At 72.5% G+C, this 55,766-nt stretch carries 52 protein-coding genes, 2 pseudogenes and 2 riboswitches (2 of these 56 running past the window's edge); of the genes and pseudogenes, 21 read left to right on the top strand and 33 right to left on the bottom strand.

Translation table 11 applies throughout. The features are described from left to right. On the top strand, nt 1–296 hold the final stretch of the coding sequence (locus C229_RS0105140; protein WP_018654009.1) for a lysylphosphatidylglycerol synthase transmembrane domain-containing protein. 712 nt of this gene lie to the left of the window's left edge; 296 of the gene's 1,008 nt are visible here — the last part of the coding sequence; its start codon lies off the left edge, out of view; the stop codon is at nt 294–296. A gap of 227 nt (nt 297–523) precedes the next feature. Then, a complete protein-coding gene (locus C229_RS32615; protein ID WP_169513808.1) occupies nt 524–1,957 on the top strand; it encodes a serine/threonine-protein kinase in 1,434 nt (477 codons plus the stop codon). Between the two features lie 4 nt (nt 1,958–1,961). Here the strand turns inward: C229_RS32615 and rho are convergent. The 3 genes and pseudogenes from rho to C229_RS35705 all read right to left on the bottom strand — a co-directional run. Further along, a pseudogene (gene rho, locus C229_RS0105130) lies at nt 1,962–3,059 on the bottom strand (transcription termination factor Rho); the annotation flags it as partial. A gap of 436 nt (nt 3,060–3,495) precedes the next feature. Further along, nucleotides 3,496–4,347 (bottom strand): hypothetical protein, encoded by an 852-nt coding sequence (locus tag C229_RS29470; RefSeq protein WP_155884603.1) that lies wholly within the window; start codon nt 4,345–4,347, stop codon nt 3,496–3,498. After that, complete coding sequence (locus tag C229_RS35705) at nt 4,344–6,341, bottom strand: PEP/pyruvate-binding domain-containing protein (RefSeq protein WP_018654007.1); 1,998 nt, start codon at nt 6,339–6,341, stop codon at nt 4,344–4,346. The genes C229_RS29470 and C229_RS35705 overlap by 4 nt, the downstream gene beginning before the upstream one ends. A gap of 194 nt (nt 6,342–6,535) precedes the next feature. On the opposite strand from C229_RS35705, the gene C229_RS0105115 reads away from it, so the two are divergent. After that, nucleotides 6,536–7,300 (top strand): enoyl-CoA hydratase/isomerase family protein, encoded by a 765-nt coding sequence (locus C229_RS0105115; protein WP_018654006.1) that lies wholly within the window; start codon nt 6,536–6,538, stop codon nt 7,298–7,300. Nucleotides 7,301–7,304: 4 nt separating this feature from the next. On the opposite strand, the gene C229_RS0105110 is transcribed toward C229_RS0105115, so the two are convergent. The 8 genes from C229_RS0105110 to C229_RS32610 all read right to left on the bottom strand — a co-directional run bounded on the left by C229_RS0105110 (nt 7,305) and on the right by C229_RS32610 (nt 14,276). Then, entirely contained in the window at nt 7,305–8,111 is an 807-nt protein-coding gene (locus C229_RS0105110) for a hypothetical protein (protein ID WP_018654005.1), read from the bottom strand. A 121-nt stretch (nt 8,112–8,232) separates the two neighbouring features. After that, nucleotides 8,233–8,877, bottom strand: a complete 645-nt coding sequence (locus C229_RS0105105; protein ID WP_018654004.1) for a LuxR C-terminal-related transcriptional regulator — start codon at nt 8,875–8,877, stop codon at nt 8,233–8,235. Between the two features lie 10 nt (nt 8,878–8,887). Further along, a complete protein-coding gene (locus C229_RS0105100) occupies nt 8,888–10,159 on the bottom strand; it encodes a sensor histidine kinase (protein WP_018654003.1) in 1,272 nt (423 codons plus the stop codon). A gap of 76 nt (nt 10,160–10,235) precedes the next feature. Further along, complete coding sequence (locus tag C229_RS0105095) at nt 10,236–11,078, bottom strand: polysaccharide deacetylase family protein (RefSeq protein ID WP_026313453.1); 843 nt, start codon at nt 11,076–11,078, stop codon at nt 10,236–10,238. An 88-nt stretch (nt 11,079–11,166) separates the two neighbouring features. Further along, nucleotides 11,167–12,330 carry an alkaline phosphatase PhoX gene (locus C229_RS0105090; protein ID WP_018654001.1) on the bottom strand — a complete coding sequence of 388 codons (1,164 nt, stop codon included), beginning with the start codon at nt 12,328–12,330 and terminating at the stop codon, nt 11,167–11,169. A gap of 157 nt (nt 12,331–12,487) precedes the next feature. Further along, complete coding sequence (locus C229_RS0105085) at nt 12,488–13,006, bottom strand: copper resistance CopC family protein (RefSeq protein WP_018654000.1); 519 nt, start codon at nt 13,004–13,006, stop codon at nt 12,488–12,490. Beyond that, the gene (locus C229_RS0105080; RefSeq protein ID WP_018653999.1) at nt 13,003–13,677 is read right to left on the bottom strand and encodes a YcnI family copper-binding membrane protein; all 675 of its coding nucleotides are present in this window, start codon (nt 13,675–13,677) and stop codon (nt 13,003–13,005) included. Before C229_RS0105080 ends, C229_RS0105085 begins: the two co-directional genes overlap by 4 nt. Nucleotides 13,678–13,718: 41 nt before the next feature. Beyond that, a complete protein-coding gene (locus C229_RS32610) occupies nt 13,719–14,276 on the bottom strand; it encodes a hypothetical protein (RefSeq protein WP_018653998.1) in 558 nt (185 codons plus the stop codon). Between the two features lie 94 nt (nt 14,277–14,370). Beyond that, a riboswitch (cobalamin riboswitch) is annotated at nt 14,371–14,581 on the top strand. 84 nt (nt 14,582–14,665) lie between these two features. Between C229_RS32610 and C229_RS0105070 the strand changes: the two genes are divergently transcribed. Both C229_RS0105070 and C229_RS0105065 read left to right on the top strand, forming a co-directional pair. Beyond that, nucleotides 14,666–16,969 (top strand): ribonucleoside-diphosphate reductase subunit alpha, encoded by a 2,304-nt coding sequence (locus C229_RS0105070; protein WP_018653997.1) that lies wholly within the window; start codon nt 14,666–14,668, stop codon nt 16,967–16,969. Nucleotides 16,970–16,998: 29 nt separating this feature from the next. Then, entirely contained in the window at nt 16,999–17,994 is a 996-nt protein-coding gene (locus tag C229_RS0105065) for a ribonucleotide-diphosphate reductase subunit beta (RefSeq protein WP_018653996.1), read from the top strand. A gap of 61 nt (nt 17,995–18,055) precedes the next feature. Here the strand turns inward: C229_RS0105065 and C229_RS0105060 are convergent, their stop codons facing one another. The 4 genes from C229_RS0105060 to C229_RS0105045 form a co-directional block, all read right to left on the bottom strand. Then, a complete protein-coding gene (locus C229_RS0105060) occupies nt 18,056–21,469 on the bottom strand; it encodes a DEAD/DEAH box helicase family protein (protein WP_026313452.1) in 3,414 nt (1,137 codons plus the stop codon). A 45-nt stretch (nt 21,470–21,514) separates the two neighbouring features. Continuing rightward, nucleotides 21,515–22,681, bottom strand: a complete 1,167-nt coding sequence (locus C229_RS33400) for a restriction endonuclease subunit S (RefSeq protein ID WP_081639728.1) — start codon at nt 22,679–22,681, stop codon at nt 21,515–21,517. After that, nucleotides 22,678–24,198, bottom strand: coding sequence for a type I restriction-modification system subunit M (locus C229_RS0105050; RefSeq protein ID WP_018653993.1), 1,521 nt, complete (start codon nt 24,196–24,198; stop codon nt 22,678–22,680). The genes C229_RS33400 and C229_RS0105050 overlap by 4 nt, the downstream gene beginning before the upstream one ends. Before the next feature lie 392 nt (nt 24,199–24,590). Further along, a complete protein-coding gene (locus tag C229_RS0105045; protein WP_018653992.1) occupies nt 24,591–25,421 on the bottom strand; it encodes a patatin-like phospholipase family protein in 831 nt (276 codons plus the stop codon). A gap of 152 nt (nt 25,422–25,573) precedes the next feature. Here C229_RS0105045 and C229_RS0105040 point away from each other — a divergent pair, with 152 nt between their 5' ends. Beyond that, nucleotides 25,574–26,176 carry a superoxide dismutase gene (locus C229_RS0105040; protein ID WP_018653991.1) on the top strand — a complete coding sequence of 201 codons (603 nt, stop codon included), beginning with the start codon at nt 25,574–25,576 and terminating at the stop codon, nt 26,174–26,176. A 32-nt stretch (nt 26,177–26,208) separates the two neighbouring features. Here C229_RS0105040 and C229_RS35230 read toward each other — a convergent pair whose 3' ends face one another. The 3 genes and pseudogenes from C229_RS35230 to C229_RS0105025 all read right to left on the bottom strand — a co-directional run bounded on the left by C229_RS35230 (nt 26,209) and on the right by C229_RS0105025 (nt 28,275). Continuing rightward, a complete protein-coding gene (locus tag C229_RS35230; RefSeq protein WP_051108862.1) occupies nt 26,209–26,424 on the bottom strand; it encodes a hypothetical protein in 216 nt (71 codons plus the stop codon). 125 nt (nt 26,425–26,549) lie between these two features. Continuing rightward, nucleotides 26,550–27,100: pseudogene (locus tag C229_RS35225) on the bottom strand (glutaminase); the annotation flags it as partial. A 254-nt stretch (nt 27,101–27,354) separates the two neighbouring features. Continuing rightward, entirely contained in the window at nt 27,355–28,275 is a 921-nt protein-coding gene (locus tag C229_RS0105025) for an alpha/beta hydrolase (RefSeq protein WP_026313451.1), read from the bottom strand. A gap of 165 nt (nt 28,276–28,440) precedes the next feature. Here C229_RS0105025 and C229_RS0105020 point away from each other — a divergent pair, with 165 nt between their 5' ends. After that, nucleotides 28,441–29,319, top strand: coding sequence for a helix-turn-helix domain-containing protein (locus tag C229_RS0105020; protein WP_026313450.1), 879 nt, complete (start codon nt 28,441–28,443; stop codon nt 29,317–29,319). 20 nt (nt 29,320–29,339) lie between these two features. On the opposite strand, the gene C229_RS29450 is transcribed toward C229_RS0105020, so the two are convergent. Both C229_RS29450 and C229_RS0105010 read right to left on the bottom strand, forming a co-directional pair. After that, nucleotides 29,340–29,519 (bottom strand): hypothetical protein, encoded by a 180-nt coding sequence (locus tag C229_RS29450; RefSeq protein ID WP_033423922.1) that lies wholly within the window; start codon nt 29,517–29,519, stop codon nt 29,340–29,342. A gap of 86 nt (nt 29,520–29,605) precedes the next feature. After that, on the bottom strand, nt 29,606–29,995 hold the full coding sequence (locus C229_RS0105010; RefSeq protein ID WP_018653985.1) for a DUF2267 domain-containing protein: 390 nt from the start codon (nt 29,993–29,995) through the stop codon (nt 29,606–29,608). A 230-nt stretch (nt 29,996–30,225) separates the two neighbouring features. On the opposite strand from C229_RS0105010, the gene C229_RS0105005 reads away from it, so the two are divergent. The 4 genes from C229_RS0105005 (at nt 30,226) to C229_RS0104990 (ending at nt 34,132) form a co-directional block, all read left to right on the top strand. After that, nucleotides 30,226–30,651, top strand: a complete 426-nt coding sequence (locus C229_RS0105005; protein ID WP_018653984.1) for a ChaB family protein — start codon at nt 30,226–30,228, stop codon at nt 30,649–30,651. A 420-nt stretch (nt 30,652–31,071) separates the two neighbouring features. After that, nucleotides 31,072–31,485: an acyl-CoA thioesterase gene (locus C229_RS0105000; RefSeq protein ID WP_018653983.1), complete on the top strand. Its 414-nt coding sequence runs from the start codon at nt 31,072–31,074 to the stop codon at nt 31,483–31,485. Continuing rightward, the gene (locus tag C229_RS0104995) at nt 31,482–32,606 is read left to right on the top strand and encodes a zinc-dependent alcohol dehydrogenase family protein (protein ID WP_018653982.1); all 1,125 of its coding nucleotides are present in this window, start codon (nt 31,482–31,484) and stop codon (nt 32,604–32,606) included. Before C229_RS0105000 ends, C229_RS0104995 begins: the two co-directional genes overlap by 4 nt. Nucleotides 32,607–32,881: 275 nt before the next feature. Further along, on the top strand, nt 32,882–34,132 hold the full coding sequence (locus C229_RS0104990; protein ID WP_018653981.1) for a cytochrome P450: 1,251 nt from the start codon (nt 32,882–32,884) through the stop codon (nt 34,130–34,132). Here the strand turns inward: C229_RS0104990 and C229_RS0104985 are convergent. Next, the gene (locus C229_RS0104985) at nt 34,129–35,127 is read right to left on the bottom strand and encodes a nitronate monooxygenase (protein ID WP_018653980.1); all 999 of its coding nucleotides are present in this window, start codon (nt 35,125–35,127) and stop codon (nt 34,129–34,131) included. The two genes, C229_RS0104990 and C229_RS0104985, sit on opposite strands and share 4 nt — an antisense overlap. 44 nt (nt 35,128–35,171) lie before the next feature. Further along, entirely contained in the window at nt 35,172–36,107 is a 936-nt protein-coding gene (locus tag C229_RS0104980) for a YihY/virulence factor BrkB family protein (RefSeq protein ID WP_240487080.1), read from the bottom strand. Nucleotides 36,108–36,281: 174 nt separating this feature from the next. On the opposite strand from C229_RS0104980, the gene C229_RS29445 reads away from it, so the two are divergent. Both C229_RS29445 and C229_RS0104970 read left to right on the top strand, forming a co-directional pair. Next, on the top strand, nt 36,282–36,584 hold the full coding sequence (locus tag C229_RS29445) for a DUF3140 domain-containing protein (protein ID WP_018653978.1): 303 nt from the start codon (nt 36,282–36,284) through the stop codon (nt 36,582–36,584). A gap of 48 nt (nt 36,585–36,632) precedes the next feature. Beyond that, complete coding sequence (locus C229_RS0104970) at nt 36,633–37,397, top strand: MgtC/SapB family protein (protein ID WP_018653977.1); 765 nt, start codon at nt 36,633–36,635, stop codon at nt 37,395–37,397. A 6-nt stretch (nt 37,398–37,403) separates the two neighbouring features. On the opposite strand, the gene C229_RS0104965 is transcribed toward C229_RS0104970, so the two are convergent. Next, nucleotides 37,404–38,735, bottom strand: a complete 1,332-nt coding sequence (locus C229_RS0104965; RefSeq protein WP_018653976.1) for a sensor histidine kinase — start codon at nt 38,733–38,735, stop codon at nt 37,404–37,406. A gap of 130 nt (nt 38,736–38,865) precedes the next feature. Next, nucleotides 38,866–39,309, bottom strand: a complete 444-nt coding sequence (locus C229_RS0104960; protein WP_018653975.1) for a nitroreductase/quinone reductase family protein — start codon at nt 39,307–39,309, stop codon at nt 38,866–38,868. A 119-nt stretch (nt 39,310–39,428) separates the two neighbouring features. Here C229_RS0104960 and C229_RS0104955 point away from each other — a divergent pair, with 119 nt between their 5' ends. Both C229_RS0104955 and C229_RS29440 read left to right on the top strand, forming a co-directional pair. Continuing rightward, the gene (locus C229_RS0104955; protein WP_018653974.1) at nt 39,429–40,106 is read left to right on the top strand and encodes a TetR/AcrR family transcriptional regulator; all 678 of its coding nucleotides are present in this window, start codon (nt 39,429–39,431) and stop codon (nt 40,104–40,106) included. A gap of 61 nt (nt 40,107–40,167) precedes the next feature. Further along, nucleotides 40,168–40,941 carry a DUF5995 family protein gene (locus C229_RS29440; RefSeq protein ID WP_205624418.1) on the top strand — a complete coding sequence of 258 codons (774 nt, stop codon included), beginning with the start codon at nt 40,168–40,170 and terminating at the stop codon, nt 40,939–40,941. A 191-nt stretch (nt 40,942–41,132) separates the two neighbouring features. Here the strand turns inward: C229_RS29440 and C229_RS34035 are convergent, their stop codons facing one another. Continuing rightward, entirely contained in the window at nt 41,133–41,330 is a 198-nt protein-coding gene (locus C229_RS34035; RefSeq protein ID WP_155884600.1) for a hypothetical protein, read from the bottom strand. A 345-nt stretch (nt 41,331–41,675) separates the two neighbouring features. Continuing rightward, the gene (def, locus tag C229_RS0104945; RefSeq protein ID WP_018653972.1) at nt 41,676–42,206 is read right to left on the bottom strand and encodes a peptide deformylase; all 531 of its coding nucleotides are present in this window, start codon (nt 42,204–42,206) and stop codon (nt 41,676–41,678) included. 148 nt (nt 42,207–42,354) lie between these two features. Further along, a riboswitch (cobalamin riboswitch) is annotated at nt 42,355–42,566 on the top strand. Nucleotides 42,567–42,672: 106 nt separating this feature from the next. Here def and metE point away from each other — a divergent pair. Further along, nucleotides 42,673–44,919, top strand: coding sequence for a 5-methyltetrahydropteroyltriglutamate--homocysteine S-methyltransferase (gene metE, locus C229_RS0104940; protein WP_018653971.1), 2,247 nt, complete (start codon nt 42,673–42,675; stop codon nt 44,917–44,919). Nucleotides 44,920–45,119: 200 nt separating this feature from the next. Here metE and C229_RS0104935 read toward each other — a convergent pair whose 3' ends face one another. Next, a complete protein-coding gene (locus C229_RS0104935) occupies nt 45,120–46,073 on the bottom strand; it encodes an isopenicillin N synthase family dioxygenase (protein WP_018653970.1) in 954 nt (317 codons plus the stop codon). Between the two features lie 169 nt (nt 46,074–46,242). On the opposite strand from C229_RS0104935, the gene C229_RS0104930 reads away from it, so the two are divergent. The 3 genes from C229_RS0104930 to sigJ all read left to right on the top strand — a co-directional run bounded on the left by C229_RS0104930 (nt 46,243) and on the right by sigJ (nt 48,536). Then, on the top strand, nt 46,243–46,707 hold the full coding sequence (locus tag C229_RS0104930; RefSeq protein WP_018653969.1) for a MarR family winged helix-turn-helix transcriptional regulator: 465 nt from the start codon (nt 46,243–46,245) through the stop codon (nt 46,705–46,707). A 70-nt stretch (nt 46,708–46,777) separates the two neighbouring features. Beyond that, nucleotides 46,778–47,689, top strand: a complete 912-nt coding sequence (locus C229_RS0104925; protein WP_018653968.1) for an NAD-dependent epimerase/dehydratase family protein — start codon at nt 46,778–46,780, stop codon at nt 47,687–47,689. A 7-nt stretch (nt 47,690–47,696) separates the two neighbouring features. Beyond that, nucleotides 47,697–48,536, top strand: coding sequence for an RNA polymerase sigma factor SigJ (sigJ, locus tag C229_RS0104920; protein WP_018653967.1), 840 nt, complete (start codon nt 47,697–47,699; stop codon nt 48,534–48,536). Here sigJ and C229_RS0104915 read toward each other — a convergent pair. From C229_RS0104915 to C229_RS0104885, 6 genes are all read right to left on the bottom strand, one after another. Next, nucleotides 48,519–48,989: a MarR family winged helix-turn-helix transcriptional regulator gene (locus tag C229_RS0104915; protein ID WP_018653966.1), complete on the bottom strand. Its 471-nt coding sequence runs from the start codon at nt 48,987–48,989 to the stop codon at nt 48,519–48,521. The two genes, sigJ and C229_RS0104915, sit on opposite strands and share 18 nt — an antisense overlap. A 128-nt stretch (nt 48,990–49,117) precedes the next feature. Then, nucleotides 49,118–50,185 (bottom strand): helix-turn-helix domain-containing protein, encoded by a 1,068-nt coding sequence (locus C229_RS0104910; RefSeq protein ID WP_018653965.1) that lies wholly within the window; start codon nt 50,183–50,185, stop codon nt 49,118–49,120. Continuing rightward, nucleotides 50,186–50,809: a hypothetical protein gene (locus C229_RS0104905; protein WP_240487078.1), complete on the bottom strand. Its 624-nt coding sequence runs from the start codon at nt 50,807–50,809 to the stop codon at nt 50,186–50,188. A gap of 235 nt (nt 50,810–51,044) precedes the next feature. After that, nucleotides 51,045–51,674: a hypothetical protein gene (locus C229_RS0104895; RefSeq protein ID WP_018653962.1), complete on the bottom strand. Its 630-nt coding sequence runs from the start codon at nt 51,672–51,674 to the stop codon at nt 51,045–51,047. A 231-nt stretch (nt 51,675–51,905) separates the two neighbouring features. Then, complete coding sequence (gene menC / locus C229_RS0104890; protein WP_018653961.1) at nt 51,906–53,006, bottom strand: o-succinylbenzoate synthase; 1,101 nt, start codon at nt 53,004–53,006, stop codon at nt 51,906–51,908. Continuing rightward, nucleotides 53,003–53,791 (bottom strand): hypothetical protein, encoded by a 789-nt coding sequence (locus tag C229_RS0104885; protein ID WP_018653960.1) that lies wholly within the window; start codon nt 53,789–53,791, stop codon nt 53,003–53,005. The genes menC and C229_RS0104885 overlap by 4 nt, the downstream gene beginning before the upstream one ends. Nucleotides 53,792–54,118: 327 nt before the next feature. On the opposite strand from C229_RS0104885, the gene C229_RS29435 reads away from it, so the two are divergent. Both C229_RS29435 and C229_RS0104875 read left to right on the top strand, forming a co-directional pair. Next, nucleotides 54,119–55,318 carry a PucR family transcriptional regulator gene (locus C229_RS29435; RefSeq protein WP_018653959.1) on the top strand — a complete coding sequence of 400 codons (1,200 nt, stop codon included), beginning with the start codon at nt 54,119–54,121 and terminating at the stop codon, nt 55,316–55,318. 121 nt (nt 55,319–55,439) lie between these two features. Beyond that, on the top strand, nt 55,440–55,766 hold the 5' portion of the coding sequence (locus C229_RS0104875; RefSeq protein ID WP_026313446.1) for a lipase family protein. It continues 945 nt past the right edge of the window; only the first 327 of its 1,272 coding nucleotides appear in the window; it begins with the start codon at nt 55,440–55,442; its stop codon lies beyond the right edge, outside the window.

Below are 55,766 nucleotides of genomic sequence, written 5' to 3'. Positions count from 1 at the left end.
TGCAGGCGTGGCTGTTCCAGGCGTGCCTGACGGCGGTCGGCGCGGACGTCGGTCTCGCCGAGACGACGGCCGTCTTCGCGATCAACCGGATGCTGACGACGGCGGTGATCACGCCGAGCGGCGCGGGCATCAGCGAGACGGGCACGGCGGCGCTGCTGCTGGCGTTCGGCGCCGACCCGGGCCCGGCGGCGACGGCGACGCTCCTGTACTCGTTCTACACGTACGCGATCGAGATCCCGACGGGCGCGCTGGCGTGGATCGCCTGGACGCTGCACGGCCGGGCGGTGAAGGCATGACCCGAGTCACACCGGCCTCCGCAGCCCCATGTATCGCGGCTGTTCCGGAGCCTCAAGAAACACGTATGACCGTTTTGTCCACCAGTTGGACGGGTCCGGTGGTTCGGGGTCGGACGAGAGGGCAGGGGGTGGTCGGTGTGACGTTCGGCGAGCCCCGGGATGGTGGTCAAGAAATGATTGCGCTGGTCGGTGAGTGGCGTGACGCCGAACCCGTGCATAAAAGCCCCATGGGGCACGAAGGGTCTATACCGCTTGCGCAGCGGTATCGCCTGCTGTCCGCCGTCGGCCGGGGCGGGATGGGAACCGTCTGGCGGGCGCGCGACGAGGTGCTGGAGCGCGAGGTCGCCGTCAAGGAGGTGCGCCTTCCGCACGGGCTCCCCGACGGAGAGCGGCGATTGCTGTGCCGGCGCCTGATCGCCGAGGCCAAGGCCACGGCGGCGCTGAACCACCCGGGCGTCGTCGCCGTCCACGACGTCATCGTCGAGGACGAGCGGCCGTGGATCGTCATGGAGTTCGTCCGGGCGCGCTCGCTGCACGAGGTCATCGTGCTGGACGGCCCGCTGGAGCCGCGCCGCGCCGCCGAGATCGGCCTGGACGTCCTCGGCGTGCTGACCGCCGCGCACGAGGCGGGCATCCTGCACCGCGACGTCAAGCCCAGCAACATCCTCATCTGCGACGACGGCCGCGTCCTGCTCACCGACTTCGGCCTCGCCACCCACATGGCCGACGACACCGAGATCGAGGACACGCTCGTCGCGGGCATCGAGGGCTCGCCCGCCTACCTGGCTCCCGAGCGGGTGCGCGGCGAGGCGGGCGACGAGTGCTCCGACCTGTGGTCGTTCGGCGCGACGCTGTACGCGATGGTCGAGGGCGTGTCGCCGTTCGCGCGGTCACACGCGCTGGCGTCGATGCTGGCGGTGCTGCTCGACGAGCAGGAGCCGCCCGAGCACGCGGGGCCGCTCGCCCCCGTCATCGGCGCGCTGCTCACGCCGGAGCCCGACGACCGGCCCGGCAAGCAGGCCGTGCGGCAGCTCCTGACCGACGTCGCGACGGCGCCGGAACCGGCGCCGGAGGTGCCGTGGCAGCAGCGGCTCGCGTCGGAGTTCGCCGGGCGGCTGCCCCGCACCGGCGCGATGGCCAGCGTCGCGGTGCTCGCGGTCGCGGTCGTCGTGCTGGGGGCGTGGTCGGCGCGGTGGAACTCGGTGGGGCAGAGCGACGCGGCGGCGGTGAAGGCCGTGCAGGCGTCGGCGACGAAGTCGATCACCTACCGGGAGGCCGCGGGCTACACGGTCGACGTCCCGACGGACTGGACGCGCGCCGAACGCGGCGGCGGCGTGCAGTGGAACGACCCGTCCTCGGGGACGGCGCTGCGGATCACGCCCGCCCAGGGCGACGCGATCGGCGGGCTGCGCGCGGCGGAGGCGGCGACGGCGAAGGAACGCCCGGCGTTCCGGACGCTGCGCCTCGAACCGGTCCCCGGCGACGACCGTGACGTCGCCGAGTGGGAGTACACCTGGCGCGGCGCCGACGGCGTGACCTGGCACGCGCTGCACAGCCGCGTCCCCGGCTACGAGTTCGCGTTCTCCGCGCCGGACGCGCGGTGGACGCCCGGCCAGCGCGTCCACGACCAGATCCTGCGGACGTTCCGCGCGGACGGCTGAGCCGTCAGGACGTCTGCTGCTGCACCCGCAGCAGGAACTCGGCGTTGGACCTGGTGCCCTTCATCCGGTCGAGGAGCTGTTCGATGGCGCCCTGCCGGTCGAGGCCGGACAGCGCGCGGCGCAGCCGCCAGTTGACCGCCAGTTCCTCGGGGGTCATGAGCAGTTCCTCGCGGCGCGTGCCGGACGCCTCCAGGTCGATCGCGGGGAAGACGCGGCGGTCGGCGAGGGAGCGGTCGAGCTTCAGCTCCATGTTGCCGGTGCCCTTGAACTCCTCGAAGAAGACCTCGTCCATGCGCGAGCCGGTCTCGACGAGCGCGGTCGCGAGGATCGTCAGCGAGCCGCCCTCCTCGATGTTGCGCGCGGCGCCGAAGAACTTCTTCGGCGGGTACAGCGCGGTGGTGGCGACACCGCCCGCGAGGATGCGGGTGTTGGACGGCGCGGCCAGGTTGTAGGCGCGGCCGAGGCGGGTGATGGAGTCGAGCAGCATGACGACGTCGTGGCCCTGCTCGACGAGCCGCTTGGCGCGCTCGACGGCCAGCTCGGCGAGGGCGGTGTGCTCCTCGGCGGGCCGGTCGAACGTGGAGTGGATGATCTCGCCGTCGATGGAGCGGACCATGTCGGTGACCTCTTCGGGGCGCTCGTCGATGAGCACGACCATGAGGTGGACGTCCGGCTCGGACAGCGTGATCGCGTTGGCGATCGTCTGGAGCATCATCGTCTTGCCGACCTTGGGCGGGGAGACGATGAGGCCGCGCTGGCCCTTGCCGATGGGCGCCATGAGGTCGATGACGCGGGAGGCGAGGGGGCCGGTGTCCAGGCGCAGGCGCTCCTGCGGGAACAGCGGCGTCAGCCGGCCGAACTCGGGGCGCTGCCCGGCCTGCTGCGGCGTGACGCCGTTGACGGTCTCGACGTGCACGAGCGCGTTGAACTTCTCGCGGCCGGACCGGGGCGTGCGGGCGGTGCCCGCGACGGCGTCGCCGGGGCGCAGGTGGTTGGTCTTCACCTGGGCGAGCGAGACGTAGACGTCGTTGTCGCCGGGGAGGTAGCCGGACGTGCGGACGAAGGCGTGCTTGTCCTGGACGGCCAGGATGCCGGTGAACGGGACCTGGAGGTCCTCGGCGGGGCGTCCGGCCGCCTGCTTGGGGACGTGCGCCGGAGCCGCCGCGCGTTCCGGGGTGATGGTGCTGGGCATGAAGGTCCCTTCTCAGGAGGGGCGGCTGAGCGCGACCCACCCGGGGTGTGTTCCCACGAATGCGCTGTTCTAGCGGTGCGGGAGGGAACGGGGGAGGGAATGGTCGGGCGTGCGGCCTGTGCGGCTCGGCCCACCGGGCTGACGTGCGCCCCCTTGCTGCGATGGCCGCAACCCCGTGGGGCGTCGGCACGGTTGGGGAATTCGACGCGCCGGGTGCTCAGATGACCCGGGTCGGTGTCTTCGCCGTTCGCTGCACGATGCCGTGAGAGGGAAGGACGAAGACCTTTCCCAGAGAGTACAGCACCGCACCGCCGTCGCGCATTCCCCTTGATCAACACTTGGTGTTTCAGCCGACGTCGGGCCGGACGGACACGACCTCGAACCGGCCTCCGTCGATCATCGCGTCCTGGAGGCAGCCGCGCAGCCGCCGCAGCGCGTGCTCGCCCAGGGCGGGTTCGACGACGACGGCGTACCGGTCGCCGCCGAGCGGGGCGACGCCGCCGCCGGTCAGGTAGGGGCGGGTGGAGCCTCGGCAGTACTCCCAGAGCCGGGTGACGAGCGTCCCGGACGTCTCGGCGGCGGGGCCGTGGGTGCGCGCGGCGACGACGAGGGTGCTGGTGGGCGCGTCCGGCGGGGCGTCGGGGCGGTCCTGGGTGTGCTCGGCGATCTCCGCGACGGCCAGGCCCGCGACGAGGGCGATCGCGACGGCGGCGAGCGCGGTGCGGACGCCGCGTCCGCGCCGCTCGGGCGGTTCGGGCGCGCCCGCCAGGACGCCGCCGGACGGCGGCGTGAGCACGGCGGGGACGACGGCGCGGCGGCCGTCGCCCCGTCCGAACGCGGCGGCGATCCGCTCGACGAGCGCGGCCAGCGCGGACACGACGATGCCCGCGCCGAGCAGGACCGGGATGAAGACCCCGTACCGGTCGGCGTCGGACTCCAGCCAGCGGAACCGGGGCGTCCCGGGCGCGGCCTCGCCGTACGGGGCGTCGCCGGGCGCCGTCCGCTCGGCCAGCAGCGCCTCGATCCGCCGCAGCCGCGCCGCCCCCGCCACCGCGACGAGCACGACCAGCGCCACGATCAGCAACTGCCCCGCCATCAACGCCCGCTGCCACTCCCACCGCGCCGTGTACACGACGAGATACGCCCCGGTGAACACGACCATCGCCCCGAGAGCCCCGACCACAAGCCTCCGGATCACGTCACCGACTCCTCTCCGGTGGGGGTGGGTTCGACGGAGCCGGTGTCGCCGTCGACGACGACGCGGGCGCCGGGCGGGAAGCGGTCGAGCGCGCCGCGCAGGCCGACGACGGTGGGCACGCCGAGTTCGCGGGCGAGGATCGCCAGGTGCGACAGGGGGCTGCCGGTCTCGGCGACGAGCCCGGCCAGCGCGGGCAGGTCGGTGGCGAGGCCGGGCGCGAGGGTGCGGACGACGAGCACCGACCCGGGCGGGGGAGCGCCCGGACCGGTGTGCACGGGCCCGGCGCCGCGTCCGCCGCCCGCCGGGCGCGCGCCGCCGGACGGGGCCGCCTCGGCGACGACGCGGTCCCCGGCGAGCCGGAACGCGGCGGGCAGCGGCGCGGCGGCGGGCGGGACGGGACGGCGCCCGGCGTCGGCGGGCAGCGGCCCGCCGCGCAGCGCCGCCGCCACCTCGGCGTACCGCAGCGCCCGGACCTGGCCGGGCTCGGGCAGCGCCCCGGCGGCGGTGAGGCGGCGTCCGGCCGTCCAGGCGAGGCGGGCGCCGAGTTCCTGCACGAGCCGGATGCGGGCGCGCAGCAGTTCGCGCGGCGCCGGGGGCCCGGCCACCGGCGTCGCGGCCGGGGTTCCGGCGGGGAGCCGGACGGCGGGCCCGATCGCGGGCGGGACGAGGGCCAGCACGGCCGGATCGGCGGCGACGATCTGCGCGTCGGTCCGTCCGGCCGCGCGGCCCCGGCGGAGCGCGGCGAGCCCCCGCGCCGCCGCGCCCGCGCCGTCGCCCTCGGGAAGCAGCGACCCGGCCAGCGCCTCCAGCCCGTGCAGGGCGGTGAGGGCGGCGCGGGTCCAGTCGAGGGCGGCGGCCAGTTCGGGGTCGTCCAGGTCGGCGGGCGGCGGGACGGCGGCGAGCGCGGCGTCCACGTCGGCGGCGGTGGCGCGCGCGAGGGCGGGCAGCCCGGCGCGCAGCCGTCCGGTGCGCCACGCGGCGCCGAGCCGCCGCGCGGGCGGGACCGGGTTGAGCGGCCGCAGCCGGGACGGGCGGCCCGGCGCGGCGCCGAGACGGCGCAGGTCGGCGGCGGCGCGTCCGCCGACCGCGACGACCGTGGGGCGGCGCAGCGCGCGGCGGCCCACGGCGCCCGCGAGCACCAGCGCCTCCCCGAGCCCCCGGTCGAGGGGGCCGAGCCACAGGTCGGCCTCCAGCGGCGCGAGCGCGTCGGGCAGCGTCTCGGCGACCGGGCCGGGGCCGAGCAGCCGGGCGCGGCGCGGCGGGACGGGCGCGAGCGCCGTCACCGGACGGCTCTGGAGCAGCCACAGCCGGCCGTCGCGGTCGAACGCGAACTCGATGTCCTGCGGGCCGCCGAACACGGCGGCCGCGCGGGCGGCGAGCCGGGCCAGCTCGCGCAGGCGGCGGCGTTCCAGCGGCCCGCCGGACGGGTCGTCGCACTCGGCCGGGACGGGACGTCCCCGGCGGGTCAGCACGTACCGGACGCCGTCCACCTCGCCGCCGACCAGCTCGTGCGGCGCCCCGTTCACGGCCGAGACGACGACGCGGTCGGTGCGGCCGTCCACCGGGTCGGCGCCGAACAGGACGCCGCCCGCCGCCGCGTCGAGCTGCGGCTGGAGCAGCACGCCCATGGTGCCGTCCCCGTCGGCGGACGCCCGCACGGCCGCGACGGCCTCGGTGCAGGCGGTCCAGCCGCGCACGTCGAGGACGGACAGGAAGCGTCCGGCCATGGACGAGACGGCGCCGTCCTCGGCGGTGGACGACGACCGCACGACGAGCGGCCGCGCGGCGCCGTCCAGCGTCTCCCACGCGGCCCGCAGCCCGGCGTCGCCGGACGGGTCGGGATGCCCGACCGGCACCACGAACCCGGGCAGGACGGGTAGCCCGTGCCGCGCCGCGCGGGCCAGGTTCGCCGCCTTCGCCCCGGTCCGCCCGGGGTCTCCGGCGGCCGGGTCGGTCAGCGGCAGAGTGCGGTGGAGGGGTTCGCTCGCCGACACCGTGGACTCCGTTCTCCGGGGGGCCGCCCTCCTGCCAGAATCCCTTTTTCGCACCGGAAAGTCCTCCCTCCGTAGTGCTGTCCTCACCTTCCTCCCGAGGGGTGGTCCGGGCGGTTGTCCATCGTCCGGAGGGCGGAGATCACCCTGAAACCGGCCCGCCCTACGATGGGCGCACCTAGGCGGAGGGGGCACGGATGGGGCTGCGCTGCACCACGGGCGGCGGCACCGGCACGATCACGATCGACCGGCCGGAGAAGCGCAACGCGATGACGGCCGACATGTGGCGCGCCGTTCCGGTCCTGCTCGACCGGCTGGCCGCCGACACCGGCGTCCGCGTCGTCGTGCTGACGGGCGCGGGCGGCACCTTCTGCGCGGGCGCCGACATCGGCGAACTGGCCTCGATCGACCGCTCCGACGCGGGCCTGTCCACGCTCGCCGAAGAGGCCCTGGCCGCGTTCCCCAAGCCGACGATCGCCGCCATCGACGGCTTCTGCGTCGGCGGCGGCTGCCAGCTCGCCGCCGCCTGCGACCTGCGCTTCGCCACCGAACGCGCCCGCTTCGGCATCACCCCGGCCAAACTCGGCATCGTCTACCCCGCTCCGGCGACGGCCCGCATCACCCGGCTCGTCGGCCCGTCGGCGGCGAAGTACCTGCTTTACTCGTCCGACCTCGTCGACGCCCCGCACGCGCTGCGCGTCGGGCTGGTGGACGAGATCGTCCCGGCGGACGGCCTGGCCGCCCGCGTGGAGGCGTTCGCGGCGACGCTGGCGTCCCGGTCCCTGCTCACCCAGCGCGCCACGAAGGAGATCGTGGACGCCGTCGCGGCCGGAGCCCCGATCGGCGACCTGGCGACGGCGTGGCTGGACGAGGCCGCCGCGTCCGGCGACACGGCCGAGGGCGTCGCGGCGTTCCTCGAACGCCGCGCCCCGAAGTTCACCTGGACGGCGCCGCGCGGCTGAGCCGTCAGCCTCCGGCGGGCAGGTCGCGGAAGCGGGCCGGGGGCAGGCGGTGCAGGCGGGCGGCGGCGTCCTTGGGGTCGTCGAGCAGCGCGGTCGCGTCGCTGCGGCGCAGCTCCGCCAGCGGCAGGACGCCGACGACGTACTCCTCCGGCGTCCGCGCGACCAGCAGCGGGCCGAGCTGCGCGGCGCCCGGCCCGGCGGTGCGGAGGCCGTCGAGCAGGTCGCGGATCGGGTTGCCGTCGCCGGGGTCGTTGAGCGCGCCGAGGAGTTCGAGGAAGTCGGTCTCCAGGGCGCGCGGGCTGCGGCCGGTCAGATAGCAGCGCAGCCGCCAGCCCGTCTCGGGGTCCTCGCCGGGGATGGTGAGTTCGGCGTGCAGGCCGTAGCGCAGCGCCAGCCGTTCGAACGCCTCGGTGAGCGCGGGCCGCGCGTCGGTCGCGGCGACGCCGCCCGCGACCGTGTCGGTCGGCGGGGCGCCCAGCGACGCGGCGACGGCGGCGTCCAGCCGGCGGGCCAGATGGTCGCGGAGCGCGACCAGTTCGCCGGTGGCGCGGTCGAGCGCCGCGCCCTGCCGGGACAGGCGCTCGTTCACGTCGGGCAGCAGCCGGTCGTTGATCTGCGCGATGACCGAGCCGACGCGCGCGCCGGTCTCCTCCTGCGCCTTGCGCACCTGCGCGACGTCCTCGGCGTTGGCGGCCACGCGATGCCGCAGGTCGGCCAGCTCCGACCCCGCGGGCCCGCGCCTGCGGTCGAACGCCATGTACAGCTCCAGCCCGGCGATCGTCAGGCAGAGCACCACCAAGATCCACGTCATCGGAGCCTCCCTTGGCTCGGCCGCCGAGCACGATGCTCCCATCGTGCTGCCTGAACGGCATCCTGCGGCGGAAAAGTGGGTCGTTGCTCTCCTTCGTCCCGCGCGATCCCGCGTTGCTCGTTTACCGGCCGAGGTAGGCGAGGACGGCCAGGACGCGGCGGTTGTCGTCCGGGGCGACCGGAAGGTCGAGCTTGGTGAAGATGTTCGCGGTGTGCTTGGTGACGGCGCGTTCGGTGACGACGAGGCGTTCGGCGATGGCCGCGTTGGAGCGGCCCTCCGCCATCAGCTCCAGCACCTCCAGCTCGCGCGGCGTCAGCCGGGCCACGCCGGTGTCGCGCCCGCCGCGCGCGACGAGGCGGGAGATGACCTCCGGGTCCATCGCGGTGCCCCCGGCGGCGACGCGGCGGACGGCGTCCACGAACTGCGCCGCGTCGAACACCCGGTCCTTGAGCAGGTAGCCGATGCCGCCGGTGCCGTCGGCCAGCAGCTCGCGGGCGTAGAGCTGCTCGACGTACTGCGACAGCACCAGCACCGGCAGGCCCGGCACCTCGCGGCGCGCGGCCAGCGCCGCCTGGAGGCCCTCGTCGGTGAACGACGGCGGCAGCCGGACGTCCACGACGGCGACGTCCGGCCGGTGCTCCAGCAGCGCGCGGCGCAGCGACGGGCCGTTGTCGACCGCCGCGACGATCTCGAACCCGTGCGCCTCCAGCAGGCTGACCAGGCCCTCCCGCAGCAGGGCCAGGTCCTCGGCGAGCACGACCCGCATCAGCGGGCCGTCAGGTGGTCGGCGCGCACGGCAGCTCCAGGGTCACGACGGTCGGGCCGCCGGGCGGGGACGACACGGCGAGCACGCCGTCGAAGGTACCGAGCCGCCGTTCGACGCCGCGCAGCCCGGTCCCGCCGTCGAGGCTCGCGCCGCCGCGTCCGTCGTCGGTGACCGAGACGCGCAGGAGGCCCGCCGTCTGCCGCAGGTCGATCCAGACGCGTTCCGCGTCCGCGTGCTTGGCGGCGTTGGTCAGGATCTCCGCGACGGCGAAGTAAGCGGCGGACTCGACCGGCGCCGGGGGACGCCCGTCCAGCTCGGCGGTCACCTCGACGTCCAGCGGGTGGTCGAGGGCGAGCGCGCGGACGGCGTCGGCGACGCCCCGGTCCGCGAGCACCGGCGGGTGGATGCCGCGCACCAGGTCGCGCAGCTCGTGCAGCGCCTGCGCGGACGACTCGCGGGCGCGGGTCAGCAGCAGCCGCGCCTTCTCCGGGTCCTTGTCGAGCAGGTGCTCGATCGCGCCGAGGCTCATGCCCATCGCGACGAGCCGGGCCTGCGCGCCGTCGTGCAGGTCGCGCTCGATGCGGCGCAGCTCGGCGGCGGACGCGTCCACGGCGTCCGAGCGCGACGCGGTCAGGTGCCGGACGCGCAGCTTGAGCCGGGACGCCTCGGTCGGGCCGAGCAGGAACGCGCCCCACCGGCCGTAGGCGCCGACCAGCCTGGGGCCGAACGCGAAGCCGAGCGCGATGAGCAGGACGCCGAGCGCGGCCGTCCCGAACTGGAGCAGCGGCCGGTCCGGATAGTCCGCGCCGACCGGGATGAACAGGTACCAGTCCCCGCCGCCGTTCCGGACGAGCACGTCGCCCGCGAAGGCGGTGAGGAGCAGTCCCCAGACGCCCTCCGCGATGAGCAGCGCGGGCAGCGCGGCGGTGAACGCGCCGACGACCGGGTCGGCGGCGAGCCACGCGGTGTCGCGCCAGGTCGCCGGGTCCGACAGGAGCCGGGCGAAGCGGCGCACCGCGTTCTCCCCGGCGACCTCGGGCAGGTACGGGCGGTCGATCGCGACGCCCGTCCGGGCGCGGAGCAGGCCGCGCACCGTGTCGAGCAGGCCGCGGATCGCGACGAGCACGACGGGCGTGAGCAGCAGGCCGATCCCGACGCCGGTCAGCGTCAGCGACGTCAGGAACAGGCAGTACAGCAGCGTGCCCGGGACGAACAGCAGGTACAGGCCGAGGCCGCGCCAGGGGGCGAGGAGGTGCCGCCGGAGGGGGGTTTCTTCGATCATGGTTCGAGTCTCTTCGCGCGTCGCCGGCCGCGCACGGGGGTCAGAACGCGGCCCGGGGGTGTAGTTTCCTCCACCCCTACAGCGGTGTGAAGATCAGGCCGCGCTTCTTCAGCTTGGGCAGCACGTCCTTGAGCGCCGCGAGCGTCTGCGCGCGGTCGCCGCCGCCGTCGTGGCAGAGCAGGATGTCGCCCGCCTTCGTGCCGAGCATCGACCGGCGGATGGCGCCGACGCCCGGCCGCGCCCAGTCGCGCGGGTCGACGGCCCAGTCGATCGGCAGCATGTCGTGCTCGGCGATCGCGTCGTAGACGCGCGGCGACCAGCCGCCGCCGGGCGCGCGGAAGAAGCCGGGCACGATGCCGGTCGTCTGGGCGATGAGGTCGTGGGCGTCCACGATCTCCCGCTTGATCTTCTTCGCGGACGCGTGGCTGAGCGTGGGGTGCGTCATCGTGTGGTTGCAGATCTGGTGCCCGGAGTCGGCGATGCGCTTGGCGATCTTCGGGAACTCGCGGACCTGCTCGCCGATGATGAAGAACGTCGCCTGGACGTCGTGCTCGGCCAGCAGGTCGAGGACGCGGGGCGTCCAGGCGGGGTGCGGCCCGTCGTCGATCGTCAGCGCGATCGTGTTCGGCGGCGGCGCGGGCACCAGCTCGGTGAGCCTGCGGACGGGCTGCTCGGCGGTCGTGATCGGCTCGGCCGTCCACGGCGCGGGCCGCAGGGTCGGCGTCGGGGTGGGCGTGGGGGTCGGGGCGGGCGACGGGACGGGCGTCGCCGCGTCCACGGGCGTCCGGGGCCCCGGCACCCCGGCCCGCTCGATCCCGTCGCCGCGCGCCCCGTCCGCCCCGAGCCCCACCAGCCCGGCGGCCCCGAGCGCCCACAGCGCCCGCCGCCGAGTGAGCAATCCCCGCACACTTTCCGCCACAACCCCTACGGTAGCGGGCAACCCACCCACCCAGGGACCGGTTCAAATCACCGAAGATGACCGTCCGCTATGCGGGGCCGGGTGGAGGCTACGCCCGGAACGGGCCGGTCACGCAGTAGGTGATGCCGCCGGTGGACGCGCCGGAGGGGCCGCGCTGCGAGGAGAAGTACAGGCGGTCGCCGGACGGGTTGAAGGCCGGGCCGCAGATCTCCGAGGACGACTGGCCGTCGATGCGCAGGAAGACGGAGATCTGGCTGTTCGGGGTGATCAGGCAGATCTCCATGTTGCCGCCGTCCTCGGCGACGTACAGGTCGCCACCGGCGGAACCGGTCACGTTGTCCACGCCGGTGAGCGGCGGCGTGCCCGGAGAGACGAGATCGTCGTCGTACGCCAGTTCGTAGGTGTTGTTCGCCAGATTGACCTGCCACACCCGGTTGTCGCCCTTGGTGGTGAACCAGACCTTTCCGTCCGCGTAGTGGCAGCCTTCGCCGCCGTTGAACCGCTTCGCGCCCGACACCTGGTTCCGCGTCTCGGTGGGCGATCCGTCCGGGTCGGGGACGTTCGCCCACGTGAACGAGCCGGACGTCGCCGTCCCGGCGCGCAGCACCTGGAGCGTCCCGGACGCCAGGTTCCCCCACGACGACGGGACGAACCGGTAGAAGCACCCGTCCGACTTGTCCTCGGTCAGGTAGATCGCCCTCCGGACGGGGTCGGCCGCCGCCGCCTCGTGCGTGAACCGTCCCATCGCGGGCCGCGCCACCGCCGTCCCGCCGAACGGGTACGTCTCCCACACGCGCCCGGTGCTCGTCTCCTCGCACGACAGCCACGTGTTCCACGGCGTCCTGCCGCCCGCGCAGTTGTTGTTCGTCCCCGCGAGAATCCGCGACGCGGCCGTCGAGTTCCCCGCCGCGTCGAACCGGATCATCGACGCCCCGCCGCCGGACCCGCTCGCCATCTCCGAGTTCGACACGTAGATCCACCCGCCGCCGTCGGCGAAGCACGCGCCCCCGTCCGGCGCCGAGTGCCATCGGTACGACGTCCCCGGCACGTTCTGCCCCGACCGCGCCACGACCTTGCCGGTGAACCCGGCCGGCAGCCGGATTCCGTTGGCGTCCGGCCCCTGCAACGCCCCGTACGGGCCGACCCCGTTCTGCGCCGGAGCGGCCAGCGCCGCCCCCTGCCACAACGACCCCGAGAACGCGGCCACCCCGCCCCCGACGACGGCCGTACGAAGAAACGAGCGACGTTCCATCCCAGAACTCCTCGCGAAAAGGGGACCACGTCCCCGTGCAGCCGCGACCGTATTCCGATTCGGAGACGTACCCCGGTGCGCCGGGTGAACGCCCGGCGTCCGGGCGGTGGCGCCGCCGTCCCCGGCGCCCCGCCACGGGACGCCGGGGACGGGAGCGTCAGGACGTGCGGGAGCGGCGGAGCAGCAGGGCTCCGCCCGCCGCGACGGCGAGGGCCGCCGCGGCGCCGCCGAGCCACAGCCAGCCCGTGCGGGACGAGCCCTCCGTCGAAGCCGCCGGGGACGCCGACGGCGCCGGGGCGGCGGGGGCCGCCGGCGGGGTGTCCGCCGCCTCGACCGTGAACGTGAACCGGCCCGTGATCGGGTGGCCGTCACTGGCCACGACGCGCCAGCCGACCGTGTACCGGCCGCCCGGAAGGCCCGGCTTGACCGCCTGGACGACCTTGTTGTCCGTCGCCTGCGCGGCGCCCTGCTCGTGCCGGGCGCCGTCCGGGCCGGTCAGCACCACGCGCGGCACCATCACCGGGTCGTTGTAGGTGAGGGTGATCGACGTGGGCGCCGCGCCGGACGAGTCCGCCTTCGGGTCCGTCGAGCGCAGCGTCGTGTGCGCCGACGCGGGCGGGGCCGCGACGGCGAGGAACGCCCCGGCGGTCAGGGCGAGGGCGGCGAGGCGCTTCATGCGCGCCGCCGTCCGCGCGCGAGGCCGAACGCGCCGACCGCGAGCCCGGCGACACCGGCGCCGAGGCCCGCGCCGCCGAGCAGGCGGGCCGTCCCGTCCGAGGAGTCGGCCGCGACGCTCGGCGCCGCGACCTTCCGCGCGGCGGGCGCGGCGTCCGTGAGCGTGAGGACGGGCGCCGGGTGCTCGGGCTCCGACCCGTCCGCCGCGGGCGGCTGGTCCCACTTCACGACCTCGCCGCCGGTGTACGTCTGCTCGGCCGGGAAGACCATCCGGTCGATCTCGGGCAGCGGCCCGAGCGAGACGTCGAACTCCTCGAAGTTGCCCGGGTCGATCCTCCCGCCCGACCAGGTGATCGTCGAGACGGCCTCGGTGAGCTTCGACCCGTGCGCCTCGACGGGCTCGTCGAGCTTGGACTTCTCGACCTTCACCGTCCATCCCGGCGTCGGCCGGACGGACACGAACGCGATCGGGTGGTCGAGCGGCAGCCGCACGACGACCTTGTTCGTGGAGGCGTCGTCCCGCTCGTTCGGGACGCGGAAGGAGACCTTGCTGAATCCGCCCTTCTCCGCGCTGCGCGGATTGGCGGTGACGTGCGCGGACGCGGCGGTCGCGCCACAGGCGAGCGCGGCGGCGGTGCAGGCGGTGAGTACGGCGATACGCCGGACGGCCATGGAATGGCTCCGTTCGAGAAAAGACGAGAAAGGGGGTGACGTCAGGAACTCGAACGGAAAGGCGGCCCGCGCCGCGCGACGTCATGCCGCAACAGCAGCCCGATAGGCCGCACCGGAACGGAGTACACCGGAAGCGCGACGGCAGGCGGCACCGGCAGCACGACGCGCAGCGGCAGCAAGGGCCGGAACAGCGCCCGCCGCGCCAGCGACCACGCGGCGCGCTCGCCGCGCCGCAGCCACCACGCCGAGACGCACGCCGCGCCGGCGTGCGCGGCCGTCATCCACGACCCGCCGGCGTGATGCGCGGGCGCGAGCGCCGGATGATGCCCGAGCAGATCGGGCGACGCCCCCGCGTACAGGCTGTGCAGCGCGAACTGCCCGCCCAGCAGCACCCCGCCGATCACCGGCAGCGACCGCTCGTGACCGGCCAGCGCGTACGCGACGAGGACGGCCCCGGCGAACCCGCCGAGCAGCGTCCCCGGCGGCACCGGCACCGCCGACGCGGACGCGTGCGCGACCGCCGCCAGCACCGTGCACACGGTCGCGAACACCACCGCGCGCGCGGCGCGGTGCTGCGGGACCGGGGGCGTGGAGGTCATCTCGCAGTCATCGTACGGCGGGGAGCCCCGTCGCGGTTCACCGCCGTGACGCGCCCTACATCTGGGGTTGCGGCGCTCGGGGCCAACAAGATGTAGGGTCTTGCCTCGTGCTGGTTCGCCCTCCGCCAGGGGGCGTCGCAAGAGGGAACCCGGTGGAAATCCGGGACTGCCCCGCAGCGGTGAGCGGGAACGACCGCCGTCAAGAGCACTGGCCCGCAAGGGCCGGGAAGCGACGGCCAGTAGGCCGCGTCCGTCCGGACGCGTCGCCCGCGAGTCCGAAGACCTGCCAGCGCGGACGTCCAGGCTCCGAGGGAGGGCTACGGGCGGGATGCGTCATGCCTTCCGTTCGCGCTGCCCGGTGCCGCAGGCTCGCGAGGGGATGAGGGCACGTGACACAGGAACTGATCGCACCGGCTCCGGTTGCCGGGCTCGCCGAAGGTCTCGCCGCCGAGGTGGAGCGCGCGTGCGCCGGGCTGCCCGGCGCCGACCCGGCCCGGCTGCTGGCCGCCGTCCGCGGCGGCGCGTCCGACGCCGGGACGCTGCGCGAACTGGCCGTCGGTGAGGCCGCCGCGCTCGTCGCCGTCGAACCCGCCTACTCCAAGGTCGCCGCCCGGCTGCTGAACGCGCACATCGCCGACGAGGCCGCCGCCGAAGGCGTCACGTCGTTCTCCGCGAGCGTCGCCGCGTCCGCCGCGCAGGGCCTGCTGAACGGGGCGACGGTCGCGTTCGTCGCCGCCCACGCCGACGAGCTGGACGCGCTGGTCGACCCGTCCGCCGACGACCGGTTCGGGTACTTCGGCCTGCGCACCGTCTACGACCGGTACCTGCTGCGCCACCCGGTGACGCGCCGCGTCCTGGAGCGTCCGCAGCACTTCCTGCTCCGCGTCGCCTGCGGCCTGTCCGACACCGTCGCCGACGCCGCCGAGCTGTACGCGCTGCTGTCCACTCTGTCGTACCTGCCCAGCTCCCCGACGCTGTTCAACTCCGGCGCGCACCGCCCGCAGCTCTCGTCCTGCTTCCTGCTCGACTCGCCGCGCGACGAACTGGAGTCGATCTACGAGCGGTACGCGCAGGTCGCGCGGCTCAGCAAGTACGCGGGCGGCATCGGCGTCTCGTGGACGAAGGTCCGCTCGCGCGGCTCGCTGATCCGCGGCACCAACGGCCACTCCAACGGCATCGTCCCGTGGCTGCGCACGCTCGACTCGTCCGTCGCGGCCGTCAACCAGGGCGGGCGCCGCAAGGGCGCCGCGTGCGTGTACCTGGAGCCGTGGCACGCCGACGTCGAAGAGTTCCTGGAACTGCGCGACAACACCGGCGAGGACGCCCGCCGCACCCACAACCTCAACCTCGCCAACTGGATTCCGGACGAGTTCATGCGCCGCGTCGAGGCCGACGCGACCTGGTCGCTGTTCGACCCGAAGGAGGTCCCCGAGCTGGCGGACCTGTGGGGCGACGACTTCGACGCCGCCTACCGCGCCGCCGAGGCGGCGGGCCGGTTCGTCCGGCAGGTCCCCGCGCGCCGCCTCTACGGGCGCATGATGCGGACGCTGGCCGAGACCGGCAACGGCTGGATGACGTTCAAGGACGCCGCCAACCGCGCCTGCAACCAGACCGCCGAGCCCGGCAACGTCGTCCACCTGTCGAACCTGTGCACGGAGATCCTGGAGGTCACCAGCGACGGCGAGACGGCCGTCTGCAACCTCGGCTCGGTGAACCTCGCCGCGCACGTCGGCCCGGACGGCGTGGACTGGGCGCGGCTGCGCACCACCGTCCGCACCGCGATCCGCTTCCTCGACCGCACCATCGACCGCGGCTTCTACCCGACCGAGGAGGCCCGCAAGGCGAACACCGCGTGGCGTCCGGTCGGCCTCGGCACGATGGGCCTCGCCGACGTCTTCTTCGCGCTGCGCCTCCCGTTCGACTCGCCCGAGGCGCAGGCGCTCTCGACCCGCATCGCGGAGGAGATCGCGCTCGCCGCCTACCAGGCATCGGCCGACCTGGCCGAGGAACTGGGCACGCTGCCGAACTACGCGCAGACGCGCACCGCGCGCGGCCAGCTCCACCCGGACCACTTCCCGGACGCGTCGCCCGTCCTGACGGACGAGTGGGCGGCCCTGCGCGAGCGCGTCGCCCGCGTCGGCCTGCGCAACTCGCTGCTCGTCGCCCTCGCCCCGACCGCGACGATCGCGTCCATCGCGGGCTGCTACGAGTGCATCGAGCCGCAGGTGTCGAACCTGTTCAAGCGCGAGACGCTGTCCGGCGAGTTCCTCCAGATCAACGGCTACCTCGTCGCGGATCTCAAGCGCCTCGGCCTGTGGACGCCGGCCGTCCGCGAGGCGATCAAGCGCGCGAACGGCTCCGTCCAGGGCCTCACCGACCTGCCCGCCGAACTGCGCGAGCTGTACCGCACGGCGTGGGAGCTGCCGCAGAAGGCGCTGATCGACATGTCGGCGGGCCGCACCCCGTACATCGACCAGGGCCACTCCCTGAACCTCTTCATGGAGACCCCGACGATCGGGAAGCTGTCGTCCATGTACGCCTACGCCTGGCGCAAGGGCCTCAAGACGACGTACTACCTGCGCTCGCGTCCCGCGACCCGCATCGCCCAGACCACGATCTCCTCCACCGTGCCCGACCCCGAGGCGGTCGCCTGCTCCCTGGAGAACCCCGAGGCGTGCGACGCCTGCCAGTGACCGCCGCCGCCTGAACTAAAGGACTCGCAATGCTGCTGGACCCCGGCATGGACCTCACCCTGCGTCCCATGCGCTACCCGGACTTCTACGAGCGCTACCGCGCCGCCATCCGCAACACGTGGACGGTCGAGGAGGTAGACCTGGCCTCCGACCTGTCGGACCTGGCCAAACTGACCCCGGCGGAAGTCCACCTCGTGAACCGCCTGGTGGCCTTCTTCGCGACGGGCGACTCGATCGTCGCGAACAACCTCGTGCTCAACCTGTACAAGCACGTGAACGCCCCCGAGGCGAGGCTGTACCTGTCCCGCCAGCTCTTCGAGGAGGCCGTCCACGTCCAGTTCTATCTGACGCTCCTGGACACCTATCTCCCGGACGCCGGCGAGCGAGCCAAGGCGTTCGCGGCGATCGAGCACATCCCGTCCATCAAGCAGAAGGCCGAATTCTGCTTCCGCTGGATCGGCTCCATCGACGACCTGAACGAACTCACCACCGCAGCCGACCGCCGCGCCTTCCTCCTCAACCTCATCTGCTTCGCGGCCTGCATCGAGGGCCTCTTCTTCTACGGCGCCTTCGCCTACGTCTACTGGCTCCGCTCCCGCGGCCTCCTGAACGGCCTGGCCTCCGGAACCAACTGGGTCTTCCGCGACGAGTCCATGCACATGGAGTTCGCCTTCTCGGTAGTGGACACGGTGAGAGCCGAAGAACCAGAACTCTTCGACGGGAACCTGACCACCCAGGTAGTCCAAATGATGGAAGAAGCGGTAGAAGCCGAACTGGAATTCGCCCACGACCTCTGCGGCCCCGGCCTCCCCGGCCTGAGCGCAGAGGACATGCGCCAGTACCTGGAGTACGTGGCCGACCAACGCCTGGTCCGCCTGGGCTTCCCCGCCCGCTACGGAACAGCGAACCCCTTCGCCTTCATGGAACTACAAGACGTCCAGGAACTCTCCAACTTCTTCGAACGCCGAGTCTCCGCCTACCAAATCGGAGTAGAAGGCAACGTAGCCTTCGACGAAGCCTTCTGACCCACCGAAGCCCACGGAACCGCGGCGCGACAATGCGCCGCGGGCCCGCTTTTGGTTGCGCTCAGCCTGCTTCCGCGTCTGTCGGAACGGCGGTCGCTCGCATGAGGTTCAGGATGTCGGCGATGGTGTCGACGTCGGTGGTGTCGCGGAAGACGGTGTCGGGGTCGCCGAGGCGTTTGAAGGGGGGTTCGTAGAGGTCGCCGACGTCCAGGTGGCCGTTGGTGGTGAGGGAGTCGATGATGAGATCGAGGAAGTGGTACTCGGCCGGGGTGAGGTTGCGGCCCCGCTGGAAGTCGGCGAAGGCGCGGACGGCGGTCTCGCGGCTCAGGCCGGTGAGGGAGCGCAGGAACAGCCCGAAACCCTTGTGGTCTTCGGCGACGCGGTCGATGTCGGTTTCGGTGCCGAAGCCCAGGTCGAGGAACACGGACGTGAGTTCCTCCAGGTCGGCGCTCGTGATCTGCTTGCCGCGCACCAGCTTCTGCACGACGAGGTTGTCGCTGTGGCTGCGGAGGTAGGTGCGGACCTTGCGTTCGAACTTGGTGCGGTCGGTGCCGACCTCCAAGCCCCTGAGCTCGGCGTGCGTGAGCTCGCCGAGCTCGTCCTGGAAATCGCTGTAGATGATCGCGCGGTGCCGCTTGGGCAGTAGCCGGACGAGGCCGCGCATCGTGCGGCGCATGGTCTCCAGCATGGGCAGGGTGACGTCCTGCCACCATTCGTCCCCCGCCACGTCGGTGATGAACTCGGCGTTCTGCCGGACCGCCGGGTTGCGGAGCGTGGTCGGGTCGAGCAAATCCTCGGCGATCCGCTGCACCTGAAGCATCAGCGCGGCGTAACCGGGATCGCCTTCAAGCCGCCCGAGTTGCAGGCGCAATGCCAGCAGGTCGAACCGCTTGGCCTCCTCGCCGTTCTCCTCGTCCTTGTAGGACGAGGGCAGACCGGCCAGCTTCTCCGTCAGCTCATCACGCTTTTCGGCGGTGATCTGCTTCCAGGACTCGGGATCGAGGTAGGTGTCGACCTCGCGCAGATGCCGCCGCACCTCGACGCTGTCCCGGTTCATCCCGGCGACCTCGGCCCGCAGCCGGACGGCGACATCGTCGCGAAGAGCGACGTCGGCCGCGGCAGCCGACGGCGTCTGATCCAGCGCGTGCAGCAACGTGGTGCGCTGGGCGAACAACCGCTCGGCCAGCGACTTCTGCACGTTCCCCTGGCCCTCCGGAACGTCCGCGTTGAAGTACTCCACGTTGCGAGCCAGGTCGAAGACGACGAACTGCTGCTTGTCCTGACCGGGCCCGAACAGGTCCGGGCACAGCCGTGTCCCCCGTCCGATCATCTGCCAGAACTTCGTCTTGGACCGGACGGCCTTGGCCAACACCAGGTTGACGACCTCGGGAACGTCGATCCCGGTGTCGAGCATGTCCACGGAAACGGCCATGCGCAGGCCGGAGTCGGCGCGGCGGAACTCGTCGATGAGCAGTTCCGCACCCCGGGTCTTGTGGCTGATTACGCGTGCGAGCTCGCCGCCGTACTCGGGGTAGAGCAGGTTGAACCGCTCGACGATGAACTCCGCGTGCCGTTGGTTGCGCGCGAACACGATCGTCTTGCCGAGCCGGTCACCGCCCTCGACGCGATAGCCGTACTGCATGACCGTCTGAAGCATCTTGTCGATGGTGTCCTCGTTGAAGAGGAACCGGTTGACCTCGCCGGCGGTGATCTCGGTGGGCGCGCCGTCGTCCGCGTCCCACTCGAGTTCGTCCCAGCGCTCCTTTTCCTCTTCCGACAGTTCGTCGTAGCGGACACCGCGCTGCGGGAACTTCAGCGGCACGTTGATGGTGAACGGGCCGACGAGATAGCCGTCGGCCTTGGCCTGCTCCAGGTCGTAGGCGTCGGTCGGGTTCCCCTCTTCGAGGTTGAAGATCCGGTAGGTGTTGCGGTCGACCTCGTTCTTGGGCGTCGCGGTCAGGCCGACCAGCAGCGCGTCGAAATGATCGAAGATCGCGCGGTACTTGTTGAAGATCGACCGGTGCGCCTCATCCACGATCACCAGGTCGAAGTAGCCCGGCCCGAACCGCCGCTCGCCGCTGTCGGACAGACTGTTGATCAGGTTGAGCATCGTCGGGTACGTCGAGACGAACACCCGCGCGCTGTCGTCCTTCTCCAGCAAGAGATTCACGGCCGGGGTACCGCCGAGGTGCTCCTTGAAGGCGTTGAACGCCTGGGACACCAGTTCCTTGCGGTCGGCCAGGAACAGCACCCGCTTGACCCAGCCCGCTTTCTGCAACAGGTCGACCAGCGCGATCGCGGTACGCGTCTTGCCCGAGCCCGTCGCCATGACCAGGAGGGCCTGACGCTGGTTGTCCCGGCCGAAGCGCTCACCGACCCGGCGGATCGCACGGGTCTGGTAATAGCGCTCGACGATCTCCTCGTTGATCGGAGCACTGTTGAGCGCCTGCCGGGACGCGCGCCGCATAATGAGCGACCGCAGTTCGTCTTTGGTGTAGAAGCCCTGGATCGGGCGGGGCGGGTACTTGTTGCCGTCATCCCAGATCCACGTGTCGTAGCCGTTGGTGTAGAAGATGACCGGCCGCTGCCCGAACTCGCGTTCCAGCGCCTCGGCGTACCGGCGGGCCTGCTCCTGCCCTTCGAGCGGCGAATGCGTGGTTGCCTTGGCCTCGACCAACCCCAGCGGCCGGCCGTCGTCGTCCCACAGGACGTAGTCGACCTTGCCCCGGCCGGACTTAGTCGACGCCAGCCCGGTCACCGGGTACTCCCGGTCCTCGGCCTTGTCGAGCGTCCATCCGGCTTCCCGCAGCAGCAGGTCGATGATGTTGGCCCGGGTCGTGGCCTCGTCGTAGTCGTGGGTATCGGGACGCCGGGAGTTCGCGGCCTTCGCCGCCTTGATCTGCTCCCGCAGCCGCTGCACTTCCTCGCTGAGCCCCTGGCTGCGCCGCCGCTCCTTGGCGAGGTCTTCTTGCTGCTGGGCGTAACGCTCAGCCTGCTTCTTGAGCTCCTCCCGCTTTCGCTGCCGGACCGACGAGGGCTCGGGCACCGGGATGCGGGACACGTCGAACGCCAGCCCGGCTGGCGGAATGTCGACCTCATGCTGCGCGTAGTTGCGGGCCAGCCAGTACAGGACGTGGAACAACTCGGCGGCGGTACGCGTGGCGTCCTTGCTGTGCACGTGCGCGGTCGAATGCACGGCAGAGTTGCCCTGACGGCGGATCAGGTCCATCTTCGTCCGCAGCGCCGGTCCGACGAGATTGACGAGCGTCGGTTCGTTGATCGCCGCATCGAGGCCGCGCCGGTACGGCTCCCGCAGCGACTCGTCGGCCTTGTACAACCAGTTCAGTGCCAACTCGATCGTGCGTCGCGCGTAGAAGCACGACGTCCGCGGATCGGCCACCGCCAACCGCTCAGCCCTAAACGCCTCGCCGTACAGCTCCGGCCACTCCGCCTTGAGAAACTCGAAGTTGCTCACGACAACCGCCCCATCCCCCGAACACGGACAGATGCCGCAAGTCTCTCACAACTCGCCGCGGAACGCTTTCGACTGCAGGGATGCGAAGAGCTCATCGAGCTGCTCGACCTGCCGTAGATGATGACTCTTCAAGTCGTTTATCTCATCCAGTTTCTTAGCAAAAAGGCGCTGAGAGTTGATGTCTGGACACATAACATCGAAATCGCCGATTAGCTTCATGTTCAGGTTTGCCTGATTGCCACCTCTGGCCATTGCGCGAAGCTGTTCGTAGGAGATTTTAAGCTGCTGAAAAATAAAGGATGTGTCGTATCGATCATTCGGATATACCACCGCGCACGCCTGATTCGTCGCAGCTGGCATGCCGAGTACGCCAGCTTGCCCCCTGGTTCTCCCTTGTCCGTAAAGCGCGATCACGATCGAACCCTTTGGATGGATCTTGCAGCGTGCATTTTGAGCGCCTGTTTCACTCAGAGACTCTTCAGTGGAGCTGATTACTCCGCCCCTGACCTCGCCGGTCTTTACCCAGGGTATTTCGCCACCATAGTTATCGTCCAGTTTTCGGCTGGGTGTGCTTCCCGTAGCGAGGAAGGCGAGATCGCGGAGTCGAACTTTTGCTAGATCTCTGGAATTACTCGCAGGATCGCCGAACATGTCGAAGAAGGTGGATCGCGCGAGGTCGTCGAGGAGAGTGATAGCTTGCTGTCGTTTCACTCGCAGCGAATCAACCTTGTCCAGCATTTCTGCAATTCGTCGTTGCTCTCTGAAGGAAGGGACGTACATACGCAGGTTGGAGAGGTACGAATGTGGAAGTCGACGTTGACCGCCACTACCGGTCATTCGTCGCTCACCCTCTTTGCGGATGAACGGCTGGCGAAGGTAGTGATGCAGGTAGCGGCCGTGAAGGACTCCTGGATCGGCCCTCACCACATGAAACTCCGTCGATCCCGCTGCCAACTCATGCTCAGTTCGAGCTTGGGCGATCTTTCCATTCTCGAAGCAAGGCGTGATCTTCGCCACTAGAATGTCGTCACGCCGAAAGTGTGTGAAACCTTTTGCCACTTCATCGAAGTTGCGCTCGCTGCCCGGTTTGGTAGACCCATCGCTTCCCACATCGGCCATAGCCAGGAATGAAATCCTCGTTCCTGGAGTCGGGCGAGTGGCAGGGCGCGGGTTCAGGTGCGCGACTTGATCGAGGCGATAGGTGTCGGTCATCCGAGGGCAGCCTTTAGCTCCGAGAGTCCAGTCCGAATTTTCGACTCCAGGGATTCAAGCTCTGCGATGATGTCGGAAGGTGTGCGGTGTGCGACGTCCTCGTGCACGATCTCCTTGTAACGGTTCAGGTTTAGGTCATATCCCTGTGCGGCGATGTCGGCCTTGGGGACGACGAAGCTCTGGGCGGTCCGAGGGTGTTCGCGTTCGGAGCCGTCGCGTAGTGCCCAGCGGGTCAGGACATCGGGGAGATTGTTCTTGGCGTGCTCTGTCTCATCGAGCTCCGCGTCGGGACGGGGACCAGCCTTGTCTCCGGGCAGGAGCGGGACGCGCTTGTCGTCCAGGCTGTAGCCGTCGGCGGTGACGTCGTAGAACCAGACGTGGTCGGTGCCGCCAGCATTGGTCTTGGTAAAGAAGATGATGGCGGTGGAGACCCCGGCGTAGGGCTTGAAGACGCCGGAGGGGAGTTTGACGATGGCGTCGAGTTTGTGGTTTTCGACCAGGGTCTTGCGCAGGCCGACATGGGCCTTGGTGGAGCCGAAGAGCACGCCGTCGGGGACGATGACGGCGGCTCGGCCGCCCGGCTTCAGGAGGCGGAGGAAGAGGGCCAGGAAGAGGAGTTCGGTCTTCTTGGTCTTGACGACGCCGAGGAGGTCGTCGGCGGTGGTCTCGTAGTCGAGGCTGCCGGCGAAAGGCGGGTTGGCGAGGATCAGCGAGTAGCGTTCGGCCTCGTCGGCGACGTTCTGGGCGAGGGAGTCCCGATAGCGGATGTCGGGTTCTTCGACCTCGTGCAGGAGCATGTTCATGCTGGCGATGCGCAGCATCGTGGAGTCGAAGTCGAAGCCGTGGAACATCTTCTTCTGGAAGTGGAGCTGCTGCTTGCGCTCCAACAGGGCTTCCGAGTGTTCGCGCTGGACGTATTCGGCGGCGGCCACCAGGAAGCCGGCGGTGCCGCAGGCCGGGTCGCAGATCTCGTCGCCGGGGCCCGGATTCATCATCTCGACCATGAGCTGGATGATGTGGCGGGGCGTGCGGAACTGGCCGTTCTGTCCCGACGTGGCGATCTTGCTGAGCATGTACTCGTAGAGGTCGCCCTTGACGTCTCCCTGGTCGAGTGGGAGGTCGTTCAGGATGTCCACGGCCTTCGTGAGCAGGTTCGCCGTGGGGATGGTGAGCCGGGCGTCCTTCATGTGGTGGGAGTACGTGGACTCGTCGCCGCCGAGCCTGCGCAGCCAGGGGAAGACGCCGTTCGAGACGAGCTCGTACATCGTCTCCGGCCGCTCGATCTGGGTGAAGCGGGACCATCGAAGGGCGTCCGTGTCGTCCGTGTAAATCGGATTCTCGATGTCCTTGCCGAGACGCCGTGCCTTGTGCTCCCTGCTGGTCTGGCTGGCGTCCAGGCGGCGCAGGAACATCAGGTACGTGATCTGTTCGATCACCTCCAGCGGGTTGGCGATCCCGCCGGACCAGAACGCGTCCCACAACCTGTCGATCTTGCTGCGCAGCTCGCCCGTAATCACGTTCCGGAGCCTAGTGCAGGGAGGCGACAGAAGAGAGGCGTTGTCGCGCAGAGGTGATCGCAGGTCACCGGGTCGGATCGTTTCGGGGCGTGGGAGCCGAGGTAAGGGTTGCGTCACCTGGGGGGTGCAACCTTGCGGGGGGTGTCGGTCGTTCAATCGGCGGGACGGTGGGTACCCACTGTCCCGCCGGTTCGTTCGTCCGTTCGCAGGGGGTTGCTCTCGTGGCTTCGATCACTGACCGTATTCGCCGATTCTTGGCCAGTCCGCAGGGGCGGCAGGCTCGGACGCGGGCGCAGGGGTATGCGCGTGATCCGCGTAACCGGGCCAAGCTTCAGTCGTTGCTGGCTCGGTTCCGGGGAGGGCGTCGGCCGCGCTGACGCCGCGCCTCGCCGTCAGGCGTTCCAGGTGGTGGCGGCTTCCTCGGCGTGGGTCTTGGCCTGGGTCAGGCCCGCCTGGAAGGCGGTGCGCCAGAGGGTCGGGTTGAGGAAGTCGAAGCCGAACAGGTCGATGGCGGCCTGGTCGGGGCCGATGACCGTGACCCTGGCGTCGCCGAGGACGTTCACCTCGCGGTCGAGGACCTCGCGGGGGGTGAGGTAGGCCATCGGCTCCAGGATGACGACGCGGTCGTGGTACTTGGCCAGGTCGGCGTTGGTGGCCGAGCGGGTGCCGCCGTCCATGTAGCGGCGCCCGTCGATCTCGACGGGCGGGAAGACGCACGGCACCGTGCAGCTCGACATGACCGCGTCCGCCAGGGACGCGGCGCCGTCCCGGTCCCAGACCTTGAAGGCGCCGTCGGCGGTGTCCACGGCCGTGACGAGCAGCGGACGGTCCGGCCAGGCCGGGTCGGGCAGCCGGTCCGCGATCTGGGCGAGGCGGGGCGCCATCGCGTCGGTGCCGGCGCTCAGGGCGAGGGCGCCGACCTCGCGGCGCGCCTGCTTGGGGTCCTTGCGGGTGTCGAAGAGGATCTCGAACGCCTTCATCATCAGGCCCGGGTCGACGGACGCGTCCGGCGGCTGCCGGTCGATGTCGGCGATCTCCTCGATGGTGGCGTCGATGTCGGCGCCGTGGGCGAGGAGCGTCCCGACGACGGAACCCGCCGACGTCCCGACGAACAGGTCGGCGGCGCCGAGGTCCGTTCCGGCCTCGCGGAGCCCGGCGACGATCCCGGCCTCCCAGGCGATTCCGGCGACTCCGCCGCCGCCCAGCACCAGTGCGCGACCCATTGCGTGTCTCCTCAGCGCTCGAAACCCGGACACTTCCCATCTAACTAGACGGGTCGCGGGTAGCGCGCTGCCAGGTGCGTCACGTCCCGACACGCGACCTAGGACTTTCGCCTGATGGACGCACCTGCAAGTTCTTTGCAATAGTGGAGGCTATGTCGACCTACACGCTGCCCGACCTGCCCTATGACTACGGCGCCCTGGAACCCGCGATCACCGGCGAGATCCTGGAGCTGCACCACTCCAAGCACCACGCGGCCTACGTCAAGGGCGCGAACGACACGCTGGAGAAGCTGGCGGACGCGCGCGACAAGCAGGAGTTCGGCGGTCTCGTCGGCCTGGAGAAGACCTACGCCTTCAACCTGTCCGGCCACGTCCTGCACTCGATCTTCTGGGACAACCTGTCACCCGACGGCGGCGACCGCCCCGACGGCGACCTGGCCGACGCCATCACCGAGCACCTCGGCTCGTTCGAGGCGTTCCAGAAGCAGCTCACCAGCGCGACGGCGACCGTCCAGGGCTCCGGCTGGGGCATCCTCGCCTGGGAACCCCTCGGCAAGCGCCTGGTGGTCGAGCAGGTCTACGACCACCACGGCAACGTCGGCATGAACACGACGCCGCTGCTGGTCTTCGACGCCTGGGAGCACGCCTACTACCTCCAGTACCGGAACGTGCGCCCCGACTACGTCGAGAAGCTCTGGTCGCTCGTCAACTGGACCGACGTGCAGGCCCGCTTCGACGCGGCCCGCGCCTCCTAGAACGTACGGCGTCCGCCCGGCCGGGATCGTGCTCAGAACCTTTCCCTTGCGGCCGGGCGGGCGCCGTACCCCTGTCCGCCGGCGGCGTCCGGGTCGACCATGGTCCCGCCCGGGTCGACGGTGACGTGTTCCGCCCCGGCCGCGCGGAGCTGGTCGCGCAGCGCGACGAGCGTCTCCCAGCCGACCGCCGCGATCTCCCCCACCCGGGTGAAGTCGAAGACGGACAGTTCGGGAGCGTCCGTGACCACGCGGCGGACCAGCGACTCCACCCCGGCGAACAGCAGGTCGCCGTGCAGCTCGCAGACGCGGCAGCCTCCATCTCGGCGGACATGCGCTCGAACGCCGCGACGCCCCGCGCGCTTTTGCCGTGGGCGTCCAGCCGCGGCGAGAACACCGCGACACCGACCTGACCGGGCAGGACGCCGATGATGGCGCCGCTCACGCCGCTCTTGGCGGGCGTCCCGACGGACGAGAGCCAGTCGCCCGCCGCGTCGTACATGCCGCAGGTGGCCATCACGCCGAGGACCGTTCGAGCGCCTCCTCCGGGTCACCGTCCAGGATGCCGAACTCCCGCAGCAGGTGGGCGATGGCGCGGTACCGGTGGGCGGTGCCGACCTCGGAGCGGAACACGTCCTCGTCGACGTCGAGTTCGCGTCCGGCGAAGCGGCCGAACCACTCGCGCACGCGGGCGAAGCGGTGGTCGGTGCCGTCCCCGGCGACGAGCGAGGCGGCGGTGATCGCCCCCGCGTTGATCAGCAGGTTGCGGGGCCTGCCGGTGGCCGCGTCGAGGCTGATCTCGTTGAACGCGTCGCCGGACGGCTCTACGTCGATCTTGCGGGCGACGGTCGCGGCGCCCCGGTCGTGCAGGGCGAGCGCGTAGGTGAACGGTTTGGAGATCGACTGGCTCGGCCACCAGGCCCTCAAGGTAGTGCTGGACGGGATTGCGCATGGGGTCTCCTCGGCCGCCGTGCCGTCAGTCCTCGGGAACGACCTCCAGGGTGTTGCGGCGGACGGGTTCGGTGGACATGGTCACCGCGTACTCGCTGTCGGCGTACTTGCGGCGGAACGACGCGTCGACGATGGAAAGGCCCCCTGTCTCGTGTTCTCATCGCGCCGCGGACGCGGGCGCGCGGTACCGTCCCGGCCCGCCCCCCTCGCGCGGGCCGGGACGGAGTCGGTCAGAGCTTGGCCGCGAAGAACGGGGCGAGCCGCGACAGCGCCTCGGTCGTCTCCCGCTCGCCGTCGTACAGGGACATGTGGTTCGCGTCCTGGACGACGTGGCGCGTCTTGTCGGTGCTCGCGGCGCGCTCGTACAGGTCGTCGCTCATCCACCGTGACCCGGCCTCGGCGCCCACGATCAGCAGCAGCGGCTGGGTGAGGAACGCCTCGGCCTTGTGGAAGGCGTCGTAGGGGATGATCTGGCTGAGGCTGCGCGTGGTCATCCAGCCCGGAGCGTTCGGGTGCTCGCAGCGCGGGGTGTGGTAGTACTCCCACGCCTCCTCCAGCTCGGGGTTGGGCGCGTCCTCCCGGTTCATCGGGGCGAGCGGGAACGGGTCGCCGTCGCCCCGCCCGGCCGCGTCGGCGGTGCGCGCGGCGGCGGCCCGACCGAGCACCGGGGCGGCCTCGGCGTCCTTGACCGAGCCGTCCCAGCCGTTGCGGAACATCTGGCCGATGTTGACCATGCTGACGGTGCCGACGGCCTTGATGCGCGGGTCGCCGATCGCGGCGTTGACGGTGTACCCGGCGCCCGCGCAGATGCCCATCGCGCCGATGCGCTCGTCGTCGACGTAGGGCAGCGTCGTCAGGTGGTCGACGACCGCGCTGACGTCCTCGGTGCGGATGTGGGGATTCTCCAGCTGGCGCGGGCTGCCGGTGCTCGCGCCCTGGAAGGACGCGTCGTAGGCGATGGTGACGAACCCGGCCTCGGCGAGCGCGCGGGCGTACAGACCCGCGGTCTGCTCCTTCACGCCGCCGCCGGGATGCGAGACGACGATCGCCGGATAGGTCGTGGTCTCGTCGAACGACGGCGGCAGGTTGAGCACGGCGGCGAGGACCGTGCCGTAGCCGTTGCGGGTCTGGATCTCGATGTTCGTGCTCATGGTCTCCTCTTCTCGGATCAGCGGCACCGGTCGTCGCCACCGGTGATCGTTCCCTTACCTTGCGTCTTCGAGTCAACGCGATCGGAACGAGGGTCACCAGGTCGGGTCGTGCCGGGGGTCTGGCAGAACCTGCTTGGCCGCGCCGCGCCGACCTAGGCTGGGACCATGGCTCCGAAGGACGCGAACGTGCGGAACTTCCTGTCGACCCGCCGCGCGAAGATCACGCCGGAGATGGCCGGGCTGCCCGTGTACGGCACCGTCCGGCGGGTGCCGGGCCTGCGCCGGGAGGAGGTCGCGCTGCTCTCCGGCGTCTCGGCCGACTACTACACCAGGATCGAGAAGGGCGACCTCACCGGTGTCTCCGACGAGGTCCTCGACGCCGTCTCCCGGGCGCTGCAACTGACCGACGACGAGCACCGTTACCTCTACGATCTCGCCCGCGCCGCGCGCCGTCCGGCGCGCGCCCGGAGCGGGACGCGTCCGGCGACGCGGGTGCCGCAGCGCGTCCGGTTGCTCATCGACAGCATGGGCGGCCCGGTGATCGCCCACAACCGGAGCCTCGACGTGCTGGCGTCGAACGCGCTGGGCCGGGCGCTGTTCTCGGTCGTCTACGACAGCCCGACGCGCCGGTCCGCGGCGTCGTCGCCGAACCTGGCCGCGTTCGTGTTCCTCGACCCGGCGGCGCAGGAGTTCTACGCGGACCCCGGTGGCGCCGCCGCCGTGTGCGTGCGCCTGCTGCGCGCCCAGGCGGCGGCGACGCCGCACGACCGGCGGCTCAGCGGGCTCGTCGGGGAGCTGTCCACCCGCAGCGAGGACTTCCGCACGCGCTGGGCGGCGCACGACGTCGGCACGCACAGCGCGGGAGGCAAGACCTATCACCATCCCGCCGTCGGGGAACTCGACCTCGGGTTCGAGCAGCTCACACTCGATTCGGTGCCCGGGATCGTCCTGTCGGCCTACACGGCCGAACCGGCCTCGCCGACGGCGGAGCGGCTCCGGCTCCTGACGGCGTGGGCCGCCACCGGCGCGGCGACGCGGAGCTGACGCGCGCCGGTGGCGCCGGTTCAGTCCGCGTCGGGATGGGCGCTCACGACCAGGGCGTAGGCGTGGGCGAGGCTGGCGACGGACGCGGCGTCGCGCGAGCCGTTGTCGTTGGCCATCTCCTCGGCCTGGCGGGTGATGGCGCGAAGGAGGGCCGTGCGAGCGCGGTCCTGTGCGTCGTCGAAGGAGTGGGTGTCGGACATGCGGTCTCCTTGCCTCGCGTCGGGCGGTGGGGCCGCTTCTACCCGCTCGGCGGTGATCGACGCCAGGTCGGGCGTGTCGAGGGCCATCAGTCGCTCAGATCCGGTTTGCCGAAGAGCGGGGCGAAGCCGGACGGGAGCTGGCTCAGGACGTGGTTCAGCTCGCCGCCCGTGATCGTCCCGGCGACCGTCGTCAGGACGGCGCTGGCGTCCAGTTCTCCCGTGATCTCGTGGCCGCCGGTCTCCTCGGCGACGCGGCGGACGAACTCCTCCACGCCGTACGACTCCACCGGGCCCTCGTTGCCGCGCAGGAGCGCGTCCAGCGGCTCGGGGAGCTGGGCGGCGAGGTGGTCGACGCCCTCCGGGGTCATGCGCGAGCGCACCACCCGCAGGACCGCGACGGTGACGCGTTCGGCCTCCTCGCGGTCGTCGTAGTCACCGAGTTCGCGGACCGTCGCGATGAATTCTCCGTATGCCATGAAAGTCCCCCTGCTCTCGTGGAACGCGGTGCGGGTCAGGCCCGGACGGTGCGGCGCGCGACCTCGGCGGCGAGACGGTTTCCGGCGGGCATGGCCCGGTCGGCTTCATATTCCATCGTTATCCCCCCAAACGCCCCATGCCCCGCGTGACCTGCCCGTACACCCGCGCCGGGTAGATCCCCGCGAGCCGGGTAACGCCAGAGCAGAGGCCCACTCCAGGGGAGGACGCGATGCCGAAGACCACGAGCAAGGGCAAGGTCAAGAAGAGTGAACTGCCCGCCACGCTCAAGCGGTCGGACGCCAAGGCGCAGCGCACGTACGCCAAGGCGCACGACTCGGCCATGGACGAGTACGGCGACGAGGAACGCGCCAACCGCGTCGCCTACGGCGCGCTCAAGCACACCCACGAGAAGGTCGGCGACCACTGGGAGCCGAAGCCGGACGGCGCCAAGGGCCCGTCCGACGAGCAGTCCGAGGGCGGCGTGAACACCGACCGCCGGTCCCGGGGCGGCGTGGACGCCAACGCGTCCAAGAAACACCTCTACGACCTCGCCAAGCGCCTCGGCATCGGCGGCCGCTCCTCGATGACCAAGGCGCAGCTCGCCGACGCCATCGAAAAGGCGAACGACCGCAAAACGGCCGAGGCCCGCCGCTGACCGGTCACGTGTTCGTCTGGTCCAGCCAGGTCGCGGCGCTGCGCACACCGGCGTGCAGCAGGGAGACACCGCGTACGGTGCCGCGCCCGCGCCCGGACGTGATGACGACGTAGACGTTCGCGGCGTCCGAGGCGCCGTAGGCGGCGGAGCCGCCCGGCGGGAACGCGAGCTGCCGATGGCTCAGCTCGCGGATCGTGCCGCCACACGCTGAGCGCCAGCCCGCCGAACACGAGCGCCGGGAGGCCGACGACGAACGCGGCGAGGACCGGAACCGTGCGCGACCGGCGCGCGGCGGGCGGCTCGTCGCGCCCCGGCAACCGGTACGGGTTGTGGTCTCTCATGGCCGGTCATGGAAGCACACGGCCGTCCGGGCCGGGGCTGGGCGCCGGGGGACGGGCACGCGAAACTAAGGTGCTCCCCATGACCGGCGATTACCTGTACTGGGAGTCCGTCCCCACGCGGTGGAAGGACAACGACGTCTACGGGCACGTGAACAACGTCGTCCACTACTCGCTGATGGACACCGTGATCAACGAGTGGATGATCCGGACGGCGGGGTTCGACCCGACGAGCGGTGACGCGATCGCGATGTGCGTCGAGTCGCACTGCGTGTACAAGGCGGAGGTGGCGTTCCCGGACGTGATCCGCGTCGGGCTGCGGGTCGGGAAGCTCGGCCGGTCCAGCGTCCGGTGGGAGATCGGGATGCTGCGCCCGGACGACACGGTGGTCGCCGAGGGACATTTCGTGCACGTGTTCGTGGGCCGCGACACCCGGCGGCCGGTGGAGATCGGCGGGAAGGTCCGCACCGAGATGGAGAAGCTGGTGATCGCGTGACGGAGACGCGCGCGGCCGTCCTGGTCGAGTCCGGACGCCCCGCCCCCTACGCCGAGTCCAGGCCGCTGGAGGTCTCCGGCCTGCGCCTCGACCCGCCCGGTCCGGGTGAGCTGCTGGTGAGGGTCGGCGCCGCCGGGCTGTGCCACTCCGACCTGTCGGTGATCAACGGTTCGCGGCAGCGCCCGCTGCCGATGGCGCTCGGCCACGAGGCCGCCGGGACGGTCGTGGAGACGGGCGAGGGCACCGAGTTCGCGCCGGGCGACGCCGTCGTGCTGGCGTTCGTCCCGGCGTGCGGGCACTGCGAGCGGTGCGTCGGTGGACGGCCCGCGCTGTGCGGGCCGGGCGCGCGCGCGAACGGCGCGGGGACGCTGCTCGGCGGCGGGCGCCGGTTCGTCGCGCCGGACGGAACCCGCCCGAACCACCACCTCGGCGTGTCGGCGTTCGCGGAGTACACGGTCGTGTCGGCGCGGTCGGCGGTGAAGGTCGACGCGGACCTGCCGCCGGAGATCGCCGCGCTGTTCGGCTGCGCGGTGCTCACCGGCGCGGGCGCCGCCCTCTACAGCGCGGCCGTCGTGCCGGGCGACAGCGTCGCGGTGTTCGGGCTCGGCGGCGTCGGCCTGGCCGCGCTGCTGGCCGCCAAGGCGGCGGGCGCGTCCACGCTGGTCGCGGTGGACGTCGTCGCGGGCAAGCGCGAGCTGGCCGCGCGCCTCGGCGCCACGCACACGGTCGCGGGCGGCCCGGACGCGGTCGCGGAGCTGCGCGAGCTGACCGGCGGCGGCGCCGAGAAGGTCATCGACACCACCGGCGTCGCGCCGGTGCTGGAGCAGGCGTACGCGGCGACGCGCGCGGGCGGCACGACGGTCACGGTCGGGCTGCCCGATCCGTCCGCGCCGCTCACGCTCCCGGCGCTGAGCCTCGTCGCCGAGGAACGCACGCTGCGCGGCAGCTACCTCGGCTCGTGCGTGCCGCGCCGCGACGTGCCGCGCTTCATCGCGATGTACCGCGCGGGCAACCTGCCGGTGGACGCGCTGCTCTCGCACCGCCTCACGCTGGACGAGGTGAACGCGGGCTTCGACCGTCTGCACAGCGGAGAGGCCGTCCGCCAGGTCATCACCTTCTGAAGCGGCCTGACCGCGCGGCAAGCCCGCTGTCACCGGGCGGATGGAAACGGATCGCCCGGCCGGCGGCGCCGCGCGCCCCCGCTCGCGGGGCACCGGCGCGGACGGCGGCGCCGCGTTCCCGGAGGCAGCGGGCCGGTCGCCGTCCGCGCGGCGGGGCCGACCGGACGGACATTCCGCCCGCGACGGCGCGGTGGACCCGACCGGCACGGGTTGACCCGGAGGAAAGCGCGCTTCTAGGTTCGGGCCGACCCCGCCCGACGCCGAAGGAGCCGATCGTGAGCCTCACCGTGCCGGAGGCGGGCCGCATGCTCGCGGACCCCGCCGCGTACGCCGACGACGCCGGGCTGCACCGGGCACTGACGCTGCTGCGCCGCGAGGCGCCCGTGCACTGGGTCGAGACGCCCGGCTACCACCCGTTCTGGGCGGTCACCAGGCACGCCGACATCATGGAGATCGAGCGGGACCACACCCGGTTCCGCAACGCGCCGCGCCCGCTGCTGGCCCTCGCGGAGATCGACGACATGAACCGCGCGCGCGTCGAGCAGGGCACCGCGCTGCGCACGCTCATCCACATGGACGACCCGGACCACCGCGTCATCCGCGCGATCGGCGCGGACTGGTTCCGGCCGCGCGCGATGCGGGCGCTGGAGCCGCGCGTGCGGGAACTCGCGCGCCGCTACGTCGACCGGATGGCCGAGTTGGGCGGGGAATGCGACTTCGTCCAGCAGGTGTCGGTGCGGTTCCCGCTGTACGTGATCCTGTCGCTGCTGGGGCTGCCCGAGTCCGACTTCGACCGGATGCTGAAGCTCACGCAGGAGCTGTTCGGCGGCGACGACACCGAGATGCAGCGCGGCGCGTCCAGCGAGGAACGGTTCGAGGTGCTGCTGGAGTTCTTCGCCTACTTCCAGGAGCTGACGGCGGCGCGCCGCGCGAAGCCGACCGACGACCTCGCGTCGGCCATCGCCAACGCGACCGTGGACGGGGCGCCGCTCAACGACTTCGACACCGCGTCCTACTACGTGATCATCGCGACGGCCGGGCACGACACCACCAGCTCGACGATCTCCGGCGGCCTCCAGGCGCTCGTGGAGAACCCCGCCGAGCTGGACCGGCTGCGCGCCGACCCGTCCCTGCTGCCGCTCGCGGTGGACGAGATGATCCGCTGGGTCACGCCGGTCAAGGAGTTCATGCGGACGGCGACCGAGGACTGCGAGCTGCGCGGCGTCCCGATCAAGGCGGGGGACGCGCTGCTGCTGTCGTACCCGTCGGCGAACCGGGACGAGGACGTGTTCACCGACCCGTTCCGCTTCGACGCCGCCCGCGACCCGAACAAGCACCTGGCGTTCGGCTTCGGCGTCCACTACTGCCTGGGCGCGGCGCTGGCCCGCATCGAGGTCCGCGCGTTCTTCGAGGAGCTGCTGCCCCGGCTGGACACGATCGAGCTGGCCGGTACCCCGGTGGGCACGGCGACGACGTTCGTCGGCGGCCTGAAGCGGCTGCCGATCCGCTACACGCTGCGGTCCTAGGGGGTCAGCGCGGCGACGATCTCGGCGGCGGGCGCGGTGGTGGCGTGCCGCCAGGCGGTGCCCGCCCAGAGGTTGAGGTCGTGCGGGTCGCCCTGGGCGGCGGCGGCGCGGCGCAGCGGCGACGTGACGAAATGGACGTCGGGGTACGCGGCGGGCGCGGCCTCGGTGTGCTCGGTGACGAAGCGGTTGACGAGCGCGCGGGCGGGACGTCCGCTGAACGCGCGGGTGAGCGCGGTCGCGGTGAAGCGGGGGTCGGCGAGGGCGGCCTTGTGGACGGCGCCCGCGCCCGATTCGGCGCACCGCAGGAAGCCCGTGCCGATCTGGGCGGCCTGGGCGCCGAGGGCGAGAACGTCCGCGACGTCGCGGTCGGTGCCGATTCCGCCTGCCGCGAGCAGCGGCTGATCGGTGCCGGCTCTGACCTCCTTGAGCAGTTTGCGCAGCGGTTTCCCGGTGAGGCCGCGGTCGGTGAAGGTGCCCTGGTGGCCGCCCGCCTCGACGCCCTGCACGCACAGCGCGTCGGCGTCGGGGCACCGGCGGGCCTCGGCCGCCGACGTCACCGTGATCACGACGGCCGCGCCCGCCGCCCGGAGCGCCGCGACGACCTCCGGTGCGGGACGGCCGAACGTGAAACTGACGACGGCCGGGGGGTCGGCGAGCAGTTCGTCGAGCTTGGCGGCCCAGTCGTCGTCGCGCCCGCGCGGCACGCCCGGCTCGGCGCCCAGCCGCGCCGCGACGGGCCGCAGCCGCTCCCGGTAGCCCGCGACGGCGTCCGCGTCGGCGGGCGGCGGCGCGGGCAGGAACACGTTCACGCCGAACGGCCGGTCGGTGAGCGCCCGCGTCGCCTCGACGTCGGACCGCATCCGCGCCGCCGTCACGTACCCGGCGGCGAGGAACCCGAGCCCGCCCGCGTCGGCGACGGCGGCCACCAGCGCGGGCGTTGACCCCCCGCCCGCCATCGGCGCCTGCACCACCGGCCTCACCGGAAGCCACTCCATGCCGCGACCCTCCTCGCTCACGATGATCGGAATGCTCTCGCATCTCAGCGGTCGGGGATCTGCGCGTCGTCGAGGCGGGAGGTGTCGCGGGGGACGATCGGGATGTCGGTGCCGGTCGTCCTGCCGAGGGCCTTGCGGCGGGCGGTGGCGAGTTCGGCGTCGAACTCGGCGCCGAGCAGGATCGCGAGGTTGGAGACCCACAGCCAGACCAGGAAGACGACGACCGTCGCCAGGGCGCCGTAGGTGCGGTTGAACGCGCCGAAGGACGCGACGTAGACGGCGAAGCCGATCGACGCGACGATCCAGCTCACGACGGCGAAGACGACGCCCGGCGTGATCCACCGCCAGCCGCGCTGCCGGACGTTCGGCGCCGCCCAGTACAGCGTCGCGATCGCGACGATGACGATCAGCAGCAGCACCGGCCATTTCAGCACGTTCCACCCGGCGACGAACGCGTCGGTGAGCCCGAGGAACCGCCCCGCCTGCTCGGCGAACCGCCCGGTGAACGTCACCGCGACGGCGCTGACGCCGAGCAGCACCACCATCGCGAGCGTCAGCGCGAGCCGCAGCGGCGCCAGCTTCCACACCGGGCGCCCCTCCGGGATGCCCCACACCGCGTTCAGCGACCGGATCAGCGACGCGACGTACCGCGACGCCGACCACAGCGCGACCGCGATGCTGATCACGGCGAGCGGCGCGGCCGTCGGCGCCGTCCCCTCCAGGTTCTCGATGAGCTGGATCAGCGTGTCGCGCGCGGGGCCGGGCGCGAACTGCCGCACGTTGTCGATCAGCGTCTGCTGCCCGGACAGCCCGGCCAGGCCGACCAGCGACACCGCCAGGATCAGCCCCGGGAACAGGCTCAGCACGCCCCAGTAGGTGAGCGCGGCGGCCAGGTCGAGCAGGTTGTCGTCGGTGAATCCGCGCACCATGCCCCGCCCGACGCCGAACCAGCCGCGCACCCCGATCCGCGGTCGGGGCACGTCCGCGGGCTCGTCGGCGGCTTCGCTCTGCACCGGTTTCGTCCGCCAGGCCATTCCACCCGCCCTGTTTTTGGGTCTCCATTACCCCGTCGTCGCGCGGAGATGCGGAGGCATGACCGGCGCGCCTCCAGGGTAGGGCCGGGACGGTCCGCCCCCGAGCCGATGAGGTGCCCTGTGGATAACGTTCCCGCACTCGACGTCGCGCTGGTCGTGGAGGAGTTCCACCGGCTGGTGACGATGACGGCCGACGAGCTGGCCGCCGTGCTCGGGTCGAACCCGTCGCCCGCGACGACCGGCGACGGCGTCCCGGTCAAGGCGCTCGGCGAACGCGTGCTGGAGCTGCTGCGCAAGCGCCCGTCCGACCTGACGCCGGACGACACCGGCACGATGGCCGAGATCCTCGACGCCATCGAAGACCTCCGCGAAGCGGACACTCCGGACGTCCAGGCGCTCCAGACGCTCGGGCACACCGGCTGATCCCGGGCACGCGCGTGTAGTGGCACGGCCCCGGGGTAGGCCGTCCGGGTGTTCGAGTTGGCCCCGGGTCAGGGCCTCACCCAGCTCGGCCAGCTCGGGCTGGCCCTCGTGCTGTCCGCCGCGATCGGCCTCGAACGCGGCCTGCGCAACAAGAGCGCGGGCCTGCGCACGCACACGCTCGTCGGCGTCGGCGCCGCGCTGTTCATGCTCGTGTCCAAGTACGGCTTCGGGGACGTTCCCGGCAACGTCTCGCTCGACCCGTCCCGCGTCGCGGCGCAGATCGTGTCCGGCATCGGGTTCATCGGCGGCGGGCTCATCTTCGTCCGGCGCGACGCCGTGCGCGGCCTCACCACCGCCGCCGTCGTCTGGGTGACCGCCGCGATCGGCATGGCCGCCGGGGGCGGGCTGTGGGTGCTCGCCGTCGCCGTCACGGCCGGGCACTTCCTCGTCGTGTTCGGGCTCAGCGGGCTGGCCCGGCTGCTGCCCGCCGACCGGCTCGGGCGGCCCCGGCGGTTCCGCGTCCGGCTCGTCTACCGGGACGGACGCGGCGTCCTGCGGCAGGCGCTCACCGCGACCACGGCGATGGGGTTCGTCGTCGCCGAACTCCAGGTCGAACGCGAGTCCCTCGACATCGGTGACGAGGGCCGCGACGACCGGCACGGCCGCGCCGCCGCGCCGCCCGGGCGGGGCGCCGTCGTCGTGCTGCGGCTGGAGGGCAACGGCTCCACCGGCGACCTGGTCGCACAGCTCGCGGAACTGCCCGGCGTGCTCGCCGTCACCGCCGGGCACGGCGACGACGACGACGCCGAATGACGCCCGCTACGGGGCGAGCGGGAGCCGCATGACGAAGCGCGCGCCCCGCGGGGCGTCCATAAGGCGCAGGCCGCCGCCGTAGGTCTCGGCGATCTCGCGGGCGATGGGCAGGCCGAGGCCGGTTCCGGCCGGGTCGCGCTGCTGGCTTTCGGGGAGGCGGGCGAAGCGCTCGAAGACCCGCTCGCGGTACTTCTCCGGAATGCCGGAACCGTCGTCGCGGACCTCCAGGACGGCGTCCGGGCCGTCGCGCCGCACCGTCACGTCCACGGCCGCCACCGCGTGCCGCTCGGCGTTGGTGAGCAGGTTCCCCAGGACGCGCGCCAGCCGCACCGGGTTCGCCACGACGACCACGCCCGGTTCCAGGTCGGTGCCGATCGGGACGCGGTCGGGACGCCGCTCGACCTCGCGCCGCGTCAGCTCCGCCAGGTCGATGTGCTCCTGCGGCGCGGGCGCCCGCGAATCCAGCCGGGACAGCTCCAGCAGGTCGGCGACGATCTCGTTCAGCCGCTCGGTGTCGCGCAGCGCCGCGCGGACGTCCGGGCGCCACCGGTCGTCGTCGTCCTCGTGGAGGGCGAGTTCCAGCCGGGTGTGCAGGCCCGCGATCGGGTTGCGCAGGTCGTGCGAGGCGTCGGAGATGAAGCGGCGCTCGCGGCCCGCCGCCTCGTCCAGCCGGCCCAGCGTGTTGTTGACGGTCTCGGCGAGGTCCTGGAGTTCGCCGTGCGTCTTGGGGACCGTGACGCGCGCGCCCGTCCCGGCGGCGTTGATCGTCGCGATCTCCCGGCGCAGGTCGTCGACGGGCGTGAACGCCAGGCCGACCGAGCGCCACGTCCACCAGCCGACGACGATCAGGAGGAACATCAGCAGCAGGGCCATCTCGCCCGCGAGCGCCCAGCCGCGCAGCAGCGGGGGCGGCTCGGCGGCGCCGAACACCATCACCGGGCGGTCGTAGGCGGAGCCGTCCACGCGGACGCCGGTCACCCACACGCACGCGCCGTTGCCGCGCAGGCAGGTCTCGCCGTCAACGAAGTACTCCCGCGTGTTCGTGCGCAGCAGCGGCGGTTCGTCCGTGAGCCGGCTGCTCGCGTTGAGGACGGTGCCGTGCTCGTCGACGACCTGCACGAGGTCGTCGGGGGTGTCGTCGACCGTGAGGGGCGTGTCGGTCCGGCCGTCGCGGACCTGGAGCGCGGCCCGCTGCATCTGCCCGCTCGCGCCCTCCCAGGCGGCGTTGGTGGCGACGTCGCGGGCGAGGATCAGCGCGAGCGCCATCGCCAGCAGCCCGACGATCAGGGTGACCGCGACGCTGATGACCGTGGCCCGGCCGCGGATGGAGTACAGCATGCGCGTCCAGGCATAGCGGAACCGTGTCGCCCCCTCTCCCGACATTCCGGTCCCCCCGACCACGCACCGTGACGTCTCTAGACCACAGCGTAGGGGTCGGTGCCGACGTTCCGGTGTGCCGGGGTGCGGGTCAGCGGACGATCCGGAACACCGGCACGCCCGGCGCCAGCTCGGCGAGGCGTTCGTCGGACGGGTCCTTCACCGGCCCGTCGAAGAACCGGGCGACCTCCCAGCCGAAGCGGTCCAGGTACTCGCGCACCACCGGGGCCTTCTCGGTGTCGGGCAGCTCGACGACCTCGAACGCCTCGGTGCGGCGCCCGCGCCGCAGCTCGCCGCCGCCCGCCGCGCGGATGTTGCGGACCCACTGCGTGTGCCCGCGCGGCGCGACCAGGTAGCGCTCGCCCTCGAACGCCATCGGGTGGACGGGGGTGGTGCGCCACTCGCCGCTGGTGCGGCCGCGCACGGCGAGCAGTTCGATCCCCGGGAGGCGGAGGCCGCGTCCGGCGAGGCGGGCGACGAAGCGGTTCATGCGGCGTTCGAGGCGTCCGCCCTGGACGTTGCGCGTGCCGGTCATGGGGTCTCCTTTGTGAGCAGTGCTCTCGCTTGAGATCAGTATGCACGCGTGTCGGCGTTCCGGCAAGAGCAGTGCTCTCGTTTTTGTGCGGCGCTCGCCGGGCTGGCAGAATGAGGGCCATGACCGCAGGACGAACCGCCCGCGACCGCGTCCGCGCCGAGATCACCCGGGAGATCAAGGAGGCGGCCCGCGCCCGCCTCGCCGAGTCGGGCGCCCACGCGCTGTCCCTGCGCGCCGTCGCCCGCGACCTCGGCATGGTCTCCTCGGCCCTGTACCGCTACTTCCCCAGCCGTGACGACCTGCTCACGGCCCTGATCATCGACGCGTACGACGCCCTCGGCGCCCGCGTCGAGCAGGCCGCCGCGTCCGGCGCCCCCCGCGTCCGCTGGCACGCCGCGTGCGCCGCCGTCCGCGCCTGGGCCCGCGAGCACCCCCACGAGTACGCCCTGGTCTACGGCTCCCCGGTCCCCGGCTACGAGGCCCCCCAGACGACGATCCCGTCCGCGTCCCGCGTCCCCCTGACGCTGATCGCCATCGTCCGCGACGCCCCCGAACTGACGCCCACGCCCGCGCCGCCCCTGCCCCCGGACCTGGCCGCCCAGGCGGCCCGCACCACCGCCCTCGTCGCGCCGGACCTCCCCGACGACGTCATGGTCCGCGTCGCCGCCGCGTGGGCCCACCTCTACGGCCTCATCGGCTTCGAACTCTTCGGCCACCTGGCCAACACCTTCGACCCGGCCGACGCCCTCTTCGCCTGGACCGTCGAAACCATGGCCGACACCCTCGGCCTGCCCTGACGCGCCGACACGATCGCGCCGATCGCCCTCCGTAGCCATGGCGGCACTCTAGGCTCGCCTTGTGGATACCGCGATGGTGGTCGGGCGGCTGACGGTCGGGGGTGTGCTCGAACGGATGGGGGAGATCGAGCGGGGGCTTGAGAGCGGGGACGGGGTCGCGGCGTTCACGCGGGTCTATCGGCGGGTGACCGAGTTCGTGGTGGAGGACCTGGCCGCCGGGCGGTTCGCCGACGGGGCGTTCGTGGAGCGGCTGGACGTGGTGTTCGCGGAGTTGTTCTTCGCCAACGTCGATCGGGTCGCGGAGGGGCGGGAGGCCGGGCGGGCCTGGCGGCCGCTGTTCGAGTCGCGGGCGGACGCGCGGGTGTGGCCGTTCCAGCACGTGCTGGCGGGGATGAACGCGCACATCAACCACGATCTGGCGCTGGCCGTGATCGAGACGTGCGTCGAGCGGGGGGTCGAGCCGGACGCGGCCGTGCACGCCGACTTTCTGCGGATCAACGCGACGTTGGAGCGTGCCGAGGCCGAGGTGCGGGCCGGCGTGGAGCCGTGGTTCGCCAAGCTGCCGGGGGAGGAGGCGGAGGCGGTGAAGCACCTGCTGGGCAGCTTCAGCGTCGCCCGCGCCCGCGACCTGGCGTGGCAGACGGTCGAGATGCTCTGGCCGCAGCGCGACCTCCCGCACCTGTACGCCCGCTCGGCCGGACTGATCGCACAGGTCGTCGGCTTCGCCGGACGCCTGCTCGTAGCCCCGGCCCTAGCCTCAGTACCCCGCGCCCACACCACCGCACCCGAACTCCCACCCCCGACCACCCGCCATCTCCGCCTCTCACCCGGCTGAACCACCGAGCGACCCGACACCCGCCCCACTCGAAATACCCCGACTCGTCCACCCCGCGACCGGCTCGGCCCGGGGCGGCGCGGTGTGGGGCGGCATGGCGTGGCGCGAGGCGGTGCGGCGTGGCGCGGTTGGATGTTTTGGGGTGGTTGGGGGTCCGGCCCGCCCGGGTGGGCGGGCCGGGGGTGGGGTGGTCAGCGGGATCGGTTGAACTGGCGGGGTGGGGTGCGGGTTGCCGTGTGGCGGGCGTTGGCGGCCAGGTCGGCGGAGCGGCCCGTCGGGTGGCGGTGCTGGGTCGGCTTCGGCTTGGTCTTCTTCGCCTTTTTGGGATTGGCGGGAGTGTCGGCGTTGAGCAGGATTTCGGCGACATTGAGATGATCGTGGGTACGCATAAAGATACCTCCGGGCAGCGTGAATTCGGCCGTTGGCGGGCCGAGGCGGGAAGGGTGATGCGAGGCGCGTGAAGCGGGAAGACCGGACGCTGGCGCGCACGTCGAAGGCGAGAGAACGCCGACGATGCGGGCATGGCACAGCGGGGACGGTCAGCGCGCTCAGGCGCCGGGGAGAGGGGAGCGGCCGGACGCGCTACGGCGTGGGCGGCGGCTCAACCCGGAAGTATCAAAGCTCCATGCCGAGAACTATAACCGGCACATCGGTGATCTCGTCAACCCCGTGACAGAAAAATCGGCGGCCCCGCCCATTCCCCGGAGCCGCCGATGCCGTTCAGTGCGCGTTCGTCACGCGACGGTCTCGCGTTCGGCGCGCATCTCCTCCATCTCGGCGAGGACGCGCTTGCGGACGCGCTTGGCGAGCCGGTCGATGTAGAGCTTCCCGTCGAGGTGGTCGGTCTCGTGCTGGAGGCAGCGGGCGAGCAGCCCCGTGCCCTCGACGGTGACGGGCGCGCCGGTGACGTCGAAGCCGTGGCAGACGGCGCGGTCGGGACGGGCGAGCGGCGCGTGCGGCCCGGGGACGGACAGGCACCCCTCCTCGCTGTCGTCCAGGTGCCGGTGCTCGGGCATCTCCAGGACGGGGTTCACGACGACGCCCTTCTGCGCGACGCCGTCCTCGTCGGGGCAGTCGTAGACGAAGACGCGGAGCCCGACGCCGATCTGGTTCGCGGCGAGGCCGACGCCGTTGGCCTCGTACATGCTGGCGAACATGTCGTCGACGAGTTCGGCGAGCGCGTCATCGAACGTCTCGACGTCCGCGCACGGCCGGTGCAGGACGGGTTCGCCCACCAGCGTGATCGGTCGTGCGGTTCCGGTCATGGTCGTGTTCCCTCCGCGATGTCACCGTCTGCGGGCCTCTCCGGTCCGCGCGCGACGCGGAGGCGCTGCCCGGACGGCCCTCCTCCCAGAATAGGCCGCCGCCCGCCCCGGCCCGTCCCGCCGCCGGGGGCGGGGAGACAGGTCCCCCTATACTCGCGATCGCGGACGGTTCGCCCCTCCCGCTCCGGCGGGGAGGGCGTCGTAAGAGGGAACCCGGTGCGAATCCGGGACTGCCCCGCAGCGGTGAACGGGAACGAAAGCCGTCATACGCACTGGACCGGGAGGTCTGGGAAGCGACGGCCGGTAGGGGTAGGCAAGGCGCCCGTGAGTCCGAAGACCTGCCTCCGCCCGCGCGCCGGCCGGCGCGCGGTGATCCATGGCCGCGCGGGACGGCCCGGACGCGGCGGTGCCCCGCCGTGCCCTGCCCTCGCGCGCGTCCCTGGGATTGGCCAGACGAGGGAGAGCCATGACCACGACCGTGCTCGGTTATCCGAGGATCGGCCCGGACCGCGAGCTGAAGCGCGTCACCGAGGCGTACTGGGCGGGCCGCGCCGACGCCGCCGAACTGCGCCGCACCGCCGCCGCGCTGCGCCGCGACGTGTGGACGGGCCTGCGCGACGCGGGCGTCACCGACGTCCCGTCGAACACGTTCTCGCTGTACGACCAGATGCTGGACACGAGCGTCCTGGTGGACGCCGTGCCGGACCGCTTCCGTCACCTGGACGGCCTGGACGCCTACTTCGCGATGGCGCGCGGCGCCGAGGGCGTCCCGGCGCTGGAGATGACGAAGTGGTTCGACACGAACTACCACTACCTCGTCCCCGAGCTGGGCCCGGACACCCGGTTCCGGCTCGCGGACCCGGCCGGGTTCAAGCCGCTGGCCGAGTACCGCGAGGCCCGCGCGCTCGGCGTGGACACGCGCCCGGTGCTGATCGGCCCGCTGACGTACCTGCTGCTCGCCAAGGCCGCCCCCGGCGCCCCGGACGACTTCCGCCCCCTGGACCTGCTCGACTCGCTGGTCGAGGTGTACGCCGAGGTGCTGGAGCGTCTCGCGGGCGAGGGCGTCACCTGGGTGCAGCTCGACGAACCGGCGCTCGCCGCCGACCGCACGGACGACGAGCTGGCCGCGCTGCGCCGCGCCTACGACCGTCTCGGCACGCTCCCGGCCCGGCCGCGGCTGCTCGTCGCGACGTACTTCGGCGACGTCGCGCAGGCGCTGCCGGTGCTGGCCGCGACGAAGGTGGAGGCGATCGGCCTGGACTTCGTCGCCGGGCCGGGCAACCTGGAGGCGCTGGCGGGCATCGGCGGGCTGCCGCTGCGCCGCATCGTGGCGGGCGTGGTGGACGGACGCAACGTCTGGCGCGCGGACCTGGAGGCGGCGCTCGCCACCCTGGGCGCGCTGCTCGGCCTGACCCACGAGGTCGTCCCCGCCACATCGTGTTCCCTCCTGCACGTGCCCCTCGACCTGGACGCCGAACCGGACCTCCCGGACGACGTGCGTGGCCGCCTGGCCTTCGCCAGGCAGAAGGTGGACGAGGTGGTCCTCCTCGGCCGCGCCCTCACCGAAGGCCACGCTGCCATCTCCGGTCACGCCGCGCAGGCCGTCCCCCCGGCTGTGGATAACCGCGTCCGCGCCCGCCTGGACGCCCTCGGAGACGGCACCCCGCGCGCGTCCCGCGAGCAGCGGCAGGCGGCGCAGGCCAAGTCGCTCGGCCTCCCGCCGCTGGCGACGACGACGATCGGCTCGTTCCCGCAGACCGGCGAGGTCCGCGCGGCCCGCGCCGACCACCGCGCGGGCCGCAGCACGACCGAGCAGTACGAGGCGGCGATGCGCGCCGAGATCGACCGCGTGATCGCGCTCCAGGAGGACCTGGGCCTGGACGTCCTCGTGCACGGCGAGCCCGAGCGCAACGACATGGTGCAGTACTTCGCCGAGCAGCTCGACGGCTACGCGGCCACGGTCAACGGCTGGGTGCAGTCGTACGGGACGCGCTGCGTCCGCCCGCCGATCCTGCACGGCGACGTGTCGCGCCCCGAGCCGATGACGGTGGAGTGGACGACGTACGCGCAGTCCCGCACCCGCCGCCCGGTGAAGGGGATGCTCACCGGCCCGGTCACGATGCTGGCCTGGTCGTTCGTCCGCGACGACCAGCCGCTGGCCGAGACGGCCCGCCAGGTCGCGCTGGCGCTGCGCGACGAGATCCGCGACCTGGAGGCGGCCGGGATCGGCGTCATCCAGGTGGACGAGCCCGCGCTGCGCGAGCTGCTGCCGCTGCGCGCCGCCGACCGTCCGGCCTACCTGGACTGGGCGGTCGGCGCGTTCCGTCTGGCCACGTCCGGCGTCGCGGACGGCACGCAGATCCACACGCACATGTGCTACTCGGAGTTCGGCGAGATCATCGGCGCGATCGGTGACCTGGACGCCGACGTGACGAGCGTCGAGGCGGCCCGCTCGCACATGGAGCTGGTCGCGGACCTGCGCGCCGCCGGGTACGCGGCGGGCATCGGGCCGGGCGTCTACGACATCCACTCGCCGCGCGTCCCGGACGTCGCGGAGATGACCGAGGCGCTGCGCCGCGCGCTGGCGGCGGTCCCGGCCGACCGGCTGTGGGCCAACCCGGACTGCGGCCTGAAGACGCGCGGCTACGCGGAGACCGAGGCGTCGCTGCGCAACCTCGTCGCGGCGGCGAAGGAGGTCCGCGCGGGCCTGTAGGGACGTGAGGAGGCCGCCGGGGTGGGGCCCGGCGGCCTCGCGACCCCCAGCGGTGCCGGGGGGCCGTCTCCGGGCCGGGGGCGGCGGCTCCGGAGCGGTGCGGCACCGCGTGGAACCCGAGTATGACTCCGCAGGTCAGCGAAGGGAATGCCCGGGAACGTGACAGTTCTTTCCCACCCGTGTCGGAACTCGGGCGTGATCTATTTCCCCGCGTAGTTCGCGGCGATCCGCTGCGCGAGGTAGTCCTCGGCGGTGATCGGCGGGTAGGTGCCGCCGGGGCTCTCGATGAGGACGTCCCGGTTCGCCTGCGCGAAGAACGCGATGCTGTACCGGGAACCGGCCTGCTCGCCCGGTTCGGGGGACTTCACCCGGTGGAAGTTGGACGGGAGCCGGTCGTCGCTCCACCGCATCAGCATGTCGCCGATGTTGCAGGTGACCGCGTCGTCGGACGGGGTGACCGGCGTCCACTCCTGCGCGTCGCGCTCGCGTCCGGGGCAGACCTGGAGGCCGCCCTGTCCGTCGCGCTGGAACAGCAGGGTGAGGCAGTCGAAGTCGGTGTGGGCGCCCGCCCGCCAGTGGCCGGGCGCGGTGACGGGGAAGTAGTGCAGCAGCCGCAGCGTGCTGCGGTACTCGGGCCCGGACGGGTCGTGGGCGCGGGTGAAGAAGGCGTCGTCGAGGCCGAGCCGGGTCGCGAAGCACGACAGGAGCCGCATCGCCAGCTCCCAGCAGGCCGCCTCGAACGCGAGCAGCGTGGCGCGGAACGGGGCGTCGGGCCAGAGTCCGTCCATGAACGGACGGGTGATCTGGAACGACTCCTTCTGGTCGGGCGTGCCGGTCGACGGACGCACCTGCGTCATGCTCTCCCAGCCCGCGTTCCGCCCGGGACGCAGCGCATGCCGGGCCTTCACCTCGTCGGGGAGCGCGAAGAAGCGCTCGGCCTCGGCGAACGCCGCGCGGACGGCGGCCAGGTCGATGCCGTGCCCGACGACCTGGAAGAAGCCGATCTCGGTGGCGGCGTCCCAGAGCTGAGCAGTGATCTCCTCGCGGCGGGCGGCGAAGCCGGTGAGGTCGATGCGGCGGATCTCGCGTGCGGTCTCGGTCCCGGCGCCGCCCATGGCGGCCTCGCGGTCGAGTTCGGTCAGGTGACGGTTCATGGCCGTTCCTACGGTCACGAGCCCGAGGGCACTTGTCTTGGCAAGGCCACGCAACCCCGGACGTTCGGCGCCCGGCGTTACCCACGGTCTCTGTGCCCGTCCATGCTGCCCGATCCGCCGTTTCACGCGGGTTACAGCCTGCTCACCGGCGCGCTCTAGGCTCGGGCGCATGGACGACGACGCCCTCCGGCCGCCGACCCTGCTCGGGTTACCCGCCTACCTCGCCGTCCACGTCGCGCGGATCGCGCACCGGCCGCTGGTCGACGCGCTCGCCGCGCAGGGGCTGCGGCTGCCGCACTTCGCGGTCCTGGCGGCGCTCGGCGACTTCGGGCCGCTCGCCCAGCACGAGATCGCCGAACGCCTCGCGCTCGGCCGCAGCCATCTCGTCGGCTACCTCGACGACCTGGCCGACGGGGGCCACATCGTCCGCGAGCGCGACCCCGCCGACCGCCGCCGCCAGCGCGTCGCGCTGCGCGAGCCGGGCGCCGCGCTGCTCGCGTCGCTCATCGACATCGCCCGCGCCTCCGAGGCCGAACGCCTCAGCGTCCTCAGCGACGACGAGCAGCGGACGCTCGTCGCGCTGCTGCGCCGCGTCGTCGTCGCGGACGACGCCGCCCGCGCGCCCGAGATGTGACCGGGGTCATGTCACACCGGCGCCGGGCCGCCCGTCCTGACCGCGACGGCACACCCACTGGAGGTCGGTCATGCGGGTTCTCATCGCCGGGGCCACCGGCGTCATCGGACGTCCCCTCGTCCCGCTGCTGCGCGCGGCCGGGCACGACGTGGCCGGGCTCGCCCGGTCGGACCGTGCGGCGGACGCGCTGACGGCGGCGGGCGCGCGGCCCGTCCGCGCCGACGCGCTCGACGCCGAGGCGGTGCGGCGGGCGGTCGGGGAGGCCGCGCCGGACGCGGTCGTGCACCTGCTCACCGCGATCCCGGCCGACCCGAACCCGCGCCGGATGCGCGCCGAGTTCGCCCCGACCGACCGGTTGCGCGACGAGGGCACGCGCAACCTCCTCGACGCCGCCGGAGGCGCGCGGTTCGTCGCGCAGAGCATCGCGTTCGCCTACCAGCCCGCGCCCGGCCTCGCCGACGAGGACGCCGGGCTGTGGACGGACGGCACCCCGCGCCAGTTCGCCTCCGCGCTGGACGCCGTCCGGTCGCTGGAACGGCAGGTCACCGGCGCGGGCGGGGTCGCGCTGCGGTTCGGGCACCTGTACGGGGACGGGTCGGCGTGGGCGCCGGACGGCGCGATGACGCGGCGGCTGCGGGACGGGAAGCTGCCGCTCGTCGGGGGCGGCGACGCCGTCTACTCGTTCACGCATGCCGGGGACGCCGCGTCCGCCGTCGTGGCGGCGCTGGACCGGCCCGTGGGCGGCGTCCTCAACGTCGTGGACGACGATCCGGCGCCGCTGCACGAGGTCGCGGGCGTCGTCGCCGGACGCGTCGGCGGCCCGGCGCCCAGGCGGCTGCCCGCCGCGCTCGCGCGGCTCGCCGTCGGCGCCTGGGGCGTCGCGTACCTCAACGAACTGCGCGGAGCGGACAACGCGCGGGCGCGGCTGCGGCTCGACTGGCGGCCCCGCCACACGACCTGGCGCGACCGCCTGGGAGCCTGAGACCGCGATGGACGCCTTCGAGACGCACCGCCCGCTGCTCCTCGGCCTCGCCTACCGGCTGCTCGGCAGCATGTGGGACGCCGAGGACGTCGTCCAGGACGCCTACCTGCGCTGGTCCGGCGTCACCGACGACGTCCGCGAGCCGCGCGCCTACCTCGTCACGATCGTGACGCGGCTCGCCCTCGACCAGCTCCGCTCCGCCCGCGTCACCCGCGAGGCGTATCCGGGGCCGTGGCTGCCCGAGCCGGTGGACGCGGCGGCGTTCGGCCCCGCCGAGACGGCCGAGCTGCGCGACTCGCTCTCCTTCGCGACGCTGCACCTGATGGAACGGCTCACGCCGCCGGAACGCGCGGTGTTCGTGCTGCGCTCGGCGTTCGAGCTGCCGTACGCGGAGATCGCGGAGATCACCGGGCTGTCGGCGGCGAACTGCCGTCAACTCTACGGCCGCGCGTCCCGGCACCTGGGCGGCGAGGGCCGCCGGTTCGCGCCGGACCGCGCGGCGACCGCCCGGCTGCTCGACCGGTTCGTCGAGGCGTCGCAGACCGGCGACCTGTCGTCGCTCGGGGACCTGCTCGCGGAGGACGTCGTCTACTACGGCGACGGCGGCGGCAAGGCCCGCGCGGCGCTGCGCCCGATCTCCGGCCGCGACCGCCTGCTGGCGTTCCTCACCGGCCTGCTCGCCCGGTACTCGTTCGGCACCGCGAGCCTCGTCGAGGTCAACGGCGAGCCCGCCGTCCGCTTCACCGGCCCGGACGGCGGCTCGGTCGTCGCACTGGACGTCCGGGACGGCCGCATCGCCGCCGTCTACGCCGTCCTCAACCCGGACAAACTAGCCCGCGTGCCGTGACTCCCGTTCCCGGTTCTCGTGGTGGGCGAGGAGGCGGGTCAGCAGGGTGGTGAGGGTGGCGCGTTCCGTCGCGTCCAGGGGTCGCAGAAGGTCTTCCTGGACGGCTTGGAGGCGTTCTCGCATCGCGGTCAGGTGGGTTCGGCCGGAGGGGGTGAGGGTGATGATGTTGCGGCGGCGGTCGGCCGGGTCGGGGAGGCGCGCGGTGTGGCCCGCCGCGCTCAGCTCGTTGAGGGCCGCGACGACGTCGCTGGTGTGGACGCCGCTGTGGCGGGCCAGGGTGGCCTGGCTCGCGGGGCCGAACTCGTCCAGGGACGCAAGCAGGCGGTAGTGGTGGCCGCGCGCCGCGATGGCGCCGAGGCCGTCGGTGACGAGCCGGTGCGCGTGCGCGGCGGTCTGGGTGAGCAGCCAGCTCGCGAGCGAGCGCAGGGCCTCGGGCGGGGCGTCGTCGGACATGGGGGGAGCTTACGCCGCCGACGTTGGCGCCACCAACGAATGCCTCGGCATGGGGAACCTTGGAGGTCGGTGACGGCGCCGCGCGGCGTCAGCGCAGGGAGACCGGGAGGTCGAGGTGACGCGCGGCGTCAGCGCGGGGGGACCAGGAGGTCGAGGTCGGCGGAGGTGACGCGGGCGTGGTGGGCGACGGTGTCGCGGGAGAGACCGGCGAGTTCGAGCGCCGCCGTCAGCATCGTCGGGCGTTCGAGCGGACGGGGGTCGCCGGGCTCGGCGCGGCGCCACCCCTGACGTGACATGACGGCCATCGCCGCGCGGTAGATGGCCTCTGGCATGACGCCGAGCGTGCGGGCGCGGTACAGCAGCGCCGCCATGCTGACGCCCCAGCGCTCCTTCAGCGCGGCGAGACGGTCCCAGTCGGCGGTGGCGGGCAGCTCGGCCGCGACCGCGCCGGACGGCAGCAGGAACTCGGCCGCGAACCGGTGCGCCTGATCCTCGACGATCTTCGCGCCGGGTTCGGCGTCCGCGTGCATGACGAGATGGCCCAGCTCGTGCGCGCCGTCGAACCGGTTGCGCCAGTAGTCGCCCTTGGCCGGGTTGAACAGCACCATCGGACGCGGGTGCGCGCCGACGCTGAACGCGTCGACGCGTTCGGTGGACGGCGGCAGCACCAGCACGATCACCCCGCTGGACTCCAGCAGCCGGACCACGTTCGGCACCGGCTCGTCGTCGCCGAGCAGTTCCTTGCGGGCCAGCCGCGCCGCCTCGATCGGGCCGGGGCCCGCGATCTCCTCCGGGGAGACCGGGTGCTCGGGGACCGCGACGGGCGGGAACTCCACGACGTCGTCCAAGACGCGGGCGATGTCGGCGGCGAGACGGCCGTAGGCGAGGGCCTGGTCGCGTTCGACCTGCGTCGTCGAGCGCAGCGACCGGAAATGCGCGGAGTCGAGCGCGGCGGGGGCGGCGGCCGGGCGGAAGAACTCCGGCGGGACGCCGAGCGCGACGGCGAGACGCGGCAGCGTCGTCCCCGGCGGGACCTGCACGCCGGCCTCGTAGCGTCCGATCGCGGCCGGGGTGGTGCCGACGGCCTGCGCGAGCTGGTTCTTGCGCAGGCCGCGCAGCCGCCGCGCCAGCGTCAGCCGTTCACCGTCGAACGGCGACCGGGCGGCGGTGGTCGCGGAAAGGGGACCGTCGTTCACTTACGTCGTTTCGGTGCTCGTCTCTCGCCTGCGGCGCATCGGGACGTCGGCGGAACCGTCGGACCAGAGCGGCAGGGTGGCCTCGTCGAGCTTACGGCGTGGATCGGCGCCGAGCGCGCGGTCGTCGAGCCGCCGCACCCAGTGCCAGGCGTCGCCGCCGTCGGCGTTCCAGCGGGGCCGCCCGAGGTAGAGCTCCATGTCGAGGGGTTCGTCGGTGGCGCTGTGCGCCAGGACGAGCGTGACGATCCCGGGCGTGTCGGCTGTGGACACGCCGGGTGGCAGCCCGAGCGGCAGGGCGAGCTGCGCGTCGTCGGCGTACGCCTGCCGCGCCACGGCCTGCTTGGTGGGACTGTCGCGATCCCACCGCAGCCGCCGCACCTGCCCGAACGTGTGGCGCTTGAGCAGCATCCGGTACCGTCCCACCCGCCACCCGGGCGACTGGTTGAGGTCGTCGCGCACCGCGCCCGCGACGGCGGGCCCCTCCCCGCCGAGCCCGAGCACGGCGTCGAGCCTGCTGGCCAGCACGTCGAACGCCCCGACCCCGAACGACCGCTCGGTGAACCCCTCGGCCCGGTCCATCCCCTCGAACACCCGCAGCGTCGCCTCCCGATGCGCATCCCGCACCGCATGCAGAAACCCGGCCCCGCGCAGACTCCGCCACGCCTCCACCCACTCCTCCGCCATACCTCGCGACCCTAACCGCCGCCTCCGACACTCCGGCCCCGCCTCACCGCCGCCGCGACCGCACGACCAGCACCCCGACCACCGCGCCCACGACCACGAGCAGCAGGAGAAAGGGAAGCAACGACCAGAAGACCTCAGAAACGGGCGTCATGCAGGCTCCAGGAAAAGTCGCGGATCAATGCCCACCGCCGCGCAGAGAAACCGCGCCACTGGGCCGTCCGTCGATACGGATGTAGAAGTCATAGCTCGTGGCCTTGAAATACCGTGCCGTACCGTTAAGTCCGATGTTCATGTAACCGGGAGGGTCGTTCGCCGCGACACCGTTGTTCCAGCTCCCGCACCAGGTGATCTCCGCGGAGGACAGCGTGGTGTCGCGTTTGGCGCAACTGGCCCACGTCGCCCAGATCCGCCGCCCGTTGTACTTGAACGCCCCGCTGACCGTCGCCTTCGCCACCTTGCACTTCCAGCCCGACCCGCCGCCCATGACCGGCCTCCCGGACGAGAAGCACGCCGAAGCGCGGACGTCACGGATCTTCCATGCCGCCGCGCCGACCGCCCGCTCGGCCTGCGGACCTTCGAGTCGGCGGGGTTCGCCGAGCGTCATCTCGACACCGAAGACGCAACCCTTTCCCAACCGCACCCCCTCGCCACGCTCGACCGCCGCGCACTCCCGCGCCCCGAGCCGTGTCAGCCCGGAGATCCCGGTACGGCGGTCATCCGCGTCCGCCACCGGCCCCGGGAGCCCGAGAACACCGAGCCCGGCCATGACCGCGACGATTCGACCGCTGCGCTTAACGTCGTCCATGAGAGTCCTGAATGTCGGGGGAGTGTCATTGTTCGAGCACCGAGCATTGTGCGGCGCTGCCGGGGTCCTCAAAGGAATACAGCGAATATCCGTCCGAGGCAACAGGCTCTTCGAGTCGTGGGGTTCCCTTTACCAGTGCGCGGTCATGGGCATGAAAAGATGCCGCACTTTTCCCGGATATCCGAAATCGACGTGGCGTGGCCGAGGTCAACGGCCGGAGCGCGGCCGGTCTTACAGCGGAATCCACTCGGTGTCGGTGGTGAACTCCGTGAGGCGGTCGGGGAGGGGTTCTACGCCCAGGCCCGGGCCGGTGGGGACGGGGAGGTGGCCGTCTTCTAGGACGAACGGGGCGGTGAGGTCGGTGGCGAAGTAGCGGCGGGAGGCCGAGGTGTCGCCGGGGAGGGTGAAGCCCGGTAGGGCCGCCAGGGCGATGTTGGCGGCGCGGCCGATGCCCGTCTCCAGCATGCCGCCGCACCAGACGGGCAGGCCGTGCGCGCGGCACAGGTCGTGGATGCGGCGGGCCTCCAGGTAGCCGCCGACGCGGCCGGGCTTGATGTTGACGACCGAGCAGGAGCCGAGCGCGATCGCGGCGGCGGCGTTCGGGGCCGACTCGATGGACTCGTCCAGGCAGAGCGGGGTGCGCAGGCGGCGGGCCAGCTCGGCGTGCTGGACGAGGTCGTCGTCGGCGAGGGGCTGTTCGATGAGGAGCAGCCCGAACTCGTCGAGCCGGGCGAGCAGCGGCGCGTCGGCGAGGGAGAAGGCGGCGTTCGCGTCGACCTGGAGCGCGACGTCGCCGCCGAAGCGCTCGCGGACGGCCCGCACCGGCTCGACCTCCCAGCCGGGTTCGATCTTGAGCTTGATGCGGACGTAGCCCTCGTCCAGGTAGCCGCCGACGGCGTCGAGCAGTTCGGGAATGGAGTCCATGATGCCGACGGAGACGCCGCACGGCACCCGGTCGGCGGACGCGCCGAGGAACGCGGCGAGCGACACTCCGGCGGCGCGCAGCCGCACGTCGAGGACGGCCGTCTCCAGCGCGGCCTTGGCCATCCGGTGCCCCTTGAACGGCAGCATGGCGCGTTCGGCGGCGTACACGTCGCCGCCGGGCGGCAGTGCGGGCACCAGGAACCGGCGCAGCACGTCGGCGGCGCCCTCCACGTACTCCGGCGAGTAGCGCGGATCGGCCATCGCGACGCATTCGCCCCAGCCCTCGCCGGAGCCGGTGACGACGCGGACGAGCAGCACGTCCCGCGACGTCTCGGTGCCGAACGACGTGCGGAACGGCGCGACCAGCGGCAGCGCGACGCGCCGCAGCTCGACCCCTTCGATCTTCACGAGCGCCCCCCGGCCTTCGGTTCCACGACGTAGCAGGACCGCCGGTGGAACCCGGTGATCCGCGCCCCGTCCTGCACGAGCCCGCCCAGCACCTCGCGGACGGCGCGCCGCCACGCCCGCGCGGCCTCGGGGTCGGTGCGGCGCAGCGCCTCGACGTCGGCGGGGACGGCGACGAGCAGCGTGGACTCCCCGACAAGCCCGCGATCGGGCCGCCCGTCGCGCTCGCCCAGCGCGGTGACGGCGCCGGGCGGCACCGGCGCGGCGGGCGGCTCGCCGTTGACGGCGTCGATGACGGACGGCTCGCGCAGCGGCCAGACGGCGAGCAGCCGGTCGGTCTCGTCGCCCCCGTTCACCTCGTCGCGGACGACGCCGTAGAACGACGGCAGGTACTCCTCGGCGCGCGCGGCGAGCTTGCCGAGGTTGAAGTGGGCGTTGCGGCGGACGAGCGGGTCGAACGTCCAGGTGATGCGGCTGAGCCCGCGTTCCAGCGCCCATGTGCGCTGGTGCAGTTTGAGCGCGAAGCCGACGCCGGGCTCGGTGGCGGCGGTGATGTGGGAGTGCAGCGACACGCCGGGCGGTTCGCCGAAGAACGCGACGGACGCGCCGACGAGCCGCCCGCCCCGGTAGGCCCCGGCGACGTAGTTCCCGGCGTGGGCGAGCGCGGCGAGCAGTTCGACCTGCACCGGCGCGGCCTCGGGCGCGGGCCGCCAGACGGCGTCGAACAGCCCGTGGACGTCGGCGAACTCCGCCAGACTCCGCAGCACCCGCACCTCGATCCCGCTCACCTCCCCAGTGTCACCCGGCGCCCGGCGCGCGCCGACCACCGGCGCCTGCTTTGCGGTGCTACGACCGGCAATTCGTCTTCGCCGCCGCTCTGCCGGGCGGCGGGACGATGCCCTAGCGTGGGCCGGGTGACTGTCGCGCCTGCTCCCGAGTCCGGTTCCGTCGATGTGCCGCGCGGGGCGCCTTGTCCGTTCTGCGGGGAACGCGTGGAGGTCGCGCGGGGTGAAGGGGAACTGACCGTTCTGCTGCCGTGTGGGTGCGCCGTCTGACTTCGGGGTGCCGGTGGTAGTTTGCGAGGCCCGTTCTGGACGGTCCCCCGGGAGGCGGTCGTGGAGCACAGCCTCGCCGGACGGCTCGACGCCGACCAGGCGCGCGAGATCGTCGCGGTGCTGCGGCGGCACGCGGCCGACGTCGCGGACGAAGCCGTCCGGGAGATCGAGAGGGAGTTCCCCGAGTACTCCCGCCCGCACGACCCCGTCTACGCGCGGACGCTCCGGCAGATGGTCGCCTGGCCCAACGCCCGGTTCCTCGACCTGCTGGTCGATCCGGGCACGCCCATGGACGACATGCTCGCGTTCTTCCGCGAGGTCGGCGCGGCCGAGGCGCTGAACGGCAGCGCCCCCGAGTCGTGGCAGCGCCCGTTCCGGGTGGGGACGGGGGTGTCCGTCCGCCGGTTCTCCGAGCTGGCCACCGACCTGCCCGGCGTCTCGCCGACGCTCGTCGGCGCGGTGGTGCAGCAGGTCTTCGCGTTCCAGAACCAGATCATGGAGGCGCTCGCCGCCGGATACGCGTCCGCGCGCGCCCGCACCGAGCGCGAGCGGCCCGCGCAGCGCCGTGCGCTGGCCGACCTGCTGCTGTCCGACGCGCCCGCGCCGGACGACCTGGAACGTGCCGCGCTCGCCGCCGACTGGCCGCTGCCCCGCACGCTCGCGGCCGTCGCCGTCCGGCCCCGGGCGACGGGCGGCGACGCGCGGCCGGGCGTCCCCGGAGACGTCCTCGCCGCGCTGCACGTGCCCGAACCGTGCCTGCTCGTCCCCGACCCGGACGGGCCGGGGCGCCGCGCCGCGCTCGACGCGGGCCTGCGCGACTGGATCGCCGCCGTCGGCCCGACGGTCGCGCCGCGCGAGGCGGCGCGGTCGCTGACGTGGGCGCGGCGCGCGCTCGGCCTGATGCTGGCGGGCGCGGCGCCGGACGAGGCGCCGGTGCGGGCGCTCGACCAGGTCCCGCTGCTGATCGTCACCCGGGACGGCGATCTGCTCGGTGACCTGGCCGCCGACCGGCTCGCCCCGCTGGACGACGCGCGTCCCGCGCAGAAGCACCGGCTGGCCGAGACGCTGCTGGCCTACCTGGAGTGCGGGTTCAACGCGGCGGCGGTGGCGCGGCGGCTGAGCGTCCACCCGCAGACGGTCCGGTACCGGCTGGGACGGCTGGACGGACTGTTCGGGACGGCGATGCACGATCCGGACCGGCAGCTCGAACTCCAGCTCGCGCTGCGGCACTGGCTGCGGGAGAACCCGGGCGAGGACTGAGCTTTCATCACATCCGGGTGCCCGGTTCCGCAGAAATGTGCGTACTTGCACGTACGCCGGGCGGCGGCGAACGGCGAAAGTCGGGACTTCCTTACCGAGGACCACCCACCCCGGAGTCGCCATGAGAGTGCGCACCCTCCTCACCGCCGCCGTGATCGCCGCAGCGTCCATGCTGCCGGCGGCGCAACCCGCGTCCGCCGCCCCGCCGCCGGGCTGCACGCTCAAGGACGCCGAGATCTACGCCCCCGCCCCGAAGGTCGTCACCGGCGAGAACGGTGACCTGGTGGGCTGTACCGAGGTGCGGCTGACGACCGCGCCGATCGACGTCGCGTACAAGGCGTGGAAGATCCGGTACGTCTCCACCGACGTGAAGGGCCGCAAGATCCTGGTCTCGGGCTTCGTGGCCGTGCCGGACGCGCCGTGGACGAAGGGCGGCTCCCGTCCCGTC

It is taken from the genome of Actinomadura flavalba DSM 45200, from assembly GCF_000374305.1.
Lineage (GTDB): Bacteria > Actinomycetota > Actinomycetes > Streptosporangiales > Streptosporangiaceae > Spirillospora > Spirillospora flavalba.
Note: the sequence above shows the minus strand (reverse complement) of the source record. Positions and strands in the feature narration are given on the sequence as shown.

What these genes read in the sequence shown, in the direction of transcription:
- C229_RS0105000 (WP_018653983.1), top strand. Translation starts at nt 31,072, where the DNA reads ATGACCGGCGATTACCTGTACTGGGAGTCCGTCCCCACGCGGTGGAAG.
- C229_RS0105110 (WP_018654005.1), bottom strand. Translation starts at nt 8,111, where the DNA reads ATGACGTGGATCTTGGTGGTGCTCTGCCTGACGATCGCCGGGCTGGAG.
- C229_RS0104965 (WP_018653976.1), bottom strand. Translation starts at nt 38,735, where the DNA reads ATGCTGTACTCCATCCGCGGCCGGGCCACGGTCATCAGCGTCGCGGTC.
- C229_RS0104955 (WP_018653974.1), top strand. Translation starts at nt 39,429, where the DNA reads ATGACCGCAGGACGAACCGCCCGCGACCGCGTCCGCGCCGAGATCACC.
- sigJ (WP_018653967.1), top strand. Translation starts at nt 47,697, where the DNA reads ATGGACGCCTTCGAGACGCACCGCCCGCTGCTCCTCGGCCTCGCCTAC.
- metE (WP_018653971.1), top strand. Translation starts at nt 42,673, where the DNA reads ATGACCACGACCGTGCTCGGTTATCCGAGGATCGGCCCGGACCGCGAG.
- C229_RS32610 (WP_018653998.1), bottom strand. Translation starts at nt 14,276, where the DNA reads ATGACCTCCACGCCCCCGGTCCCGCAGCACCGCGCCGCGCGCGCGGTG.
- C229_RS0105105 (WP_018654004.1), bottom strand. Translation starts at nt 8,877, where the DNA reads ATGCGGGTCGTGCTCGCCGAGGACCTGGCCCTGCTGCGGGAGGGCCTG.
- C229_RS0104930 (WP_018653969.1), top strand. Translation starts at nt 46,243, where the DNA reads ATGGACGACGACGCCCTCCGGCCGCCGACCCTGCTCGGGTTACCCGCC.
- C229_RS0104960 (WP_018653975.1), bottom strand. Translation starts at nt 39,309, where the DNA reads ATGACCGGCACGCGCAACGTCCAGGGCGGACGCCTCGAACGCCGCATG.
- C229_RS0104915 (WP_018653966.1), bottom strand. Translation starts at nt 48,989, where the DNA reads ATGTCCGACGACGCCCCGCCCGAGGCCCTGCGCTCGCTCGCGAGCTGG.
- C229_RS0105010 (WP_018653985.1), bottom strand. Translation starts at nt 29,995, where the DNA reads ATGGCATACGGAGAATTCATCGCGACGGTCCGCGAACTCGGTGACTAC.
- C229_RS0105005 (WP_018653984.1), top strand. Translation starts at nt 30,226, where the DNA reads ATGCCGAAGACCACGAGCAAGGGCAAGGTCAAGAAGAGTGAACTGCCC.
- C229_RS0104895 (WP_018653962.1), bottom strand. Translation starts at nt 51,674, where the DNA reads ATGGACGACGTTAAGCGCAGCGGTCGAATCGTCGCGGTCATGGCCGGG.
- def (WP_018653972.1), bottom strand. Translation starts at nt 42,206, where the DNA reads ATGACCGGAACCGCACGACCGATCACGCTGGTGGGCGAACCCGTCCTG.
- C229_RS0105020 (WP_026313450.1), top strand. Translation starts at nt 28,441, where the DNA reads ATGGCTCCGAAGGACGCGAACGTGCGGAACTTCCTGTCGACCCGCCGC.
- C229_RS0105090 (WP_018654001.1), bottom strand. Translation starts at nt 12,330, where the DNA reads ATGGAACGTCGCTCGTTTCTTCGTACGGCCGTCGTCGGGGGCGGGGTG.
- C229_RS0105115 (WP_018654006.1), top strand. Translation starts at nt 6,536, where the DNA reads ATGGGGCTGCGCTGCACCACGGGCGGCGGCACCGGCACGATCACGATC.
- C229_RS0105040 (WP_018653991.1), top strand. Translation starts at nt 25,574, where the DNA reads ATGTCGACCTACACGCTGCCCGACCTGCCCTATGACTACGGCGCCCTG.
- C229_RS0105085 (WP_018654000.1), bottom strand. Translation starts at nt 13,006, where the DNA reads ATGAAGCGCCTCGCCGCCCTCGCCCTGACCGCCGGGGCGTTCCTCGCC.
- C229_RS0104935 (WP_018653970.1), bottom strand. Translation starts at nt 46,073, where the DNA reads ATGAACCGTCACCTGACCGAACTCGACCGCGAGGCCGCCATGGGCGGC.
- C229_RS34035 (WP_155884600.1), bottom strand. Translation starts at nt 41,330, where the DNA reads ATGCGTACCCACGATCATCTCAATGTCGCCGAAATCCTGCTCAACGCC.
- C229_RS0105045 (WP_018653992.1), bottom strand. Translation starts at nt 25,421, where the DNA reads ATGGGTCGCGCACTGGTGCTGGGCGGCGGCGGAGTCGCCGGAATCGCC.
- C229_RS29450 (WP_033423922.1), bottom strand. Translation starts at nt 29,519, where the DNA reads ATGTCCGACACCCACTCCTTCGACGACGCACAGGACCGCGCTCGCACG.
- C229_RS0104985 (WP_018653980.1), bottom strand. Translation starts at nt 35,127, where the DNA reads ATGGAGTGGCTTCCGGTGAGGCCGGTGGTGCAGGCGCCGATGGCGGGC.
- C229_RS32615 (WP_169513808.1), top strand. Translation starts at nt 524, where the DNA reads ATGGGGCACGAAGGGTCTATACCGCTTGCGCAGCGGTATCGCCTGCTG.
- C229_RS0105025 (WP_026313451.1), bottom strand. Translation starts at nt 28,275, where the DNA reads ATGAGCACGAACATCGAGATCCAGACCCGCAACGGCTACGGCACGGTC.
- C229_RS0104925 (WP_018653968.1), top strand. Translation starts at nt 46,778, where the DNA reads ATGCGGGTTCTCATCGCCGGGGCCACCGGCGTCATCGGACGTCCCCTC.
- C229_RS0105080 (WP_018653999.1), bottom strand. Translation starts at nt 13,677, where the DNA reads ATGGCCGTCCGGCGTATCGCCGTACTCACCGCCTGCACCGCCGCCGCG.
- C229_RS0105065 (WP_018653996.1), top strand. Translation starts at nt 16,999, where the DNA reads ATGCTGCTGGACCCCGGCATGGACCTCACCCTGCGTCCCATGCGCTAC.
- C229_RS0105100 (WP_018654003.1), bottom strand. Translation starts at nt 10,159, where the DNA reads ATGATCGAAGAAACCCCCCTCCGGCGGCACCTCCTCGCCCCCTGGCGC.
- C229_RS33400 (WP_081639728.1), bottom strand. Translation starts at nt 22,681, where the DNA reads ATGACCGACACCTATCGCCTCGATCAAGTCGCGCACCTGAACCCGCGC.